Here is a 53,747-nt window from a genome sequence, read left to right on the forward strand (position 1 = left end):
AGCGTGCGGCCGCGCCGCCCCCGCCGGGCGATCGCCGCGGTCGCGCGGGCCGCCGCGTCGAGGTCGGCGACGGCCACCCCGGGGCCGTCCAGCAGCCGCTGCCGGCGCCGGCGACCGACCCCCAGCCGTCGCAGCCGTCGCTCCAGCGGGTCGTGCATCGCCGGGCCGGCGCTCCAGCCCTCCCAGGCCGCGCGCGAGACCATCGCCTGGTGGCGCCAGAGCCAGCGGACGACCGTCCGCCGCCGCATCCAGCGCCGGCCGCAGGCCGGGTCGAGCACCTGCACGAGCGGCCCCCGCGCCCGCCAGAGGACGGCGAAGTGCGGCACGTCGCCGGGCGCGGTGACCACGGCGATCAGCGGCAGCGTCGCGTCGGGCCCGCGGCCGACGTGCTCGGGCGGCAGCAGCCGCTGGGTCAGCGGCAGCCCGTGCTCGCGCGAGGCGTCGGCCAGGGCGGCGATCGAGGTCCCGTCGACGTCGGTCGCGCAGCGCGCCCGCAGCGTCGCGACGTCGGCGGCGATCCGGTGGCCGCGCAGCAGCGCCGCCAGCGCCGCGGGCCCGCAGTCCATCGCCGAGGTCTGGACGACCCGCGGGACGAGCCGCCGCCTCACGGCTCGGCCAGGCCCCGCCGGCAGGCGACCAGCACCGGGTGGTCGCCGGTGACCCCGGCCCGCTCCAGGACCAGGACCGCCTGGGCCAGCGCCCGCCGGCCGCCCGCGGGGTCGCCCGCCGCGCGGCGGCTGCGACCGAGGTTGTGGAGCGTGGCCGCCAGCTCGGGGTGGTTCGGGCCGAGCCGCGCGCGCTTGATCCGCAGCGCGGCGCGCCCGCGGGTGACGGCCGTGCGGTGGTCGCCGCGGTCGGCGGCCACCAGCGCCAGCCCGTGGAGCGCGATCGCCACCTCCAGGTCGTCGTCACCGCGCAGCGCCGCCCACCGCCGGCGGACGTCGTCGAGCATCCCCTCGGCCTCGTCGAGCCGGCCGTCGCAGCGCAGCAGCTCGCCGACCTGGGCCTGGTCGCCGAGCGCGTCGGGATGGTCGGGCCCCAGCTCGCGGACCCGGATCTCCCACGCCCGTCGGGCGAGCGCCAGCGCGTTGCCGGCGCGGCCGCGGGCGTGCTCGAGGCCGGCCAGGTTGTGGAGCACCGCCGCCCCGTCGAGCCCGTCACGGCCGACGATCGCCAGCGCCCGCCGGTAGCCGCGCTCGGCGTCGTCGTGGGCACCGCGGTAGCGGGCGACGAGCGCCAGCCCGTTGCAGGCCAGCGCCAGGTCGGGGTCGGCCGGGCCGAGCCAGCGCTCGGCCTCGTCGATCGCGGCCCGGAAGCCGGCGGCGGCGGCCGGGTAGCGGCCCTGGCGGCGCGCGGCCTCGGCCGCAGCGCAGCGGGCCTGGACGGCGATCCGGGCGATCGGCCCGGTCGGGTCCGGCGTCAGCGCCGCGATCGTGGCGCGGGCGGTCTCGGCCGCGGTCCGCGCCTCGTCCAGCTCGCCGGCGGCCAGCGCGGCGCGGGCCCGGGCGAGCGCGGCGTTGGCGCTGTCCGGGTGCTCCGGACCGACGCTGGCGTGGAAGGCGGCGACGGCCGCGCGGGCCGCTTCGAGGGCCTCGGTCGCCCGCCCGGCGGCGAGCCGCTCGAGGCTGGCGGCGTGGTGGGTGGCCCCGGTCATCGTGGAGGCGGTGCCCGCGCGGGAAGGAGGACTCCCCTCCCCGCGCGAGCACCCGACGGCTCAGCGGCCGACGCCCTCCGCGTGGTTGGTGCTCAGCCCGCCGGCCTTCACCTCGATGGTGATCTCCATGGTCCCCTCCTCAGGGTCGAGCGACGCCGCAGCGGCGTCGCAGATGGTGTGTCCCAATCGCCCCCTCCGCCCGGCCCAGCGCCGCGGCGGCCGCCCAAGCGTCGGCGGCGACAGCGGCGACCATTCCAGGCGCCGGTCCGTTCGACAGTGCCGTCCGGGTGCCGGCCCCGTCGCACAGCGGTGCCGACGCCTCACCCGCCGGAGACCCGCAGCACCACCACCCCGGCCACCACCAGCGCCGCCCCGAGCACCCGCAGCGCGGTCAGCGGATCGCCGGAGAGGGCGATCCCCAGCACCACCGCGCCGACGCCGCCGACGCCGGTGAAGACGACGTAGGCGGTGCCGACCGGCAGCGACTGCATCGCCTTCGACAGCGGCAGCACGGCGGCGACGAACAGCAGCAGGCAGACGAGGGTCGGCAGCGGACGGGTGAAGCCCTCGGTCGGCTTGATGCTCTGCGACCAGGCGACCTCGAGCAGGGCGGCCAGCCCCAGCCACGACCAGCCGCTCACCGCGCCACCGCCGGGACCGCGGCGAGCGCGCGACCGACCGCCCGCGCCTCGGCCAGGGCCCGTTCGCGCCGCTGCTCCAGCCCGGGAGATCCGGGCCGCGACGGCTGCAGCCGGACGACGTCGACCGGCCCGAAGCCGCACATCGTCAGCCACTGCTCCAGGTAGGCGACGTGGTGGTCGACCCCGAAGGCGGCCGGGACGCCGGGCGCGTAGACGTGGCTGGTGGCCAGCACCGCCGCCCGCCGCCCGCCGAGCAGCCCAACGTAGCCGCGCTCGGGGTCGAAGCGGAAGGCGACGCCGGGCTGGGTGACCGTGTCGACGAACAGCTTCAGCGCCCACGGGATCCCGCTGTTCCACATCGGCGCCGCCAGCACCAGCGCGTCGGCGGCGGCGACCCGGGCCCCGAGCGCCAGCACCCGCTCCCAGGCCGCGGCGTCGACGCCGGTCGGGACGCTGCCGCCGATCACGGCCATCTTCGCCGTCGCCTCGCGGGCGGCGAACGGCGGCAGCGGGTCGGCGAAGAGGTCGAGCCGGTCGACCGGGCCGCCGCCGGCCGCGGCGTGGCCGTCGAGCAGCGCCGCGGAGAGACGGCGGGATTCGGACGCCTCGCCACGGGGCGAAGCGGAGACGAGCAGCAGGCGGGACACGGGCGACCTCTCGGACGGGGTAGAAGCGGAACGTACTCCGCTTATTTGTAGCGGAATCTGCTCCGCTTCTGTCAGGATGGGCCGATGAGCCCCGCTCCCCGGCGCCGCGACGCGGTCCGCAACCGCGACGCGATCCTCCGCGCGACGGCGGCCGCGGTCACCCGCGAGGGAGCCGAGGCGCTGCGGGTGGCCGAGGTCGCGCGCGCCGCCGGCGTCGGTCCCGGGACGATCTACCGCGCGTTCGGCGACAAGCGCGGGCTGCTGCTGGCGCTGGTCGACGAGCAGGAGCGGCGGCTGCAGGAGGATCTGCTGCGCGGGCCGCCCCCGCTCGGCCCCGGCGCCGCGCCCGACGAGCGGCTGGAGGCGTTCCTGCTGGCGCTCCAGCGGCTGGTGATCGAGCACCGCGACGTGCTGGCGGCGGCCGACGGGGCGTCGCCCGCGTCGCCCTTCCGGACCGCGACCCACGCGGCCTGGCACCAGCACCTGGTGCTGCTGCTGCGGCAGCGGCCGGGCGCCGCGGCCGACGACGCCGACCCGGTCGCGCTCGCCGACCTGCTGCTGGCGACGGTCGGCGCCGGCGTCCACCAGCACCTGCTCGACGAGCGCGGCGTCTCGCCCGCCGCGGCCGCCGCGGCGCTGCGGCGGGTGCTGCGCGGCGTCCTGGGGTGACGGCGACCCCAGGGGTGCGGCGGCGCGGACGGTTTGGGGGTGCTCCCACGGGTCCCTCCCCGATGTGGGCGACGCCCACGTGGCCCAGGCTGGAGCCATGACGCCCCCGCGCTTCCTGCCCGCCCTGGTCGCCACCGCCGCCGCCGTGGCCGTCCTCGCGCCAGCCGCCTCGGCCGCGCCCTACGCCAACCGCGCCGTGACCTTCAAGCTCAGCGGCTCCCAGAAGACGACCTGGCAAGCGGTGCCGGTGCCCGAGCCGGTCTGCCAGAACAAGCCGACCGGCTTCCGCGGCAGCGGCACCGAGACGATCGAGTTCTCCCACGCCCGGGCCCTGAAGGGCACCGTCACCGGCTCGGGCAACACGTGGGGCCTGTGGGTCCGCGACAAGGGCGGCCGCCAGATCTCGACCCTGCCGCTGGCCGGTACGGTCGAGCGCAAGGGCGGCGGCATCAGCGTCGTCTGCGGCGAGGACCGCCCGGACACCAGCGGCGGCTGCGTCGGCAAGCGCAACTTCACCGGCCAGGGCCTGGTCTCGTTCCTGACCGGCCGCCGGCTGACCTTCTCCGAGGACACCGTCCTGGGGACGTCGGCGCTCTACCCCGACTGCCGCTGGGTCTGGGACGGGATGACCGTCCGGACCGGCAACGTGCTGCTGAACGTCGGCAAGGGCAAGTTCGACCCCAAGCGGCTGGCCCGCCGCTCGTCGCTGACCCTCACCGGCCGCGACGAGGCCCGCTGCCAGGACGAGTCGGACCCGACGCCGGGCGTCACCTGCACGACCGTCACGGTCTGGAAGCTGACGATCTACCCGGCGGGCAAGAAGAAGCGCTGAGGGGCGCCGCAGGCCGCGGCTCAGCCGGGCTCGACCACGCGCGCGGTCGCGAGGTAGGTCCGGCGCAGCCGCTGGTAGTCGTCGACGGCGATCCGCATCCACTGCTCCATCGAGCCGGAGGGCGTGTCCCGCTCGCGGGCGGGCACGCCGGCGGCCAGCCGTCCGGGGGCGACGCTCCGCCGCTCGCTGAGGACGGCGCCGGCGGCGAGCATCGCGCCCGCGCCGACCCGGGCGTGCTGGAGCACCACGGCGCCCATCCCGACCAGTGCGCCGTCCTCGATCGTGCAGCCCTCGAGGACCGCCGAGTGGCCGACGGTGCAGCCGCGGCCGACGACCGTCGGCAGGTCCTCGGCGCAGTGGACGACGACGTTGTCCTGGATCGAGCACTCGGCGCCGATCTCGATCCGCGACTCGTCGCCGCGCAGGACCGCGCCGAACCAGACGCTGGAGCGGTCGCCGATCCGGACGTCGCCGATCAGCACCGCCGTCGGGGCCAGGAAGACGTCCTCGCCGATCGTCGGACGGACGCCGTCCAGCTCGACCAGGGTCGCCATCAGCGGCTCCCCCGTCCGGACCGGCCGGCGACGACGACCGGCGATTGACGAGCACGCGACGCCTGCATGGCGCAGAAGCCTAGCCGCCGGCGGCGTAAGGCCCCGACGGGTCGCCCGCGTCCCCCGGAACGAGATGACCTGCCCGCCCGCCACCGCGATCCGACCGACCGAGCGCCGCCAGCGGGAGCAGCGGCTGCGGGCCGCGCTCGCCGCCCTCCTCGCCGACGACCGGCCTGCCGCCCGCCGTCGCCTGGAGCGGCTGCTCGACGACGCCCGCCGCTCCCACGACCTGACCGCCGAGATCTTCGCGGCCGCGCTGGCCCGGCGGCTCGACGACCGCCCCGCCGGGACCAACCTCTACCTGCGCGCGTTCGACCGCTCGCAGCTGTCGCTCTTCGACCTGCTGGCGGCCCACCTGCCGCTGGTCGCGATCGCCCGCGGGATCGCCAACCGCGTGCTGGCCGACGCGCTCGCCGGTGCCGACGACGTCGCGCTGGTGGCGCCCGGGATCGGCCTCGGCGAGCAGGAGGCCGACCTGCTCGACGAGCTGGCCCGTCGCGGCCGTGCCCCGCGGCGGCTGCGGGTGCTGGCCGTCGATCCCGATCCGGACGGCCTCGCCCAGGCGCGCCGGACGCTGACCGCCCGCGCCCGCCGCCACGGGATCGCCCTCGAGCTGCTGGCCGTCGAGGGCACGATCGAGGGGCTGGACGACGAGCAGTGGCGACGGTTCGCCGACGCCGCGGCCGCCGCCGAGCGGGTGGTGGTGGGCGCGTCGTTCGCGCTCCACCACATCGCCGGCGCCGACGCCCGCGACGCCGCGGCCGCTCGCGACCGGGTGCTGACCCGGCTGCGGGCGCTCGATCCGGCGGCGATCGTGCTCTGCGAGCCGAGCGCCGACCACCTGACCGACGACCTTGCCCGCCGCTTCGAGCAGTGCCTGGCCCACTACTCGGCGCTCTTCGGCCTGATCGACCGCGTCGACGCCGGCGACGCGGAGCGGGCCGGGATGAAGCGCTTCTTCGCCCGCGAGATCGAGGACGTGCTGGCCGGCCGCGACGACGCCCGCGCCGAGCGCCACGAGCCGGCCGCCGCCTGGGTCGAGCGGCTGGTCCGCGCCGGCTTCGTCCCGGCCACCGTCGTCGCCCCCGCGCTCGGCGACGTCGACCGGGGGATCACCGTCGCCAGCCGCCCGGGCCACGTGGCGATCGACGTCGACGGCGTGCCGCTGCTGGCCGTCGTCTGCGCCGACCCCAGGCCCCGGAACGACGAAACCGCCTGACGGGCAGGCGGTTCCGGGAGAGCCCTCTGCCGGACTCGAACCGGCGACCCCTTCCTTACCATGGAAGTGCTCTACCAACTGAGCTAAGAGGGCGGGAGTCGGAAGAGTAGCGGGCCGGGGCGCGACGTGTGGGGCGACCGCCGTGGCCGGCGGGAGCGTCGTGTGCGGCACCGCACCCATCGCTCGCCACCGGCTTCTTATGATCGGATCATCATGATTCGCACGATCGTCACCGCCATCGGCAGCGGCTTCCTCGAGCTCGGACGGCTCGGCAGCGCCCAGCCCGCCCCGACCCGGGGCCGCAGCGCCCACGAGCAGCACCCGCAGCCCCCGCGCCCCGTCGCCTGAGCCGGGTGCCCGCCGGCGCCGTTCAGGCCCGGCCGGCCCCGCTCGCGACGCGGTCGCGCAGCTCCGCCACCGCGGTCCGCAAGGCCCGCTCGGCGACCGCGCGCGCCACCCGTCCCGGGACCGGGAACCCCAGGTCGACCCCGACCTCGTAGGTCGCGACCGTCGTCCCGTCCGCCTGCTGCTCGAACCGGTACTCGCCGTCGATCGAGCGCAGGTCGCCCTCGACGTACTCCCACCAGATCCGCCGCGGCGGGTCGTAGTGGTAGCGGAGCACGTAGCGCGCCCGCCGGATCTTCAGGTCGAGCTCGGTCTCGATCAGGCTCCCCCGGCCCTGGTCGTCCCGCTCCAGCACCCGGCAGCTGGTCACCGCCCCCTGCCACTCCGTGTAGCGCTCGAAGTCGAGCAGGACCGCGAAGCAGGCCTCCGCGTCGCCGGGGATCGTCTCGCTGTGGCTGCCGCGCTGCACGGCCGGCACGCTATCCGCCCGCGCCGCGCCGACGACCGCCGCCCGAACGGGTAGCGTGCGCCCCAATCCGCCGGGAGGACCGCACGTGGGACGCTTGAAGGGCACCGCCAGCGCCGAGCTCGACGCGCCGATCGCGCGCGTCTGGGACGTGATCGCCGACATCGCCACGATCGGCGAGTGGCAGGGCACGATGGACGGCGTCCGGGTGCTCGACCGCGACCCCGACGGCCGCGCCCTGACCGCCCGCTTCGAGATCGACGCCAAGGTCCGGGTGCTGAAGGCGACGATCCGCTTCCGCCACGAGCAGCCGACCCGCCTCAGCTGGCGCCAGGAGTCCGGCGACCTGGCCTCGATGGACGGCTCGTGGACGCTCGAGGACCTGGGCGGCGACCGCACCCGCGCCACCTACGCGCTCGACATCGACCCCGGCTTCGGGCTCGGGATGTTCGTCCGCGGCGAGGTCGAGCAGAAGCTCCGCGAGCGGCTGGTCACCCGCCGCCCGGAGGAGCTGCGCGCGCGGCTCGCCGCGACCGCCTAGCCGCCGCCGTTCGACCCGATCCCCGCCAGCGCCCGCAGCGCGGCCAGCTCGCGCTCCATCCCCTCGGCCACCAGCTCCGGGTCGGGCACCTGGTCGCGGTCGACGACGATCCCGGCATCGATCCGGCCCAGGTAGCTCATCACGGTGATGTTCATCCCGACCCCGTGGGTGACCGGCGAGACCGGCACCACCTGCTCGATCCGGGCGCCCGCGCAGTAGAGCGGAACCTGCGGCCCCGGCACGTTCGAGACGATCAGGTTCATCGGCGGCCGCACCCCCGGCCGGCCGGCGATCCCGAGCGTGATCTTCGTCGCCTGGGCGAAGAGCGCCGGCGGCAGGAAGCGGGTGGCGTCGATCAGCGTGTCGGCCGGCACCGCCCGGTGGCGCTCCTTGGCGGTCTGCATCGCCGCCCGCGCCGCCGCCAGCCGCTCGTCCGGCTCGCGGAGGTTGGTCGGCAGCGGCACCACCATCCCGCCGACCCGGTTGCCGAAGGTCCCGTACTGCTCGGGCGTCCGGACCGAGACCGGCACCAGCGCCAGCAGCGGCTCCTCCGGCAGCGCCTCGTGCGCGGCCAGCCAGTGGCGGACGCCGCCGGCCGCGACCGCCATGATCACGTCGTTGACCGTGGTGCCGAGGGCGGCCTTGACCGCCTTCACCTGCTCCAGGTCGAGCCGCACGTGGGCCATCCGCAGGTGCCCGCTGAGCCGGCGGCTGAACGGCACCTCGGGCGCCGAGCCGGTCGGCGGCTCCAGCAGCGGCCGGTCGTCGCCGGTCAGCGGCCGCGCGATCGCGCGCGCCACCCGTCCCGCCGTCCGCAGCCCCGGCACCCAGCCCGAGCCGGGGATCGCGCCCGCGTTGGCCACCAGCCGCGGCAGCGCCGTCGCCTGCCGCCGCAGCCGCTTGGGGGTCGCCGCGACGCCCCGCAGCAGCATCTCCAGCTGACTCGGAGGGTGCTCCAGCTCGGTCCCGGTCGGCGCCTCGACCGTCCGTCCCTCCGGCGAGAGGTCGAACAGCGCGCCCAGGATCTCGGCCCCGGAGACCCCGTCGACCAGCGCGTGGTGGACCTTCGAGAAGAGCGCGCAGCGGCCGTCGGCCAGGCCCTGGATCAGGTACAGCTCCCAGAGCGGGCGCTCGCGGTCGAGCGGCTGCGAGAAGAGCCGGCCGACGAGCGTCGCCACCTCGCGGTCGCCGCCCGGCGCCGGGACCGCGGTCTCGCGCACGTGGTAGCCGAGGTCGAAGTCGGGATCGGTCGCCCAGTAGCCGTGGTCGATCCCGAGCGGGACGCCGACGAGCTTCCACCGGAACGGCGGCAGCAGCGGCATCCGGCTGTGCATCATGTCGCGCAGGGCCTCGATCGTCACCTGCCCGCCCGGCGCGTCGGACGGGTCGAGGACGACGTAGGCCGACACGTGCCCGACCGTGCGGTCGCCCTCGTGGGCCAGGAACAGCGCGTCGAGGCTGGTGAGCTGCCGCATCCGGTGGTCTCCTCCTGCGGCGACCCTATCCGGCCGCCGGGCGACGCGGGGGCGTCCGGCGACGCTCGCGCCCGCGGCGCCCGTGGGCTACCGTTCCGCCGCGACCGACGAGGAGGACCCGATGGCACTGAGTGGCGAGGCGAGCAGCGAGATCGACGCCCCGATCGAGCAGGTGTGGCCCCTGATCGAGGACATCTCGACGATCGTCGAGTGGCAGGGCGGGGTCCAGTCGATCGAGATCCTGGAGCGCGACGGCGAGGGCCGGCCGGTGCTCTGCGAGATCGTCAGCGACGCGAAGGTCAAGTCGATCAAGACCCGCGTCCGCTTCACCCACGAGCCGCCGCACCGGCTCTCGTGGGTCCAGGAGAAGGGCGACGTGAAGGCCCTGACCGGCTTCTGGGGGCTCGACGACCTCGGCGGCGGGCGGACCCGCGCGACCTACGCGGTCGAGGTCGACCCCGGCCGCGTGCTGGGGATGCTGGTCAAGGGCCCGGTCGAGGGCCTCGTCCGCTCGATCCTGGTCGGCGCCCGTCCCGACGAGCTGAAGCGGCTCGCCGAGGGCGCCTGAGCGGGCCCGGCGCCGGAGTTCCCGGCGCCGCCCGCCCGCGCGATCAGCCGCCCTGGCCGGTCCCGACCAGGTCGATGACGAAGACCAGCGTGCTGTCGCCGGGGATCGACGGCGGCTGGCCGCCGGGGCCGTAGCCCTGGTCCGGCGGCACGACGAGCACGCGGCGGCCGCCGGCCTTCATCCCCGGGACGCCCTTGATCCAGCCGTCGATCAGGCCACCCTCGACGAGCGGGAAGGACGCCGGCTGGCCGGAGTCCCACGACGACTCGACCTTGTCGCCGCCCCACAGCGCCAGCGTGTACTGGACCTGGACGTTGTCGCCGAGCTTGGCCGCCGGGCCGTCGCCGACCACGACGTCCTTCGCCTGCAGCTCCTTCGGCGGCTCGCCCGAGGTCTTCGGGACCTTCGGCGCCTTCTTGACGTCGTCGCCGACCTCGCTGGCGATCTTGTCGGCCGCGGCGCCGCCGGCGACGTCGCCGCCCGCGGGCGCCTCGGTCGACGCGGTGGTCTGCTCGGTCGCGGTCGAGCCCCCGCTGCTCTCGGTGTCCTTCGACGTCCGCTCGTCGCCGCAGCCGGCGGCGATCAGCGCGAGCACGACCAGGGGAACGGGAAGCAGGTGGCGTCCGGTCATGCGGGGCAGCGTAGTCCAGCGCGCGCTCAGGCGCTCGCCTCGGCCACGTCGACCGTCGTCAGGCGACCGTAGGCGGCGGCGTCGCGGCGCCGGATCCGCAGCGCCCGCACGACCCCGATCGCGAACGCGATCGGCAGCGGCACGATCAGCAGCACGTTGGCCGTCGTCCCGGCCGCGGTCAGCAGGTCGAAGTTCTTCACGATCAGGACGCAGGTCGCCGCCAGCGCCAGCGCGGCCAGCCCCGGGGCGACCAGCCGCTGGACGAGCGTGGCGTCGCGATGGTCGCGGCGGAAGAAGCCGATCACGGCCACCGAGCAGAGCGCCTGGAGCGCGATCACGCCGAGGATCCCGGTGCCGTTGGTCCAGAGGAAGGTCTGCATGTAGGGGTCGGCGCCGAAGAGCGTGAAGAGCGCGATCACCGCGAAGGCGAGGCCGGTCTGGGTCAGGCTCGCCGGGCCGGGGGCGCCGGCGGCGTTGGCCCGCCCGAGCGCCCGCGGCAGGATCCCCTCGCGCCCGAGCGCGTGGAAGTAGCGGGCCGAGGCGTTGTGGAAGGCCAGCGTCGCGGCCAGCGCGCTGGTCACGATCAGGACGTGCATCACGTCGGTCGCGCCCTGGCCGACCCAGTCGTGGGTGGCGGTGAAGAACATCCCGGTCGGGTCCTTCGCGGCCACGTCGAGCCCCGCCGCCGGCCCGAAGGCCATCAGGATCATCCACACGATCAGGGTGTAGAAGAGCGCCAGGAAGGCGACCGAGGCGAAGGTCGCGCGGCGGACGGTACGGCGCGGGTCGCGGGCCTCCTCGCTGTAGATCGCCGTCGACTCGAAGCCGAGGAAGGCGCCGAAGGTGATCACGAACAGCGCCCCGACGCCGCCGGTGAAGACGTTCGAGGGGTCGAAGCTGGCGAAGCTCAGCCCCTCGCGGCCGCCGTCGAGCAGCACCGGCACGGCGAGCACGCCGAGGATCGCCACCTCCAGCAGCAGGAACAGGCCGAGCACGCGGGCGCTGAGGGTGATGTTGCGGTAGCCGAGGACGCCGACGATCGCCCACGCCACCAGCCCCCACAGCCACCACGGCAGGTCGACGTGGAGCACGTCGCGCATCGTCGTCGCGGCGAAGGTGCCGGTCGCCGCCAGCAGGCCGATCCCGATCGCGTTGTAGGCCAGCACGGCGACCAGCGAGGCGCCGACGCCGAGCGGCCGCCCGAGCCCGCGGCCGATGTAGGCGTAGAAGGCGCCGGCGTTGGGCACGTGGCGGCTCATCGCGGTGAAGCCGACGGCGAAGGTCGCCATCACGATCCCGGCCACCAGGTAGCCGCCGGGCGCGCCGACGCCGCCGAACTGGATCGCCAGCGGCGCGACGCCCGACATCACCGTCAGGGGCGCGGCGGCCGCGACGACGAAGAAGACCAGGTCCCAGGCGCCGATCGTGCCGGCCCGCAGCCGCGTGGCCGCGGACGGGGGCGGCGCGGCGGCGGTCGCCGCGCGGGGCTCGGGGCTGTCGGCTGCGTCCTGCACCGTCGTGGTTCCCATGGTCGTCCTCCTGCGTGTGCCCGTCGTGGTTCTCGCTGCCGGCGCCGCTCCGTCGGTCGGATCGCCACCGCGGCCGGACGTCGCCGACCGCCCCGGCGCCGGCGCGCCGGGTCGCCTCCCGGCCGCTCGGCCGGGTCGTCCCGCTCCGCCGCGCCGCGCGCGGCCCTGGTCGGCGGCCCGCCGGCCGCCGTGTCCCGCCGGCGTCGCCGGGTGGGCGACGCCCTCGCTCAGCCCTCGTCCCGGTGGACGACCTCGCCGTCGACGACCGTCAGCCGCACCGGCAGCGCCGGCAGCTCGTCGGCCGCGACCTCGGCCGGATCGGCCGCGAACCCGCTCAGGTCGGCGACGAAGCCGGGGGCGATCCGCCCCTGCCGGTCCTGCTCGCCGATCGTCGCCGCCGCCCAGTCGCTGTAGCCGCGCAGCGCCTCGAGCCCGGTCAGCGCCTGCTCCGGCTCGAAGACCGGGGCGTCGGGCTGGCCCGGCAGCCGCCGCAGCCGCGCCCACGCCATCCCCAGCCGCGGGTCCTCCTGCGCGACCGGCCAGTCCGAGCCGAGGGCCAGGCGGCCGCCGGCGTCGAGCACGTCGCGGGCGCGGAAGGCGCGCGCGGTCCGCTCCGGCCCCAGCCGCTCGGTCCACGAGTCCGATCCGTCGGCCTGGCGCCACTGCATGTGCAGCGGCTGCATCGAGGCGACGACGTCCTCGGCCACCAGCCGCGCCAGATCGTGGTCGGCCATGGTCTCCAGGTGCTCGATCCGGTGCGGTGCGCCGTTGGCGGGGCGGGCGTCGGCCGCGCGGTAGGCGTCGAGCGCGGCGGCCACCCCGCGGTCGCCGCAGGCGTGGGTGACGCACTGGAAGCCGGCGCCGGCGAAGCGGGCCACGACCTCGTCGTAGCGGCTCGGGTCGGGCCAGAACGGCGCCACGCCGTCGCCGTGGGTGTCGGCCTCGTAGAGCCAGGCGGTGCCGGAGTCGATCACGCCGTCGATGAAGAGCTTGGCCACGCCACCGCGCCAACGGCGCCCGTGCTCGCCGACCAGCGGCAGGTGGGCCTCGATCTGCTCGTCGCTGACGTCGGGGGTCTGCCAGAGCGGGACGACCAGCCGCTGGGGCAGGTCGCCGGACGCCTCCAGCTCGCGCAGCAGGGCGAAGGTCTCGGGCGAGCCGTCCATCGCGTGGCCGCCGGTCAGGCCGAGGCTGGCCAGCCGCCGGAGGGTGCCGGCGACCATCGTCCGGTACTCGGCCTCGGTCGGCTGCGGCGCGGCGTCGAGGATCAGGCCGTAGGCGCTCATCTCGCGCAGCTCGCCGGTCGGCACGCCGTCGCGGCAGACGACCTCGGAGGCGTCGGGGAAGTCGACCGGGCCGTCGATCCCGGCGGCGGCCAGCGCGGCGGGGCTGGCGAGGGCGGTGTGGATGTCGAAGAAGAGCAGCAGCGTCGGGGCGCCGGCGACCGCCTCGGCGATCGCGGCGGCCTCGATCGGGCGGCCGGCGAAGGCGGCGTAGTCCAGCCCCCAGCCGCGGATCCAGGCCCCGTCGCCGACCCGCCGCCGCTCGGCCAGCAGCGCGTCGCGGACGCCGTCGAGGGTCCGCAGGCCGCGCAGGTCGACGCCGCGGGTCAGCTCGGCGCCCCAGACCGGGTGGATGTGGGAGTCGACCAGGCCGGGGACGATCGCGGTCCCGGCGCCGTCGATCAGCGTCGTCCGCGCGTCGCAGGACTCGCGCACCTCGGCGTCGTCGCCGACGGCCACGATCACGCCGTCGCGGATCGCGATCGCGCTGGCGGTCGGCCGCGCCGGATCGAGCGTCCGGACGGTCGCGCCGAGCACGGCGAGATCGGCGGTCGTCGTGGTGCGGGTCGTCGTCGCCATGGTGGAACCGTAGCCCAAAACGTTTTGGAGGGGGAGATTCTTTCGCCGTGCGGCGGCGTGCGTGCGACGTACGCTGGCGGCGGGCCGGCGTCCGCCGCCGCCCCACGGTGGAGTACCGTCTCGCCGATGTCCGAGCGTCGGGTCACGATCCGCGACGTCGCCGCCACCGCTGGCGTGTCGGTGACCACGGTCTCCCACGCGCTCAACGGCAAGGGCAACGTCGACCCCTCGACCCGCCAGCGCGTGATCGACGTCGCCGCCGAGCTGGGCTACCGCGCCAGCCGCGCCGCCCGCGCCCTGCGCTCCGGCCGCACCGGCGTGATCGCGATGCTGCTGCCGGCGGTCGAGACGCTCGACGCCGAGCGCGAGCTGCTCAGCCTCGACTACTACATGCAGCTGGCGATGTCGGCCGCCGGCGCCGCCTTCGAGCGCCACCACCCGCTGCTGCTGACGCCGCCGCTGAAGACGGTCGCCGAGCTGCGCGAGCTGGGCGTCGACGGCGGGATCCTCTGCGACCCCGGCCGGTCGGACCCGCGGGTGGCGCTGTTCGAGGAGCTCGACCTGCCGGTCGTCACGATCGAGCGCGACCTCGGCCGGCCCGAGCACCGCTGGTACGTCCGCGGCGACAACGAGGCCAACACCCGCCAGCTGCTCGACCACCTGGCCGACGCCGGCGCGACCCGGATCGCGATGCTCGCCGCCGAGTCCGACTGGGCCTGGTCGGCCGAGTCCGAGCGCGCCTACCGCGGCTGGTGCGCCGAGCGCGGCGACGAGCCGATCGTCGAGGTCACCGGGCTGCACCGGCTGGAGGCGTCGGCCTTCGAGAGCGCCGGCCGGCTGCTCGACCGGCCGCAGCGACCGGACGCGATCTTCGCCCTCGCCGAGAGCTACGCCAACGGCGTCGTGCGGGCGGCCCGCGACCGCGGCCTCGACGTCCCCGGCGACCTGCTGGTGGCGAGCGGCATCGACAGCCAGCAGACGCGCGAGGCGACGCCGCCGATCACCACCATCGACCTGCTGCCCCAGGACCAGGGCGCGGCGGCGGCGCGGCTGCTGGTGGCGCGGCTGGAGGGCGAGGATCCCGAGGCGCCGGTGGTGGTGCCGGCGGCGCTGCGGATCCGCGCCAGCACCCAGCGCTAGGCGCGGGGGGCCGGTCCGGGCCGATCGGCGGTCGGCGGCGCGACCAGCTGCGCGGTCAGCCGCTCGAGGGCGGCCTCGGGGTCGTCGCAGAGCCCGATGTGGACCGGGCCGGGCTGGACGATCGTGCTCGACGGGGCGGCGATCCAGCCGAAGCGGTCGGAGCGATCCATCGCCGCGACCGCACCGGCGGCCGGATCGCCCTCGGCGACGCGGACGATCCCGTCCAGGTGCCGCCGCAGCGCCTCGAGGTCGAGCCCGGGGTCGAGCGCCGCCAGCCGCTCGCGGTCGACCCGCACCCGCACGCCGAGGAAGGCCCGCCGGCGGCAGTGGAGGACGACGCCGACGTTCAGCGCCTCGCCCCGCTCCTGCGACGGGACCACGCGCAGGACCGCGTACTGGAAGACCTCACGGCCGTCGGCGACGGGCTCAGGCGCTGCGGGCATGCTCGGCCTCCTCCACGAAGTCGCGCGGGGACCGCAGCCGCGCCAGCAGGTCGTCGACGTGGAGCGCGGCCGCCTCGGCGTCGAGCCACGGCTCGGGCACCAGGCCGACCACCCGCCGGACCAGGTCGTCGGTGACCAGCGGGGCCAGGCGGGCGTCGGCGTCCACGATCGAGGCCGCGCGCGGCAGCAGCACGTGGTCGCGGATCGCGGCGAACCGGCCGCGGGCCTTGGCCGGGTCGAGGCCGGCGTGCTGGCGGTAGCGGGCGGCGCCGTGGTCGATCAGCCAGACCCGGTCGTGCCAGGTCAGCAGGTTGGGGTTGCGGGGCGTGCGGTCGACGTTCTCGCCGAGCGCGTCGAGCCAGACGATCGCCGCGGCCAGCTCGGGGCTCGGCTGCGGGCCGGCGGCGGGCACGTAGGGCAACGCGCGGGGCAGGAAGTCGAGGCCGACGTTGAGGCCCGCGCTGGCGGCCAGGTGCTCCTGGATCTCGGGGTCGGGCTCGGCGACGGAGAGGTCGCGCGGCAGGTCGACGAGCACCACCTCGGGCACCAGCAGGCCGAGGTCGGGCGCGGCCGCGGCGAGCGCCCGGGCCAGCTCGCCGACGACGATCTCGGCCACCAGCGCCTTGGTCCCCTGGGCGGCGCCGGAGAGCTTGACGACGTAGAGCCCCAGGTCGTCCGCCTCGACCAGCGCCGGGACCGATCCGCCCTCGCGCAGCGGCGAGACGTAGCGGGTGGCCTGGACGGTGCGCAGCACGCAGGGCAGGGTACCCGGCGGGCCGTCGCCGCCCCGCGCCGAGCGGCGGGGCGGGCCGGGCCGGGCGGGCGGGGCTCAGTGCGTGTGGCGCGAGTGGAGCATCAGGTCGTTGCCGTCGGGGTCGGTGAAGAGCGCCATGTGACAGACGCCGGTGTCGAACGTGTCGCCCTCGAAGACGACCCCCTTCGCCTCGAGCTCGGCCCGGGCGGCGGCGACGTCGTCGACATGGAGGGCCAGGTGGGCGTTCTTCTGGGGTGCGAAGGGACGGCCCTGCCGCGCCGGCTCCCAGATCGAGACGCAGGTCTCGCCGATCCAGAACTCGGTCGCCTGCTTGTCGTCCTGCCGCAGCCCGAGCACCTCGCCGTAGAAGCGCCGCGAGCGCTCCGCGTCCTGGGACGGGATGCCGACGAAGTCGAGCTTGCTGATGGTGGCCATGGGGTTCCTCCTGCGAGTCGGTTGCGAGAGCGCGATGCTCCCAGCGATTGCGGTCAGCAGGTGACCGGAAGGGAAATCGGGCGGTGGGGCGGGCCGATGTCAAAAGATCCGACCGTTCTCCGCCGCCCGCGAGGCGCGGGCCCGAAACGACGAAGCCCCCGGCCGTGGCCGGGGGCTTCGTTTCATGGGGGGAGCAGGATTCGAACCTGCGTAGGCAGAGCCAACGGGTTTACAGCCCGTCTCCTTTAACCACTCGGACATCCCCCCGAGGGCGAGCAGCGATGCTAGCGCGCGCGCTCGTCTCCGTGTCGTCCGCCCCCGCCCGCCTCGCGGAGAGGTGCGTTCTCGCCCGGCCAGCCGGGCGAGAACGCGATTCGGCGTCGCCGGGACGTTGAATCGCGGAGGGCCGTCCGCGGCCGCGCGCGAGACCGCGGTTCGACGTCGCGGGGCGCCGTTCCCCGCCGCCGTTCCTACCCCTGGTAGAATCGCCGTCCGATGAGCACCGTGCCGACCGACATCGCCGCCCTCGCCCGCGACGCCGACGCGGCCGAGCTGGCGCGGATCGTCCGTGATCGCGACCCCGCCCAGCTGCGGCGCGAGCTGACCGGCGCCGCCCGCCAGCTGGTGCTCGACGAGCTGTTCCGGCGGTTCCCGGAGTACGTCGACGGCGAGCGGATCGCCGCGCTCGAGGACGTCGTGCTCGGCTTCACGGTCGCCGACGAGGGCGAGCCGGAGTCCCGCCACCACGTCCGTCTGGACCGCGGCGCCTGCACGACCGGCCCGGCCGATCCCGCGGTCGAGCCGCGCGTCGGCCTGCGGCTCGGCGCCGCCGAGCTGCTGCAGCTGACCACCGGCGCCGGCCGTCCGGCCGAGTGGCTGCTGCGGGGCACGCTCGAGCTGTCGGGCGACGCCCCCTTCGCGCTCGAGCTGGCCGGCTTCTTCCGCGTGCCGGGCGCCGCCGCGGGCGCCGCCGAGCGGCTCGATCCGCTCGACTTCGACGTCCGGGCGCTCGCCCGCCTGATCGGCGACGAGGATCCCAAGCGGCTCCAGCGACGGCTGCGCGGCGCCGTCCGGGAGCTGGTCGTCGACCAGGCGCTCGACCAGTTCCCCGCCTTCTTCAAGCCCCACCGGGCCGAGGGCGTCAACGCCACGATCGGCTGGGCGATCACCGGCCCCGACGACGAGCCGACCCTGCGGCGCGCGATCCGGATCGCCGACGGGGCGTGCACGCCGGTCCACGAGGGCGTCGAGGACCCGACCGCCCTGATCCGGCTCGACACCGTCGAGTTCCTCAAGGTCATCACCGGCAACAGCCAGCCGGCGCTGGCCTTCGTCCGCCGCAAGCTGCGGATCAGCGGCGACCTGCCGGCGGCCGCGCGGCTGCTGACGATGTTCGTGATCCCGTCGCCGAACGGCTGAGGACCACCCGCACCCCAGAACGTCGAAAGGGGCCCCGCCTCCCACGGGGCCCCTGACGTTTCTCCCTCGCGACGGTGCGGCTAGACCGCGTCGCGGAGCCGCTGCGCCTCGGGCAGCGACTCGAGCTTCTTGAGCGTGTGGCTCTCGATCTGGCGGATCCGCTCGCGGGTGACGTCGAACGCGCGGCCGACCTCCTCGAGCGTGCACGGCTGGTCGCCGGAGAGGCCGAAGCGCATCTCGATCACCTCGCGCTCGCGCTTCGGCAGCGTCGACAGCGCGCGGCGGACGTGCTCGCGGCGCAGCTGCTCGCTGGTCAGCTCGAACGGGGACTCGGCGTCCTTGTCCTCGACGAAGTCGCCGAGCGAGGACTCCTCGTCCTCGCCGACCGGCTTCTCGAGCGAGATCGGCTGCTGCGAGATCCGGAGGATGTCGCGGACGTCGCGGACCTCCATCTCGACCTCGGTGGCGATCTCCTCCGGGGTCGGCTGGCGGCCCAGGGTCTGCACCAGCTGGCGCTCGACGTGGACGACCTTGTTCAGCTTCTCGACCATGTGGACCGGGATCCGGATCGTCCGGCCCTTGTCGGCGATCGCGCGGGTGACCGCCTGGCGGATCCACCACGTCGCGTAGGTCGAGAACTTGTAGCCGCGGCGGTAGTCGAACTTCTCGACCGCGCGGATCAGGCCCAGCGAGCCCTCCTGGATCAGGTCCAGGAAGCTCAGCCCGCGGCCGAGGTAGGCCTTCGCGATCGAGACGACGAGGCGCAGGTTGGCCTCGATCATCGCCCGCTTGGCCTCGACGTCGCCGCGCTCGATCCGCTTCGCCAGCTGGACCTCCTGGTCGGCCGTCAGCAGCGCCACGCGGCCGATCGACCGCAGGTACATCCGCAGCGAGTCGAGGCTCGGCTCGACCGTCAGGTCGATCTGGGGCCGCGACTTGGCCGCGCCGGCCTCGCGGTCCTTGCGCGCCCCGGCCTGCTCCAGCCGCTCCGCCTCGCGGGCGGTGCGGTCGGTCGCGTCGCCGTGGTGGTCGCCGTCGCCGTGGAGGACGTCGACGCCCAGCTCCTCCAGGTGCGCGTGCAGGTCGCGAACCTGCTCCTTCGTGACCTCGGCCTCCTCGAGGACCGCCGCGATCTGGGACACGGTCAGATACCCGCGTTCCTGTCCGTCGGCGATCAGTGCCCGCAACTCGTCGATCTCGGTGATCGGCGCCTCGTCGGCCAGCAAGGCCTCGTTGTCGCTCACGTCGGAACCTTCTCCTCAGTCGGTTCTTCGACGCCCTCCGGACACCGCCGGCGGGCTCTCCAGTTCTCTCTCCCAGCGGCGGCCGGATCATCGCCCCGGGCCTGCCTGCCCGCGGTGCCGACGACGGCCGTTCGCTGTCGCCAAGGTCTAGCACAGCTTCCAGCGATCAGCGCTGCGAGGGTGACGCTGGTCACACAACGCCCGCTTCCCACGGGGCATCGCGCGCGCCGCCGACGCCCGTCGCAGCGGGGTCGCGGCGGCGAGTGCGTACCGTATGGAGCGATCCGTTCGGCGCTCCGCCCACCGTCGACCCGGCCGGCGGCCGACCACGAGGACCCGTCCCGATGACCACCACCACCGCCCACTCCGCCCTCGACGTCCAGAACCAGGAGCCGACGGTCCACGTCGCGCTCTCGCGGGTCGGGGTCGCCGGCGTCGAGAAGCTGATCCGCGTCGGCCAGCCCGGCGAGGAGGTCCCCTACCTGGCGACGCTGGAGACGGTCGTCGACCTCGGGCCGCACCAGAAGGGCGCCCACATGTCGCGCTTCGAGGAGGTCGTCAACGGGGCGATCGCCGACGAGGTCGTCGGCGCCGCGCCGGTGCTGCGGGCCGAGGACCTGGCCCGCCGGGTGGCGGTCGCGATCCGGGAGCGCCAGGGCGCCCGCCGGGCCGAGGTCCGGATCACCGCCCGCTACCCGGAGGACCGCCCCGCGCCGGTCTCGGGGATCCCGACCCAGGAGATCTTCACCCTCCACGGGATCGCCGTCGCCACCGACGCCGGCACCCGCACGATCACCGGCGTCACCGCCCAGGGGATGACCGCCTGCCCCTGCGCCCAGGAGCACCTGCGCGACAGCTCCGAGGGCCGCCTGCGCGAGGCCGGCTTCGACGACGCCCAGATCGCCCGGATCTTCGAGGCGGTGCCGGTCGCGACCCACAACCAGCGCGGCCTCGGCACGCTGCTGCTGGGCCGGACCGAGGACTCGACGGCCGACCTCGACGCACTCGACCTGATGCGCGTCGTCGAGTCGTCGATGAGCTCGGAGATCTACGAGCTGATGAAGCGCAGCGACGAGGGCTCGGTGGTCGAGAAGGCCCACCGCAACCCGCGCTTCGTCGAGGACTGCGTGCGCGAGATGCTGCGCGGGGTGGTCGAGGGCTTCGGCGGCCTGGCCGACGAGGCGTTCGTGCTGGCCAAGCAGGAGAACCTGGAGACGATCCACCAGCACGACGTGATCGCGGAGCGCTACGGGACGCTCGGCGAGCTGCGGACCGAGCTGGTCGGCGGCGTCGAGCCGGCGACCCACACCTCGCTCCGCGAGTGGCTGGACGCGGCCGGCCGCTGAGCCGCGTCAGGCGGTCGGGGTCGGCGACCGCATCGCCCGGCGCATGCCGAGGAAGTAGTCGACGCCGCTCCAGAGCGTGATCGCGACCATCCCGTAGACCAGCACGTCGAGCCAGGTCGGCGACGGCACGATCAGGATCAGCAGCAGGATCACCAGCATCTGGATCGCCGCCTTCCACTTGCCGAGCCAGGCGGCGGCGATCACCTCGCCCTGCTGGGCGGCGAAGGTCCGCGCCAGCTGCACGACGACCTCGCGGCCGATCACCACCACGGCGATCCACAGCGCCAGCCGGTCGAGGTGGACGAGGACGATCAGCGCCCCGCCGACCAGCAGCTTGTCGGCCAGCGGGTCGGCGAGCTTGCCGAACGACGAGATCTGCTCGCTGCGGCGCGCCAGCCAGCCGTCGATGAAGTCGGTGACCCCGGCGACGACGAAGATCGCGGCCCCGACGACGTCCCAGCCGTCGCTGCGCTGGAGCAGCGCGGCGATGAACAGCGGCACCAGCAGGATCCGCCCCACGGTCAGGACGTTCGGGACGTTGAGGGGCGGCACGGGCGCCCGGAAGTATCGCGTGCGCGGGCGACGCGTGCGCCCGAACGGGGCTCCGACCCGCTCAGGGGACGGGCGTCGCCGCGGTCGCCGGCGACGCCGCCCGGGTCACCCCGACCCCGGCCGCCACCACCAGCACGATCCCGAGCAGGCCGACGACGTGCGGCTGCTGGCCCAGCACGGCCAGGCCGGCCAGCAGCGCGACCGCCGGCTCGAGCGCCATCAGGACCCCGAAGATCCCCGGCGGGATCCGCCGCAGCGCCAACTGCTCCAGCGAGTACGGGACCACCGAGCCGGTGATCGCGGTCAGCGCCCCGATCGCCAGCACGTAGCCCTGGCCGAGGTCGCCGCCGCCCTCGATCACGCCCGGGACCAGCGCCACCAGCGCCGCCATCACCATCGCGATCGCGACCGGCTCCAACCCCGGCAGCTGGGCCGCCGCGCGGGCGCCGAGCGGGATGTACAGCCCCCAGCAGAGCGCGGCCAGCAGCAGCCAGGCGACGCCGATCGGGTCGGCGGCGTCGGCGCTCCAGGGCTCGGTCAGGGCCAGCACGCCGAGCGCGGCCACCACCACCCAGGCGCGGTCACGGGCGCGGCGCGCCATCACCGCCCCGACGGTCAGCGGACCGAGGAACTCGATCGCCACCGCGACCCCCAGGTCGACCCGGTCGACGCCGAGGTAGAAGGCCATGTTCATCACCCCGAGCGCGATCCCGTACGGGACCACCGCCCGGCGGCCGGCGGCGTCGAGCGCCCGCCAGCGCGGCCGCACCAGCGCCAGCAGGATCGCCGCCGCGATCGCCGTCCGGACGAAGGTCGCCCCGGCCGCGCCGACGCGGTCGAACATGTGGGTCGCGACCGCGGCCGAGATCTGGATCGACCCGATCGCGCCCAGCACCAGCAGCACGTCGGGCGCCCGGCGGTCGTGCCCGGGCGCGGCCGCGCCGCTCACGGCTTCAGCCGGTGCCCGGTCCGGAAGAGCCAGGCGCACCAGCCGCTGAGCGTCACCGCCAGCAGCGCGACGACCGCCAGCGAGAGCCCGATCGGCACGTCGCTGGTGCCGGAGAAGCCCTCGCGGAACGCCTGCACCAGGTAGAAGATCGGGTTCAGGTGGCTGACCACCTGCCAGCCCTCGGGCAGCCGATCGACCGAGTAGAAGATCCCGCCCAGGAAGCTCAGCGGCAGGATCACCAGCGTGGTCACGAAGGCCATGAAGTCCCACGACTTGGCGTAGATGCCCGCGATCACGCCGAGCTGGGCGAACGCCACCAGCACCAGCGCGGTGGCCACGACCAGGATCAGCGGCTGCTCGATCGCGACCCCGGTCATCAGGACGGCGGCGACCAGCAGCACCGCGCCCGTCAGCAGGCCGCGGACGACGCCGCCGATCGCGACCCCGATGTTGACCTCCCACCACCGCAGCGGGCTCGACAGGACGTCGTTGAGGAAGCGGTCCGAGCGGGCCTGGAAGAGCGTCGAGGAGTTGTTCGAGTAGGCGGCGGTGAGGATCGCCTGGACCACCAGCCCGGGGACGATGAACTGGTCGTAGGGGACCCCGTCGACGGCCGCGATCCGGTCGCCGAGCGCGATCCCAAAGACGACGATGAAGAGCAGCGACGAGATCACCGGCGCGACGATCGTCTGCACCCAGAGCTTCAGGAAGCGGAGGATCTCGCGCTCGCAGAGCCAGAGCAGGCCGCGGCGCTCCTCGGCGAACGGCTCCTGCGGCGAGGGCGGCGCGGGCAGGTGGCCGGCGCAGCGCTGGCCGGCGTCGCGGGCGGCGACGACCGCCGCCGGGTCGGTGACGTGGGTGCTGCTCACGCGGGGGCCTCCGTCGGCTCGTCGGCCATCGCCCGCAGGTAGACCTCGGCGATGTCGCGGGCGCCGTAGCGCCGGCGGAGGCCGTCGGCGCTGTCGCGGGCGATGATCCGGCCCCGGCGGATCAGGGCGATCTCCTGGCAGAGGGCCTCGGCCTCCTCCAGGTAGTGGGTCGTCAGCAGGATCGTGGTGCCGACCTCGTGCAGGCGACGGGTGTACTCCCACAGCTCGGTCCGCAGCTCGACGTCGACGCCGGCGGTCGGCTCGTCGAGGATCAGCAGCCGCGGCGAGTGCATCAGCGCGCGGGCGAACAGCAGCCGCCGCCGCATCCCGCCCGAGAGCGCCGGCGGCCGGACCTTGGCCTTCGCCGAGAGGTCGAAGACGTCCATCAGCTCCTTCGCGCGCGCCTGGGCGCGGGCGCGGCCGATCCCGAAGTAGCCGGCGTGGTAGATCAGCACCTCGTCGACGTTCATGAAGCGGTCGAGGTTGATGTCCTGCTCGGCCAGGCCGACCAGCCGCCGGGCCTCGCGGGTCGTGTGCTCGTGACCGAAGATCTCGATCTGCCCGGCGGTCGGGCGGACGAGGTTGCTGACGGCCCCGATCAGGGTCGTCTTGCCGGCGCCGTTGGGACCGAGGAGCCCGAAGAAGGCGCCGTCCGGCACCTCCAGGTCGAGCCCCTCGACGGCGGTGAATCCGTCGGCGTAGGTCTTCGTGAACCCGCGGACGCGGAGCGCGGGCGGGACGGGAGAGGACACGTCCTCCACTGTAGATGACGCCATCACCACGTCCGGGGCGGCAGGCCGTGCGACGTTCCGGTCGTGGACCGTCCGGAACGTCGCGTCGGGCGGGGGTCGGGGCGGTTGCGAGCCGGTCGCGGCTGCTCGCTAGGGTGTCGGCATGCCTTTGGTTCCGGTCGTCGTCGAGCGCACCGCGCGCGGCGAGCGCGAGTACGACATCTTCAGCCGTCTCCTCAACGAGCGGATCATCTTCCTCGGCCAGCCGATCGACGATCAGATCGCCAACCTCGTCGTCGCCCAGCTGCTGCACCTGGCCTCGGACGACGAGGACAAGGACATCTCGCTCTACATCAACTCGCCGGGCGGGTCGGTGACCGCCGGGCTGGCGATCCTCGACACGATGAACTTCGTCCGCCCCGACGTGCGGACGATCTGCGTCGGGATCGCGATGTCGGCCGGCTCGCTGCTGCTGGCCGGCGGCGCCAAGGGCAAGCGCTTCTCGCTGCCGAACTCGCGGATCCTCACCCACCAGCCGTCGGTCTCCGGCTTCGAGGGCCAGGCGACCGACATCGAGATCCACGCCCGCGAGCTGATCAAGACCCGCACCAAGCTGAACCAGATCTACGTCGGCCTGACCGGTCAGCCGGCCGAGGTGATCGAGCGCGACATGGAGCGCGACCGCTTCTTCAGCCCCCAGGAGGCGAAGGAGTACGGCCTGATCGACCAGGTCCTCGGCGCCTCCTCCGACGAGTCGCCGACGCCGAGCGACAAGGACTAGCGGGCCCTTCAGTCGCCCTGGGCGGGGGCCGGCTCGGGCTCGCCGACGATCGGCGCCGTGGCGCGGATCGCCGCGCCGCGCTCGTTGATCGCCGCCGCCAGCGCGCTGGCCCGGCCCTTCGCCCGCACGCGGTCGGCGACCAGCGCCGTCCGCTCCAGCGTCACCCGCAGCGTCCCGGAGCGCCAGCCCTCGGTCGCGACGGCCTCGTGGATCTCGTGCAGGTCGATCCACCGCCAGTCGTCGGCCAGCAGCCACAGCAGCCGCGCCTCGGTCAGCACGAGCACCACCTCGTCGCCGTCGATCCGGGCCGCGGCCAGGCCGACGACCTGCTCGTGGGCGTTGAGCGCGTAGGAGCCCTCGTAGAGCCGGCCGCCCAGCGCCGCCCGCGAGCCCAGCTGCGACCCCGCCAGCTCGGTCATCCGGGCCAGCTGCCGGCGACGGCCGGTGTCGATCCGGACGGTCCGCTCGGGCCCGACCGCCCGCAGCAGCGGCCGCAGCCAGCGGCGCTCGTCCTCCTCGTCGTGGACGCAGGCGCTGACCACGCGGTCGGCGCCGTCGTAGGCGTGGACGTCGATCTCGTCGACCACGACCACCACGGTCACGTCGGCGAACGGGATCCGAACGCTGCGGCCGCCGCGGGTGGCCGAGAGCCCGACGCCCTCCTCCAGCCGCAGCTCGCCGCCGCTGAAGCGGTCGCGGAGGCCCTGGCGCGCGCGACCGCAGCGGTAGCGCGGCGCGTCGACCGGCGCGTCGTCACCGCGGCGGCGGTCGATCGGCGGCAGCGCGGCATCGGCCGGCCGCGCCGACGCGGGCACGGCCAGCAGCAGCGACTCGCGCAGCTGCGCGGCGGCCCGGCGGACCTGCTCCGGCTCGACCCCGCGCCAGGCCGCGCGGAGCTCGTCCGGCCCCTCGACCGCGGCCCCCAGCAGCAGCTGCCGCGCCCCCAATGACGCCAGGCTGGGGGCGGTGTCCGGCTCGTCGAGCGCGCGCACGCGGGCGCCGACCAGCCGCGCCAGCTCGTCGGCCGCCGGGCCCCGCTCGGCCAGGTCGTCGAGATCGCGCAGCAGCACGTCGCGGACCGGGACCGGGTCGCCGCGCTGCTCGTGGTCGGCCACCAGCGAGCGCAGCCGCCGCTGCGGGCCGAGGATCATCGTCGCGTTGTGGACCGCGTAGCTGCGGCCCATCTCGTGGCGCAGCCGCTCGCGGGCGCGCTGCTCCAGGATCTCGGTCGCCAGCGAGCCCGCCCAGCCGGCGTCGGTCTCGCCCGACCAGCCGACGGCGCCGTAGTCCCAGACCAGGTGGGCGGGCAGCGCGCAGTCCGGGCCGCGCTCGACCAGCGGCCAGGCGGCGGACTCGCCGGCGGGGACGCTCAGCCGCAGCTCGGCGGCCAGCGGGGCGGTCGACCAGAGGCACAGGTTGGCGGCCACGAACCACTCGGCGGCCCAGCGACGGACGTCGTCCTCGGTCGCGGTCTCGAGCGCGAACTGGTCCCACGACGCGGTCCCGAAGCCGCGGTTGGCGAAGCGGCGGGCGAGCAGCGGCGAGAGCGGGGCGCCGCCCTCGGCCCGCAGCACGCCCCGCTCGCGCGCCAGCTGGTCGACGGGCGGACGGGCCAGCGCGTCGAGCAGCGCCTGCAGGTGAGCGGTGACCTCGGCGGCCGCGCCCCGGACCCAGAACTCGGTCGTGGTCTCGTCGACCGAGGCGTTGTGGCGGACCGTCCGGTCGGGCACGTGGGCGTGGGCCAGGTGCTCGACCAGGTGGGTGATCCCGTGCAGCCGGATCGGCTCGTCCGCCCACCCGACCCGGAACGCCAGGCCGGCCGTCACCGTCGCGCCGCGGTCGGGCGCGAGGACCACGGGACGGCCCTCGTGGGCGGTCACGGTGATCGCGGTGGACTCCATCGGTCGACCGTAGCGCCGCCGCGCATGCCCGTGCGTAGGCCGTAGACGGACGTCGCGCGAGCGACGCCCGGTTCGAGCCCGGGAGCGCTAGCCGGCGCTCGCCGCGCGCAGCGCCCCGCCGAGGTCGGACAGCGCCGTGCCGGCGTCGGCCAGCAGGCCGGCCTGGAGCTGGAAGTCGTGCCAGAGGCCGGCGAAGCGCCGGTACTCGACCGGGTGGCCGGCGGCCCGGGCCCGCTCGACGAAGCGGTCGGCGTCGCTGACCAGGACGTCGTCGGCGCCGGCCTGGATCACGATCGGCGGCAGGCCGTCGAGGTCGATCGCGAGCGGGCTCAGCCCCGGCTGGTCGAGGCGGCCGCCGCCGGCGTAGGCGTCGGCGCAGGCCGACAGCCAGCGGACGTTCAGCAGCGGGTCGCGCTCGGCGTAGGCGGTGATCGTCGGGCCCGACAGCGTCAGGTCGAGCCAGGGCGAGATCAGCCCGGCGACCGCCGGCAGCGGCGTCCCGGCGGCGCGCAGCCGGTCGAGCAGCGCCATCGCCAGCCCGGCGCCGGCCGAGTCGCCCGCGACCGCGATCCCGGTCGCCGGGATCCCCCGCTCGAGCAGCTCGCGGTAGGCCGCCTCGGCGTCGTCGAGCGCCGCCGGGAAGGGGTGCTCGGGCGCCAGCCGGTAGTCGAGCAGGTGGACCGGGGCGCCCGCCCCGTGGGCCAGCGTCGCGGCCAGCGGCCGGTGGGTGACGAGCGAGCCGGTGGTGTAGCCGCCGCCGTGCAGGTAGAGGACCGCCCGGTCGCCCGCCGCGCCGGGACCGGCGATCCGCAGGCACGGGCGCCCGCCCAGCGTCTCGCTCGCGCGGACCGTGCCGGCCGGCAGCGGCGTCGCGCGGATGAAGGCGTCGAGGTAGGCCCGCTGGACCGCGAACGGCACCCGCGGCTGGAGGACCGGCTTGACCAGCGTCCGGAGGGTGGTGCGGAGGACGGGGCGGGGCAGGTGCACGCGGGCAGCCTACGGTGCCCGTCCGCGCCGTCGTCTGTGGCCGCGCCACAACGTCGCCGGGCGCTACTGTCGCCGGGATGGCCCCGTCCGCCGGCAGCCCGCCGCCCGATCGCCCGCCCGCGGTGGTCGACTGGGGCGCGATGGTCGGCCGCCTGATCGACGACCGCGCCTGGTTCGACGGGATGGTCGCCACCGTCACCGAGGAGATCCACCGGCGGGTGCCCGAGCTGGGCGACGACCCCGACCTGGTGCGGGCGACGGCCGAGAGCGTGGCCGACAACCTGCGGCTGTTCGGGGCGATCGCCCACGGCCGGATCGACGGCGACCGGATCGACCTGCCGGCGCTGGCCGTCGAATGGGCGCGGCGGCTGGCCCACCGCGGCGTGCCGCTCGACGCGCTGCTGCGGACCTACCAGACCGCCCACGTCACGGTCTGGCGCGTCTGGGCCGGGCTGCTGCGCGACGAGCTCGACGACCCGGCCGCGATCGCGGCGGCGATCGAGCAGGGGTCGGAGGCGATGTTCGCGTTCATCGACGCGCTCGTCGACCGCGCCCGCGACGTCTACCGCGAGGAGCGCGAGCAGTGGGCCCGCAGCAGCGCCGCGCTGCGGGCGGAGACGGTCCGGGCGCTGCTCGACGGGGCCACGATCGACCTCACCACCGCCGGCCAGCGGCTGCGCTACGACCTCCGCCGCCACCACGTCGCGCTGCTGGCCTGGGACGCGGCCGGCGAGCGTGCGCCGGCCGAGCTGGAGCGCGCCGTCGGCGAGGCGGCGCGGGCGATCGGGGCCGGCGCGCCGCTGGTGGTGACCCTGACCGGCGGCAGCGCGGCCGCCTGGGTCGGCACCAGCGAGGCGCCCGACCCGGCCCAGCTGGAGCGGGCGGTGCGAGTGCCCGAGGACGCCGCCGGGGTGCGGCTGGCGGTCGGCGGCGTGGGCCGCGGGCTGGAGGGCTTCCGCCGCAGCCACCGCGAGGCGCTGCACGCGCGGCGGGTCGCCGGCCTCGGCGGCGCCGGCGAGCCGGTCACCCACTACCGGGCGGTCGCGGCGGCGGCCCTGGCCAGCGTCGACCTGGAGGGCGCGCGCGAGCTGGTCGAGCAGCAGCTCGGGCCACTGCTCGCCGTCCCCGAGGGCCGCGAGCTGCTGGCGACGCTGCGGGTCTACCTGCAGGAGCAGGGCCGGCCGCGGCGCGCCGCCGCCCGGCTCGGCGTCCACGAGAACACGATCGCCAACCGCGTGCGCCGGATCGAGGACCTGCTGCGGCAGCCGCTCGAGGGCCGCGTGACCGAGCTGCTGCTGGCCGCGACCCTCGCGCCGCTGCTGGGCGCTCAGTCGCCGGTGGCGCCGGCCAGCGCCCGCTCGGCCGCGGCCGGCCCCGGGTTCGGCGCCACGAACCGGTAGTCGTCGGGATCGATCTGGCGGGTCCGGCGGCGGTACTCGACCACCTGCGCCGGCCAGTTGTTGGCGTTGCGCCCGTGCTCGTCGACGTACCAGCTGTGGCAGCCGGTCTGCCAGACCGTCCCCGAGAGCCGCGTCTGGACCTCGCGGTCGAAGGCGTCGAGCGCCTCCTCGCGGACGTCGAGGTAGCCGCCGCCGCGGGCGGACAGCCGCTGGAGCGCGTCGATCACGTAGTTCGCCTGGCTCTCGATCATGTAGATGATCGAACCGGCACCGAGGTTCGTGTTCGGCCCGTAGGTCAGGAACATGTTCGGGAAGCCGCTGACCGTCACGCCCAGGTGGGCGCGCTCGCCGGACGCCCAGGCCTCGTTCAGCTCGCGGCCGCCGAGGCCGCGGACCTCCATCGGCGCCACGAAGTCCTTGGTCCGGAAGCCGGTCCCGTAGATGATCGCGTCGGCCGGCCGCTCGACCCCGTCGGCGTCGACCAGCCCGGTCGCGGTCACCTCGCGGACCGAGCGCGGGATCACCTCGACGTTCGGGCGCACCATCGCGTCGTAGTAGTTCTCGCTGAAGAGCACCCGCTTGCAGCCGAACGCGTAGTTCGGGGTCAGGATCCGCCGCAGCTCGGGATCGGCGACCTTGCGCTTCAGGTAGGCCAGCGCCAGCTGCTTGAAGGGGGCGGTGATCCACTCGCCCTTGACCATGCCGGCGGTCCCGATCTCGCCGAACGCGAACCAGCCGAAGCGCTCGGCCCGCTGGATCCACGGCAGCATCCGGAAGATCCGGTGGTGGCGCGCCGTGTAGGCCGTCTGCATCCGCGGGATGATGTACGGCGCCGAGCGCTGGTAGACGGTCAGCTGCTCGACGTCGGGCGCGATCCGGGGCACGAACTGGATCGCGCTGGCGCCGCTGCCGACGACCGCCACCCGCTTGCCGCGGAGGTCGACGTCGTGGTCCCAGCGGGCGCTGTGGAAGGCCTCGCCGGTGAACCGCTCGATGCCCTCGATCGACGGGTAGGCCGGCTCGCTCAGCTGGCCGCAGGCGGGGATCAGCACGTCGGCCTCGTGGACCCGGCCGTCGACCTCGAGCCGCCAGCGGCCGACCGTCTCGTCGAAGGCGACCCGCTCGACGGTCGCGTTCAGCCGCAGGTGCGGCCGCAGCCCGAAGCGATCGACGCAGGACTCGATGTAGTCGAGGATCGCCGGCTGCTCGGAGTAGCGGTTGGGCCACTCCTGGTTGGGGGCGAACGAGTAGGAGTAGAGCGGCGAGGGAACGTCGCAGGCCGCACCCGGGTAGGTGTTGTCGCGCCAGACCCCGCCGACGCCCGCCGCCCGGTCGAAGATCGCCAGGTCGCCGAACCCGGCCTGCTTGAGCCGGATCGCCATCCCGATCCCGCCGAAGCCGGCGCCGACGATCGCGATCGACGGCCCGCCGGTCGGGGTGGCGCGGCCGGCGGACGCGTTCGAGGGGGCGCTGGTGGTCGACATCGGCGACAGCTTCGCGGGTCGGCGGGCGACCAGCCCTGTGGACGGGCCACAACCATGCCGGGCCGTTTGCCCAAGCGACCACAACACCGACCTACTCCGTGGTAGGTTGACGCCGTCCCGGTGCCCGCCGGGACGGAGAGGAGAAGCAGGATGTCGTTGCGTCGTTCCCTGGTCGCCGTGCTGGCGGCGCTCGCCGCCGTTCCCGCCGCGGCGGCCGCCGATCCCCCGGCCGGGCCCGCCTTCACGGTCCCCCAGGCCACCCTCGACGCCGGCCTCCGCTGCGGCGCCGACCTCGACGGCGCCGCCCGCACCCCGGTCCTGCTGGTGCCCGGCACCGGCGCCGACCCGAAGCAGAACTTCGACTGGACCTGGCGCCGCTCGCTGGCCGGGGCGGGGATCCCGGCCTGCACGATCCAGGTCCCGCGCCACTCGCTCGGCGACATCCAGGTCGCGGCCGAGTACCTGACCAACGCGATCCGGCGGATGCACGAGCGCGCCGGGCAGCCGATCGCGATCGTCGGCCACAGCCAGGGCGGGATGTCGCCGCGGGTCGCGCTGAAGTACTGGCCCGACACCCGCGCGATGGTCAGCGACCTGGTCGGGATCGCCCCCAGCAACCACGGGACCGCGCTCTTCGTGCCGCTGAAGCCGCTCTGCGCGCTGGTCGGCTGCCCGCCCGCTCTCTGGCAGCAGAGCAGCGACTCGCGGATGTTGCAGGCGCTCAACCGCGGCGGCGAGACCTTTCCCGGGATCGACTACACGGTGATCACCACCGACCTCGACGAGGTGGTCGTGCCCTCGACGCTCGGCAACCTGGCCGCGGCGCCGAACGTCCGCAACGTCCGGGTCCAGGCGATCTGCCCCGGGCGGCTGGTCGAGCACCTGGGGATCGGGCTCTACGACAACGTCGCCCACGACCTGGCGCTCGACGCGATCGAGCACCCCGGCCCGGCCGACCCGGCGCGGCTGGGGCCGGGCGTCTGCCAGCGGACGTTCATGCCCGGAACCTCGCAGAGCGACTTCGTCGGCAACCTGCTCGGGACCGCGGCGGTGCCGTTCGTCCTCAACCTCGTCCAGCAGCTGACCGGCCCCGACCGGCCGACCGCCGAGCCGCCGCTGAAGCCCTGGATGGCCGCGGGCTGAGCGCTCTCCGGGCGGCGGCTCAGACGATCCGGTGCTCGATCGTCCCCAGCCGCTCGATCTCCATCCGCACCACGTCGCCGGGCTGCAGGTAGACCGGCGGCGTGCGGGCGTGGCCGACCCCGCTCGGGGTGCCGGTCAGGATCAGGTCGCCGGGGCGGAGCGTGATCGCCGCCGCGATGTGCTCGATCAGCGCCTCGACGCCGAAGACCAGGTCGGCGGTCGAGGCGTCCTGGCGCAGCTCGCCGTCGACCCAGGTCCGCAGCCGCAGCGCGTGCGGGTCGGGGATCTCGTCGGCGGTCGTCACCCAGGGACCGAAGGGGCAGAAGCCGTCGGCGCCCTTGGCCCGCGCCCACTGGCCCTCGCGCTGCTGCAGGTCGCGGGCGCTGACGTCGTCGGCGACCGCGTAGCCGGCGGCGCCGACCGTCCCGTCGGGGAGCGTGCCGAGGACGATCGCCAGCTCGACCTCGTAGTCCAGCTGGTCGGTGACCGCGGGCCGGCGGACGGGGTCGTTGGGGCCGGCGGCCGACGTCGGCGGCATCGCGAAGACGATCGGTGCCGACGGCACGGCGTTGCCCAGCTCGGCGGCGTGGTCGGCGTAGTTGCGGCCGATCCCGTAGAGCGCGGCCGGGTCGTGCGGGGCCAGCAGCTGGACGGCGGCCAGCGGGTGGCGCTCGCCGGTCGCGGGCCGACGATCGCCGCTGCGGAGCCGGTCGAGGACGGTCTCGCCGGCGGCGAACGCGACCACCTCGTCCCCCACCACCTCGCCGCAGCGAGGCGCGCCGTCGGGGGTCGTGCGGTAGCGGGCCAGGCGCATCGGCCGAGCCTAGAGGAGGGCCCGCGCGGCCCGGCGGGCCGGCCGACGACGGGCGAACCTGACAGCATGGACGGCGATGCCGCGCTGGCTGTCCGGGCAGCTGCTGGTTGCCTCCCCGACCATCAGCGATCCGCATTTCTCCCGCACCGTCGTGCTGGTGGTCGACCACGACCACGACGGGGCGCTGGGGATCGTCCTCAACCGCCCGACCGAGACGGCGATCGAGGTCGCCGTGCCGGAGCTGGCCGACATGTTCGGCGCCGACGAGGTGGTCCACGAGGGTGGCCCGGTCCAGCCGGACGCGCTGCTGACCGTGGCCGAGTTCCGCGATCCCGCCGACGCCGCGCTGCTGGTGGTCGGCCGGATCGGGATGGTCCGCGGCGACGACGGGGCGCAGCCGCCGGCCGTCGACCGGGCGCGGGCCTACGCGGGCTACGCCGGCTGGGCGCCGGGCCAGCTCGAGCAGGAGCGCGAGGAGGACGACTGGCTGGTGCTGGACGCGCGGCCGGACGATCTCTTCCAGATCGACGCCTCGCGGCTGTGGCACGTGGCGCTGGAGCGGCTGGGCGGGCCGTTCGCGCTGCTCGCGCACGCGCCCGAGGACCCGTCGGTCAACTGACCCCGGCGGGTCAGGCGGGGGCGGCGCCGGGCTCGGGGTCGTCGTCCTGCTCGGGATCGTGGACCGGCGCGCCCTCGGAGACCGCGCGCGGGGCGGGGATCCGGGTCGCCAGCTGGTCGCGGCGGGCCCGCAGCGGGGTGGCGAGGGCGCCGAGGGTCTGGCGGCCGCGGTCGTCGAGGTCGCGCCAGCGGTCGCGCAGCAGCTCGAGCGCGTGATCGGCGGCGTCGACCGCCTCGCGGGCGGTCTCCCACGCCTGCTCCTCGACGGCCTCCTCGCCGCGGCCGATCGCCGCGGAGACCTCGGCCAGTTCCTCCAGCGGGACGTCCATGCGGGAAGAGCCTATGCGGGTGGCCCGCGCCGCGTAGCCTTGCGGCATGGCCCGACGGACACTCGCGCTCACCGGCACCGCCCTCGCCCTGGCCGTCGCCGGCTGCGGGGGCGGCGGTGATCCGTCGCAGTTCGCGCGCGCCACCGACCGCACCTGCCGCGATGTCGCCGCGGCGGTGACGACCCTGCGGCAGGATCTGGTCCGGCGCAGCGGCCGCAGCGAGACGACCGCCCTGCGGGGCGCGATCGACGGCTACGCGGGCCGGGTCGAGCGGGCGGCCGAGGGGCTCTCGAAGGCCGATCCCCCGGAGGACGAGCGCGGATTCCGCGACGGCGCGGTCAAGCAGCTGCGCGAGCACGCCAAGCTGATGCGCGAGGCGGCGGCGGGCGCGGCCAAGGACCGGGTGCCGACGACGCTGGCCGAGCAGCTGCAGCGGACCGGCCCGGCGGCGATGCCGAAGATCCCCCAGGCCGTCCTGGACGACGCGCCGGCCTGCCGCGCCGCGGTCCGCTAGGCCCGGCGAGGCGGCGGACGGGCGGCAGCGGGGCCCGACGGGCGGGCGGGATCCGGGTCGGCAGCGGCGCGACCCGGGGCGGAGCCTCGCTACCCTGGCCGAGATGACGGGGGTCGCGGATCGACGCCGCCGTTCGCGATCGCGAGTCGCGTCGGTGGCGGTGCTGTTGGTGATGGGCGTGGCCGCGAGCGGCTGCGGCGCGGGCTACGGGGAGCCGGTCTCCTCGGGCGACACGGCGCAGTCGGCGGGCCAGACCGAGCCGGGGGGGACCCCGGGCGCCACCACCACGTCCGGAGGCGGCGGGACGACCACCACCGGAACGACGCCGGCCGGCGGCACGACCACCAGCGGTCGCACCACCACGACCGGCGGCGGCGACCAGCAGGGCGGCCAGCAGAACGGCGGCCAGCAGGGCAGCGGCGGCGACGGCGGTGCGGCGGCCCTGACGGCCTACGCCCAGGCGGCGAACAGCTACTGCAGCGGCCTGACGGCGGCCGGCGCCGCCTTCAACCGCGCGGCCCAGGACCTTGCGGGCAGCACCGGCGCGGCGGCCCTGCGCGGGGCCGGGCGCGGGATCGTGGCCTTCAGCGACGCGCTCAAGCGGGCCACCGGCGGCCTCCGCAGCGCGACCCCACCGAGCCAGTTCCGCCGCTTCAACAGCTCGACCCTGGCGGCGGTCTCGAAGGTGACCTCGGCCGTCGACGGCTCGCGCAGCGCGCTGCTGGCCGGCAACGCCGGGGCGATGCAGCGGGTCGGAGCGAAGGTCCAGGGCCTCCAGTCGAGCGGCAACGTGAAGGTGCCGTCGTCCCTGGCCAGCCGCGCCCCGGCCTGCAAGGCGTTCGCGGGGTAGTCGGGTCGCCGGCCGGCCGGGCGCCGGCGCCTGCGACGTTCCGGTCGCCCCGAGGGAAGAACGTCACATGCGGGGAGGCACGCCCGGACCGTGTGCCGATCTGGGCCGCGGGCGGTGACAAACGTCGCACGGCGGCGGATGGCGCGGCGGCATGTGACGTTCGCCCCCCCCGCCGACCGGGCCCTCCCACCCCGCTGCAACGTTCCGGTCGCCCGGCGACCGGAACGTCACAGCAGAGGCCGTTGGCCGGCCGGCCGCCGCGCGATACCACCCGAACCCGCCCCGAACCGCCAAGGCCCCTGCACCACTCCCCTACGTGCCTCTGCCGAAGGCCGATCAGGCCGGCCGGAGCGACCACCCACCGCCCGACCACCACCGCGACGGCACCGCCACCAACCAGCTGCCCCCGCTCCGAACCACCACGCCACCCGGCAGACCGCGCCGACCCGCCCCCACCCGCCAGCCGCACCCCAACACCGCACCCGGCGAACGGCGTCCGTACGATTGCGCCCCATGTGGAGCCCGCGTACGCTGGCCCTCGTGACCGCGGCGGCGCTCGCCGTCACCGGTTGCGGTGGCGACGACGGCGACCAGTACGCCACGGCCTGGAACGACACCTGCCGCGAGGTCTCCGACGCCTACCGGAGCTTCCAGACCGCGGTGGCGACGGCGGCCGACACCTCGCCCGACCGGGGCGACGCCGCCGCCCGTTCGCCGGTCCCGGCCGCCGCCGTCGCGGCCGACCTGCGGAAGCCGGCCCAGGAGCTGGGCGCGGCGCTGGAGAAGCCGCTCGGGCGGATCCGAGACACCGACCCGCCGCAGCGCTACGCCGCCTGGCACCGGCAGGCCGTCCGCCGCCTCGACGCCCAGCTGCGGGTGCTCGACGACGGGGTCGACCGGCTCGCCCGCGGCGACGGCGACGCGCTCGCCCAGCTCGCCCTCGGCGGGGTCGGGCCGGCCGCCGCCGACGCCCCCACCGGCCTCCGCGACGAGACCCCCGACTGCACGTCGATGCGGTGAGACCGCCCGCGCCGTCGCGCCGCACGCTGCTCGCGGCGGGGGCCGCGGCGCTGCTGATCGCCGCGCTCGCGATCGTCCTGCTGACCCGCGGCGGCGACGACGGCGACCCCGCCGACCGCTACGCCGCCACCTGGCAGCGCGCCTGCCAGCAGCTGCGCGCCGACGCCCGCCGCACCACCGCCGCCGTCGAGCGGGCCGGCGGCGGCAGCGCGGCCCGCGGTCCCGTCGGCGCCTGGCTCCGCCGCACCGCCGCCACCCTCGCCACGCTCCAGCGCGCCGATCCGCCCGACCGCTGGCGTCCCTACCACCGCCGCGCCGCCGTCAGCCTGGCCGACGCCCGCCGCCAGGTCGAGGCGCTCCGCGCGCCCGTCGCCCGCGGCCGCCTCGGCGCCCTCGCGCGGCTCGACCTGGACCGCGTCGCCGCCACGCCCGAGGCCCCCGCCGACCTCCGCCGCCGGACCCCCGCCTGCGTCGCCGGCCGCTGACCGCGCGCCGCCCGACCCCCGCACCGCTCCCGCGCCGCCCGCGGCGCGACTAGCATGGCCCGCCGATGCCGTCCTCGCCGCTCCGCGCCCGCTCCGCCGCCACCGTCGCCCTGGTCGCCGCGACGCTGACCGCCCTCGCCGGCTGCGGCGGCGGGGGCAACGGCGACGACTACGCCGCCACCTGGAACGGCGCCTGCCGCGACCTGAAGCAGGCCCAGACCCGCTTCGTCGATGAGGCCCAGCGGCTGGTCCCGCGCCAGGGCGGCGACCCGAAGGCGCTCGCCCGCCAGCTGCGGAAGCCGATCGACACGCTGGCCGAGGCCCGCGAGAAGGCCCTCCGCCGGATCCGCGACGCCGACGCGCCCGACGAGTTCTCCGACTTCCAGGACGAGACGGCGAAGGCGGCCGACGACGCGATCGAGCAGGTCCAGACGATCAAGCGCCGGGTCCGCGACGGCGACGTCACCGGCAACGTGCGGATGACCGCCACCCGCTTCCCGTCCCTCCCCGCCGACCTCGCCAAGAAGGCCGAGGCCTGCCGCTCCGGGACCGGCCTGTGAGCCGCCGCCCGCTGGCCGCGTTCGCCGCCCTGACCCTGGCCCTCGCCGGCTGCGGCGGCAGCGGCGACGACGGCGACGCCTACGTCCGCGACTGGACCACCGCCTGCCGCAACCTGCAGGTGACCGAGCGCCAGCTGCGGGTCGACGTCGCCCGCGCCGGCGCCGAGGGCGGCAGCGGCTCCGCCGCCCGCCGGATCCGCCGCATCCGCCCCGCCTTCCAGCGCTACGTCGCCACCACCTCGTCGACCCTCCGCGCGCTGCGGGCGGTCGACGCGCCCGACCGCTGGGCCGACTACGACCGCCGCGCCGACGCCGTCCTGGGCAGCCTCGACCAGCGCCTGCGCCAGGCCGGCCAGGCCCTCGCCGCCGGCGACCTGGCCGCGATCGAGCGGCTCGCGGGCGCCGTCCGCAGCAGCCCCGTGCCCGACGCGCCCGAGGACCTGGCGCGGCGGCTGCCGGCCTGCCGCGGGGTGCTCTGAGCGCCGCTCCCACCCCGGGCGCGACACGAAGCCCGTTGTCGTATCGTGCCCGGTCATGCTCGAGCATCTGCGCACCCGGGCCGCCAGCGTGCTGGCGGTGGCCGTGGTCGCAGCCGGCATCGCCGGCTGCGGGGGGGACGACGACAAGGGCGGCGGCGGACCGGAGGACTACGGCAAGCAGCTGAACGGCTTCTGCCAGGACGTCAACGCGTCCGTCGGCAAGCTGCAGACCGACCTCGTCGGGCTCCAGGGCAAGTTCAAGCCCTCGCAGCGCAAGGAGGCCGGCAAGGCCGTCGAGAAGCCGCTCAAGGACTACGTCGAGTCCTCGAAGAAGCAGCTCGACAAGCTCGAGGGCCTGACCCCGCCCGACAAGTACAAGTCGTTCCACGAGAAGACGGTCAAGACCCTGACCGCGGTCGTGAAGGCGGTCGACGACGGCACCAACAAGCTCGTCGACGGCGACCTGACCGGCTTCCAGAAGGCGCTCGCCGGCAGCCTCCAGGGGACCGGCCTGGAGAAGCTCCCGGCCGACCTGAAGAAGGACGCCCCGGCCTGCGCCGGGGTCTAGCCGACGCCGTTGCGGCCGGTCGCCGCTCGCGACCGGCCGTCCCGCGCCCGCCGGCGTCCGCTCACCAGCGGGTGCCGACGAGCACCGGCTCCGGGTGCAGCGCGACGCCGAACCGTCGCTCGACCCCCGCCGCCACCTCGCGCGCGAGCGCCAGCAGGTCCGCCGTGCTGCCGCCGCGGCTGGTCAGCGCCAGCGTGTGCTTCGACGAGATCGCCGCTCCCGGCCGCGCGTGCCCGCGGGCGAACCCGGCCCGCTCGATCAGCCACGCCGCCGACGTCTTCCAGCGGCCGCCGTCCTCCGGGAACCGCGGCGGGCGGACGTCGTCGCCCAGCTCGGCCGCGATCCGCGCCTCGAGGGCCGCGAACGCCGGCTCGTCGAGGATCGGGTTGGTGAAGAACGAGCCGGCCGAGCGGGTGTCGGGATCGGCGGGGTCGAGCACCATCCCCTTCCCGCGCCGCAGCCCCAGCACCGCCTGGCGGACCGCGTCGGCCGGCACCCGCGCGCCGACCTCGGTCGCCAGCGTCCGCGCCAGCTCGGCGTAGCGCAGCGGCCGGCCGAGCGGCGAGCGCTCGAGCGCGAAGGTGACCGCCAGCACCACGTGCCGGTCGTCGCCCTTGAAGGCGCTGTCGCGGTAGCGGAAGGCGCAGGCGGCGGCGTCCAGCTCGACGACCTCGCCGCGGCGGCGGTCGTAGGCGCGGACCGCGACGATCGTCTCGGCCACCTCCTGGCCGTAGGCGCCGACGTTCTGGATCGGCGTCGCCCCGGTCGCGCCGGGGATCCCGGACAGGCACTCGAGGCCGGCCAGGCCGTCGGCGATCGCCCCGCGGACGACGGCGTCCCACGGCTCGCCCGCCGCGACCGTCCGCCGGACCCGCCCGTCGGGGCCCTCCTCGTCGGCGACGCCGGTGGTCCGGATCGCGACCACCTCGCCGGCCAGCGGGTCGTCCGCCACCACCAGGTTGCTGCCGCCGCCGAGCAGCAGCAGCGGCCGGCCGGCCGCGTCGGCCGTCCGCACCGCGGCGACCAGCGCGGCCTCGTCCTCGGCCACCGTCAGCCGCTCCGCCGGGCCGCCCAGGCCGAGCGTCGTCAGCTCCGACAACCGGACCGCGCGGCCCTCCCTCGCGTGGGGGAGACCGGGCACCGGCGGGGACTCCGAGCGGGCGGGCATCGCCCGGAGCGTAGAGCGTGGGCGCTCGCCGTCACGCTACGGTGCCGGCCATGCGCACCTTCCTTCGCCCAACTTCGGCCGCCCTGGCGGCGGCCTGTCTCGCCCTCGGGGCCGCCGGCTGCGGCGGCAGCGACGGCGGCGGCGGCAACGAGGCCGACTACGTCAAGACCTACAACACCGCCTGCAAGACGGTGACGGACGCGGTCGCCGGGCTGCAGGGCGAGGCCCAGAACCTGCAGGCGCAGGCGGCCAAGGACCCGAACAAGGCGATCGAGGGCTTCAAGTCGCTGACGACGAAGCTGCTCGACACGTTCGGCGAGCAGATCCAGGTGATGGCCGACGCCAAGGCGCCGGACAAGTGGTCCGACTTCCAGAAGTCGCTCAAGGACAGCGCCGGCAAGAGCCAGGACGCCGTCACGAAGGCGAAGGACGAGGTCTCCAAGATCAAGACGATCCAGGAGCTCTCCACCATCGGCACCAAGCTCGACGCGATCGAGTTCGGCGACTCCAAGGACATGCCGGACGACCTGAAGAAGGCCGCCCCGTCCTGCGCCGCGCTCGACAAGTAGCTCCCGCAGCCGTCACGCGCCACCGGACCGTCGCTCGGTACGGTGGCGCGATGATCGCGCTCCACCGCACGGCCGCCCTCTCCGCCGTGCTCGCCTCCACGGCCGCCCTGGCCGTCGCCGGCTGCGGCGGCGGGACCAGCAAGGAGGACTACGCCAAGAGCTACGAGGGCGCCTGCAAGCAGGCCGTCGACCGGGGCCGGGCCCTCCAGGCCGAGCTGACCAAGCTGACGCCGCAGGCCCGCAAGAGCCCCGACGCGATCCTGCCGCAGGTGAAGGAGATCTACACCAAGGTCTTCAACGTCACCCGCGACGAGATCAAGACCCTCAGCGACCTCGAAGCGCCGGACGACTACTCCGACTTCCAGGACGCGATGAAGCGCGACGCGAAGAAGATCGACGGCGCCGTCGATCAGGCCGTCGGCGCGATCGGCGCCGTCAAGAAGGTCGCCGACTTCCAGGGCGCGCTGACGAAGATCCAGTCGATCGACGTCAAGCCCGAGGCGAAGATGCCGAAGGCGCTGGCCGACAAGGCCCCCTCCTGCAAGGCGACGCTGACCGTCGCCTCGTAGGACCGCCGGCGGCGCGCGGGCCGCGCGCCGCCGACCGTCCGCCCCGCGCTACGGGACGCGGACGCCCGAGATCGTGCGGGCGATGACCAGCTGCTGGATCTCCGAGGTGCCCTCGAAGATGGTCATGATCTTCGAGTCGCGGTGGAAGCGCTCGACCGGGTACTCCCGGGTGTAGCCGTTGCCGCCGAGGATCTGGATCGCCTCCTCGGTGATCTTCACGCCGGCCTCGGAGGCCTTGTACTTGGCCATCGAGCCCTCGGCGTTCTCGAACGCGTGCGGCTTGCCGCGGAGCGTGCCGGCGCCCATCCACGAGGCGCGCCAGACCAGCAGCCGGGCGGCGTCGAGCTCGGTCTTCATGTTCGCGAGCTTGAACGCGATCGCCTGGTTCTCGATGATCTTGCGACCGAACTGCTCGCGCTCCTTGGCGTAGTCGAGCGCGTAGTCGTAGGCGGCGCGGGCGACGCCGAGCGCCATCGCGCCGACGGCCGGGCGCGAGGCCTCGAAGGTCGCCATCGAGGCGTTCCCGCGCGAGGTCTTGCCCTCGCGGGCCTTCGCCAGCCGGGCGTCGAGCTTCTCCTTGCCGCCGAGCAGGTAGCGGCCGGGGACGCGGGCGTCGTCGAGGTTGACGTCGGCGGTGTGCGAGGCGCGGATGCCGTGCTTCTTGACCTTGGCGCCCTGCGAGATGCCCTTGATCTCGCTCTTGGGGACCACGAAGGCGGCGTGCCCGCGCGAGCCGAGCGACGGGTCGACGGTCGCGATCACGACGTGGACGTCGGCGATCCCGCCGTTGGTCGCCCACGACTTCGAGCCGTTGATGACCCACTCGTCGCTGGCCTCGTCGTACTTGGCCGTCGTGCGGATGTTCGAGACGTCCGAGCCGGCGTTCGGCTCCGACGAGCAGAAGGCGGCGACCTGCGGCTCGGCGGCGGTGCCGTAGCAGCGCGGCAGCCACTCGTTGATCTGCTCCGGCGTGCCCTGGCCGAAGATCGCGGAGACGGCGAGGCCGGTGCCCTGGAGCGCCATCCCGATGCCGGCGTCGCCCCAGAAGATCTCCTCGAGGAAGATCGGGGTCAGCAGGCCGGTCGGGTCGATGAACATCGACAGCGTGCCGTCGAGCCCGTAGAGGCCGATCTCGGCGGCCTCCTTGACGATCGGCCACGGGAACTCCTCCCGCTCGTCCCACTCGGCGCCGGCCGGGCGGATCGTCTTCTCGGCGAAGTCGCGGACCCAGGCCTGCAGCTCGCGCTGCTCCTCGTTCAGCTCGAGGCTGAAGGTCGACCACTCGGGCTTCATGCGCTCCTGCGCCAGCTCGCCCGCGAGGGCCATGACGTCGACGCTGGTGGTGGTGCTCATCTCGGACAGTTCCTCGGACGATCGAAGGGGAGATTCGCGGGCCGCAGCCCAGGACCCGGTCAGACGGTGACCGGGCGTCTGACGCAAAGTGTAACCAAGGTTTACAGATCGACGCAACCGGCGGTAGGATCAACGTCCATGGCCTCCCCCAGCCCCTCCGCGCGCCGCTCCGGCGCCGCCGCGCGACGGCGCGACCGCGAGCGCGAGATCCTCGACGCGACCCGGGCGCTGTTCGACGAGCGCGGGGTCCACGACGCCCAGATCGAGGACGTCGCGCGGGCGGCCGGGCTCAACCGGGCGATCATCTACCGCCACTTCTCGGGCAAGGACGAGCTGTTCGCGCTGACGATCGTCACCTACGTCGAGGACCTCACGCGCGAGTTCGCCGCGATCGAGGACGACGGCCCGGCGACCGACCAGCTGCAGGCGCTGACCGCCAACTTCCTCGACTTCTGCCTCCGCCACCCGGCCTTCATCGACATCGCGATGACGATGCTGCGGCAGCCGGGGACCGAGCTGCTGGAGCGGATCAGCGAGGCGGCGATGCTGCGGATGGGGCGGGCGGTGGCCGAGGCGCTGCACCGGCCGGTGGCGCTGCTGCGGCGCGGCAACGCGGAGGGCGAGTTCGCCGTCGAGGACCCCGACTACGCCGCCAACGCGATCTACGTCCAGATCCTCGGCCTGGCCCACCTGGCGCGGGTCGGCAACGGGATCCGCGAGCTGCCGGGCGGGATGCCGTGGTTCTTCCCGGTCTCGCCCGACGGGGTCCGCGACACCGTCCGCTCGCTGGTCGCGGCGATGCTGCACCCGGCCGCGGCGGGCGCCGCCGCCGGCGGTCAGCCGGTCTCGTAGTCGACCACGACCCGGCCGTCGCGCGGCGCGACCCGCACCACCGCCGCCGCCAGGTCGCGGTCGGGGGCGTTGTGGAAGCGGCCGCGGATCGCGGTCCGGACCGGAGCGGCGAAGCGCACCCGCAGGCCCTCGGCGACCACCGTCGAGCCGCCGGCGCGGAGGCTCGCGGGCGGCGCGTAGACCGTCGTCCGGAGAACGGTCGCGGACCGCGGCAGCCCGCTGACCGTCATCCGCAGGACCGTGCCCCGCGGCTGCCAGCGGAAGACGACGCCGCGCGCCAGCCAGCCGCCGGCGCGGGTCCGGAAGCCGCCGCGGACGGTGACCGTGCCGTCGGCCGCGGCGTCGATCCGCTCGCCGACCGGGTAGCCGGCCTCGCCGCCGACGACGATCTGCGGCCCGGCCGAGACGGTGCGGGCGTCGCCGGTGAGGGTGATCGGCCGCGGCCGCAGCGCGTCCCGCCAGCCGTCGCCGTCGCGTCGCTCCAGCCGCAGCAGGCCGAAGTCGTAGCGGAGGTCGCGGCGGTGCTGGGCGATCCCGTGGACGGCGAACCAGAGCGGGCCGCGGCGGACGACCGCCAGGTGCGACGTGCGCCCGTCGACCACCCGCAGGTCGCCGTCGGCCGGCAGCGGCCCGCTCCGCAGCCCCTCCGGCAGCGCGGCGAGCGCGTCCAGCGCCTCGAAGAGGCCGTAGGCCGCCAGCCCGCCGTAGACGACGTTGCCGGCGTAGTGGTCGATCCCGACCATGTCGCGGCGCTCGGCCGCGCCCGGACCGCGGTCGACGAGCAGCAGCCGCCCGTCGGGCTGGCGGTAGCGGTCGCGCAGCAGCGTCAGCGCGCGGTCGACGACGGCCAGCAGCCGTCCCGCCAGCGGCCGGTCGGCGGCGAACGCGCGGGCCCCCTCGGCGGCGGCCGCGGCGGCGATCGCGGGCACCCAGACCTGGCTCTGCCCGCGGCCGTACCAGGCCACCTGGCCGTCCGGCGCCATCAGCACGGTCAGCGCGTCGAGCGCCCGCCGCAGGCTCCGGCGAGCCGCGGGCGGGGCCGCCGGGCCCAGCTCACGGACCGTTCGCGCCAGCGCCCAGGTCGAGAGCGCGTGGTACGCCAGCGGGTAGGTCGGCGAGTCGGAGAGGATCCCGCCGGTGATCCGCCCGTCGGCGCCGCGGGCCCGCAGGTCGGGGCCGATCGCCCGCGCGACCTCGGGCCCGACGACCGAGCGGACGAAGGCCCGCGACGTGGCCCGGTCGGCCAGCCGGGTGCCGGCGACCGTCGAGCGCAGACCGGTCCGCAGCAGCATCGCGACCGACGTCGCCTCGACCAGCTTGAGGTTGCTGTAGGGCCGGCGGTCGCGCTGGTGACCGCCGGCCGGTCCCTCCTCGCCCGGCTTGGCCGAGGTCGGCTGGAACCCGCGCAGGTAGCGGGTGGTCTCGCGGCGGACGGTCCGCGGCAGCACCGGCACCCGCTCGAGCGCGGCCAGCATCCCGAGCGCGCGGAAGCTCTGGCTGGAGGGCGGGTTGCGGCGCGCCAGGGCGCGGGCGCCGGCCACCCACAGCGGCTCGCGGTCGCGCAGCAGGCCGGCCCGCAGCAGCCCGTAGCCGAGCATCACGCGGCCGTAGCCGGTCGTCGCCCGGCCGCCCGAGAGCGGGTCGCGGAAGCGGCCGTCCGGCAGCTGCAGCGTGGACCACGAGGCGACGCTGTCGGCGGCCAGGTCGCGGGCCCGGCGGGCCAGCCGGCCGGCGTCGTCGTCGCGCTCGTCGACCCGGGTGGCGGGCTGCGCGGCGCTCGCCCGGCGGGCGCCGTCGAAGCTGGCCCGGGCCTCGTCGGCGGCCCGCTCGGGGGCCGGCGGGCGGGTCGGGCGGCGGTCGTGCTCCGGTCCGTCGCCGCCGCCGCAGCCGGCCAGCGCGACGATCGCCAGCAGGAGCGCGAGCGGCGCGGCGGGGCGGGGACGGGGCATCTCGGCAGGAGCGGGGCCGCTGCGGCGGCCCCGGGGCGCGGTCGGAGGGAGCGGGGACGACCTACAGGTCGGGGGAGATCGGCGGCAGCTGCGCCGCCCGGCGGCCGGGGGCGACCGCGGTCAGGAACGCCTCGCGGGCGTTGCGCTCGGCGGTCGAGCGGTCGCGGACCTGCTCCAGGCAGCGCGCGGCGGTGGCGGTCGTGTCGCCCGCGCCGAGGCACTGCGCCAGCGTGGTAGCGGTCGCCGCCGACGCCTCGTAGGCGGCGGCCAGCTGCTCGACGATCGCGCGCTGGTTCTCGTTCTTGGTCGTCAGCGAGCGGACCTGGCCGGCGGCCGCGGTCCGGTCGCCGGCGATCCCGTTGAACAGCTCGCGCGCCTCGGAGACCGCCGCGGCGGCGTCGCTCGGGCGCTCCCCCTGGCCCTGGAAGCGGTCGACCCCGTCGCGGGCGGCGCGCAGCAGCGCGAACGCCCGCTTGGTCTTCGGGAAGGCGCTGCGGGCGGCGTCGATCCGCTCGTCGAGGGTGGTGAGGAACGTCGATCCGCCCTTGGCCGAGGTGCCGGTCGCCTTGCCCTTGCCCTTGCCCCCGCCGCTGCGCGGGGCGCGGGCGAAGCGGCCCAGCTCGCGGGTGCCGTCGATCGCGCCCTCGGTCGGGACGATGTCGTCGACGGTGGCCAGCGCGGCGGCCGCGCGGGCCGAGCGGCGGCCCAGCTCGGACAGCTCGCCGGAGCGCGACTCGCGCAGGATCGAGAGCACCGTGGTGACGTAGGTGCGGTCGGCGGCCAGCGCGTTGGTCGCGCGGGTGAAGCGAGCCGTCTCGCCGCTGGGGACGTCGCGGTCCTCGATCGCGCGGGCGGCCGCGTCGAGCTCGGTCGTCGCCTGCTCGGCCGCGGTCAGGGCGGCGCCGCTGTCGCCGCCCGGGCGCAGCGCCAGCAGGTGGCGCGACAGCTCGCGGTTGGCGTCGACGGCGCGCGAGAGGTCGGCGGCGACGTCCTTGCGGTAGGCGGCGTCGGGGTCGTTGATGACCGCCAGCCAGGCGACCACGGCGACGACGCCGGCCACCAGCAGCGGCACGATCAGGCGGACCGGGATCGGCGCGTTGCGGCGGGTCCGCGAGAGCCGGCTGGCCGCGTCCTCGCCGGAGCGGACCAGCGGCACCCCGCAGCGGGGGCAGTAGCGGGAGCCGAGCGGCACCCGCGCGTCGCAGCGCAGGCAGCCGATCACCGGCGGCGCGGCGGCGTCGTCGATCTCGCCGTCGTCGTCGCCGTCGTCGGCGGTCGTCGCGACGGCGTCGTCCTCGTCGTCCACGGCAGCGTCGTCGGCGTCGACCTCGGCCTCGTCCGCGCGGTCCCCGTCCTGGTCCTCGGACGCCTGCTCCTCGCGCTCGTCCGCGCCGTCGTCGGGCGGGGCGTCGCGGGGCTCGGCGGAGGCGGAGCCGTCGGGCTCGGCCGCGTCGTCGGTCAGCTCGGGGTCGCGGTCGGTCGAGGTGTCACTCATGCCGGTGGGGAACGGATCCTGGTCGCCGCGGACGCACAACCGCGACCGCCTCATCATGCGGAGATTGCCCGCGAGATGCGTCGTTCCTGCCCGCAACCCGGCGACCCGGCCCCGCAGTCTGCCAGCTCGGCCCGCGGCGGGTCGCACCCCGTCAGGTTCCCGCGCGGGCGGCCGTGCGGCGGCCGCAGCGCGTCGAATCGGGTTCCTGGGCTACGATTTCGGACTCTTGTCTAACGGACTTTGGATCTAGGAGGCCCTCGATGGGTCGATACACCGGACCGGTCGAGCGGCTCTCCCGCCGGGAGGGCGTCGACCTGGAGCTCAAGGGTGCCCGCCGGCTCGCCGGCAAGGGTGCGCTCGAGCGCCGCGGGGCGCTGCCCCCGGGGCAGCACGGCGGCGGTCGTCGGATGAAGACGTCGGTCTACGCCCAGCAGCTGCGCGAGAAGCAGCGCGCGAAGCGCTACTACGGCGTCCGCGAGAAGCAGTTCCGTCGCCTGCTGACCGAGGCGGCCAAGCGCAACGCGGAGAACACCGTGACCGGCGAGCGGCTGCTGCAGCTGCTCGAGCTGCGGGTCGACAACGTCGTCGTCCGCCTCGGCTTCGCCGCCACCCGCGCGCAGGCCCGCCAGTTCGTCTCGCACGGCCACGTGCTCGTGAACGGCATCCGCCACACGATCGCCTCGGCCCGCCTGAAGCCGGGCGACGTCGTGACGATCAAGGACGGCGCCCCGATCAAGCCGCTGGCCCAGGAGGCCACCGAGCTGGTCGCGATCGTCCCGGCCTGGCTCGAGGCCGACCACGACGGCCTCTCCGGCCGCGTGCTGCGCCTGCCGACCCGGCAGGAGATCCAGGTGCCGATCACCGAGCACCTGATCGTCGAGCTCGCCGGCCGCTCCTAGCCCCGGCGCCACCGTCGCGGCCCCGCCGCGACCACGACCTTGCCAACGGCGGGTGCCCCTCGGGGCCCCGCCGTTCGTCGTTCCGGGGCACCGCGCGCCGTCCGCGCCTGGCCGCCGAGCTTGGACGAACGGCCGGCGGATCGGCCGTTCGCCGTCCAGGCCGACGACCCACCGATCGGGGGGAGCGGCGGCCCCGCAACCGCCCCTGCCGACGGGCTGGACACCGTAGTGGCCGCCGTAAACCCGATCGAACGTCCAGGGAACGCGCGGGTCATAGCCATGGACGATCGTCGTAGGGCCGGTGACAGGTCGTCAACTCTCTGTTGGTTGACCCCCATATGCAGGGATTCCGGCGTCTGGCGGAGGGGGGTTCCGGTAGACATAGCCAGGTGTCAGCGCCTCTGAGTTCCCTCCCCTACCCGTCGCCCGGTTCGGCGTGGTCGCGTTCGCGATCGCCACGTGCGACGGCGGCCCTTCTCCTCTTCCTCGCCGTCGCCGTCGCCCTGCTGGCGATGCCGCGCGGGGCTTCCGCGGCCGATGCACCGGCCGCCTGGCAGTGTCGCGCCAGCGGCATCTACGCCTCGGTCGCGAACATGCCGGCTCCGGTCGAGCCCCTGGTCGCCAACGGCATCAAGGGCAGCACGCCCGGCCTCACCTTCGACAAGCCGCTCTGCTCGAGCGACGAGCAGGGCGCCGGCAACACCGGCGGCGCCGTGCCGATCGTCGACGGCCTGCTGTTCGCCACCGCCGCCCAGGCCAAGACCACGATCACGCCGCAGACCGGCGCGCCGAAGGCGCAGTCGGTGACCGCCAGCACCACGCTGGCCCAGGTCAGCCTGAAGCCGGCCGGCCTGGCCGAGCTGCTCTCGGTCGGCGCGATCAAGGCCAGCGCCACCGCCACCTGCAAGGCGGGCAAGCCGGAGTACACCGGCAGCTCGATCCTGACCGACCTCAAGGTGCTCGGCGCCCCGGTCTCGCTCGACGGCCTGGTGACCGCGCTCAAGGGCGCGGTCGACGGCCTCGGCCTCGGCGGCCTGGTCTCGATCGACACCCCGAACAAGGTCGTCAAGACGGCCAACGGGATCGTCGTCCAGCCGCTGCGGATCCGCGTCGCCCCGACCCAGGGCAGCCCCAACGGCGGCCTGCTCGACATCGTCATCGGCGAGACCAAGATCGGCAACACCGGCGACGTCTGCAACAGCGACGGCCCCTCGAACCCGCCCGGGAACGAGGACGAGATCTGCCCGCCCGGCTCGACGCCGCAGGGCCGCGCGCCGATCGTCTGCGTGATCCCCGGCACCGACCGCTACGGCCTGGTCGTGATCGGGATCCCGAACAGCACCGACACCCCGCGCGGCGGGACCGTGATCCCGCTGGTCGAGGCCCGGCGCCTGGCCGAGGCCGGCCAGCTGCCGAAGTCGAAGTGCCTCTACGGACCCGGCAAGGACTACGTCGTGGTCGGCTCGGCCAAGAGCGACAAGATCTACGGCACCCGTGGCGCCGACCGGATCCTCGGCCTCGGCGGCGGTGACCGCCTCTACGGCGTCGACGGCAACGACTGCATCGACGGCAACGCGGGCGCCGACCGGATCTACGGCGGCGAGGGCAACGACCGCCTCTACGGCGGCGCCGGCGGCGACCGGATCTACGGCGGCAACGGCAACGACCGGATCTACGGCGAGGCCGGCAACGACAGCCTCCACGGCGATCCGGGCAACGACCGGCTCTCGGGCGGCAACGGGAACGACTTCTTCACCACCGGCACGAGCACGCGTGCCGGCGGCGAGCGGGTCTTCACCGGGCCGGCCACCAAGAAGGGCCGCAACATCGTCAGCATCAGCATCTACACGAAGCCGGTGGTGGTGAACTGCGGCTCGCCGCGCGACGTGGTGCGGGCGAACAAGAACGAGGCCCGCAACAACCGCCTGCGGAACTGCCGCAAGGTCGAGGTCACGACCCCGACCAAGAAGCGCTAGGCCGCTCGCGGGCGGGAGCCTCCCGCCCGCGACGTCCGCTCGCCGACGCGGCCGGCCGACCCCCTCACGGGGTGCTCGGACCGGCCGCGTCGTCGTTCCAGGGCCGGCCGCGTGTCGATCCGTCCTGCGGCGTCGCGACGTATGGCGTAGCGTGGGGCCCGTGAGCGACGAACCCGTCCCGATGCCCGAGCCGTCCGTGCCGCTGCACATCGACCAGCTGCTGGAGCAGCGGTCGGTGGCCGCCGGCGTCGAGGCGCTCGCGCGGCGCAACCAGCACCACCTCGCCGACATGGACGACGCCGAGCGCGAGGACGCCCGCGTGCTCTGGTCGGAGATGGTCGCCGAGATCCTCGGCGCCGTCCGCGACGTCCTCGGCGGTCGGGTCGAGCGCGACGGCCCCGGCCGCGCCGTGATCGTGCTCTCCGACCACCCGCAGGAGCCCGGCGAGGTCCAGGCCGAGGCGATCTTCTCGCCCCAGATCGAGGAGGTCGCGGGCGAGGACGGCGAGACCCAGGTGGTGGCCACCTTCGCCCAGGTGCTGGGGATGCAGGTCGCCGACCTGCTGCCGCAGCTGGCCGAGCAGATGGCCTCGAACGTCCAGGAGGGCGAGGACGGCCCCGAGCTGTCGGCCGACTGAGTCGTCGCGGCCTCCGGCCCCGCCCGCTCGGGGCGCGGCCGCGGCCCGGCCCTCCCCCGGCCCCGTTCGCGGGGCCATCCCACCAGTCTATTGTTGTTTGTGCAAGCACTTGCTATTGTGGAGCCATGCCCGTGACGACCGCCACCACCAGCATCGCCGCCGGGCCCGTCGCGCTCGACGTGGTCGACCTCGACGGCGTCCGGCGCTTCTACCGCGACGCGCTCGGCCTCCAGCAGCGCGACGCCGGCGAGGGCGTGGTCCGGCTGGGGACCGAGGAGCGCGACCTCGTCGTCCTCCACCAGGTCGAGGACGCCAGCCCCGCGCCCCGCAGCGCCGGGCTCTTCCACCTGGCGATCCTCTACCCCGGCCGCGCCGAGCTGGCCGAGGCGCTGCTGCGGCTGGCCCGCGCCGGCGAGCGGCTCGACGGGGCCTCCGACCACCTGGTCAGCGAGGCGCTCTACCTGCACGACCCCGAGGGCAACGGGATCGAGCTGTACCGCGACCGCCCCCGCGACGAGTGGCGGCACGAGCCGAACGGCCAGGTCGAGATGGCGACGATCGCGCTCGACCTCCAGGACCTGCTCGGCGCCGCCCGCAGCGACGCGCCCGAGGCCGCGATCCCGACCGAGGCGATCGTCGGCCACGTCCACCTGCAGGTCGCCGACCTGGCCGCCACCCGCGCCTTCTACGTCGACCTGCTCGGCTTCGACGTCGCCACCGACGGCTACCCCGACGCGCTCTTCCTGGCCACCGGCGGCTACCACCACCACGTCGGCACCAACGTCTGGCGCTCGCGCGGGCGGGCCGCCGTGCCCGGCGCGCGCGGACTCCGCCACGCCACCCTCCTCTACCGCGACGCCGGCGTCCGCGACGGCGCCCTCGAGCGGCTGCGGGCCGCCGGCCACGAGCCGGTCGAGCTGCTCGACGGCGATCCGGTCGTGCGCGATCCCTCCGGCGTCGCGCTGCGGCTGGCGCTGCGCGAGCGGACAGGTCTCCCGCCGTCCGCGTAGCGTTCCCGGGGTGCTCCTGCTGCTGCCGCCCTCAGAAGGAAAGACCGCACCCGCCCGCGGGCGGCCGGTCGACCTGCAGCAGCTGAGCTTCCCCGAGCTGAACCCCGTCCGCCGGCGGGCGATCGCCGCGCTCGAGCGGCTCAGCGCCGGCGACCAGCCGACCGCGCTCGAGGCGCTCGGGCTCGGTCCCCGCAGCGGCGCCGAGCTGGCCCGCAACGCCGACCTCGAGCGGCAGCCGGCCGGGGCCGCGGCCCGCATCTACAGCGGCGTGCTCTTCGACCGGCTCGACCTGATCGGGCTGCCGACCGGGGCCAAGCGGCGGGCCGGCCGGCGGGTGCTGATCACCAGCGCGCTCTGGGGCGTGGTCGGTCCCAACGACCGGATCCCTGCCTACCGCTGCCCGGCCGGCGTGCGGCTGCCGGGGCTGCCGACCACCACCGAGCTGTGGCGCGAGCCGCTGCGGGCCGCACTGCCCGCCGACGAGCTGGTGGTCGACCTCCGCTCGGGCGCCTACCGCGCGCTCTGGACGCCGGCCGACGCGCCGGTGGTGACGGTCGACGTGGTCCGCGAGCAGGCCGGCCGCCGGACCGTCGTCAGCCACATGGCGAAGGCGACCCGCGGCGAGATCGCCCGCGCGCTGCTGATCGACGAGGGCGGCAGCGGTCGCGACCCGCGCACGGTCGACGGGATCGCCGAGCGGGTCGCCCGCGCCGGCTGGACGGTCGAGCTGGGGCAGCCCGACCGCGGCGGCGGGGTCTCGCTGACCGTCGTCGAGCGGGTCTGATCAGGCGCGGGCGACGTCGGCCGCCGGACGGCGACCGGCGGTCGTCTCGCGGGCCCCGGCCAGCGCGTAGGCCACGACCGCCGCGGCCGCCGAGACCCCGAGCGAGTCGAAGCCGTCGGCCGGCACCGTCACGGTCAGGTCGCAGCGGGCGACGTCGCCGCGGGTCAGCCCACCGTGGCCGGCGCCGAGCAGCACCGTCGCCCCGGCCGGCAGCGCCCGCGGATCCTCGCCGTCGTGGGCGACGGCCGCCACCAGCGGACCCTCGCTGTGCTCGCGGAGCGAGGCGACGTCGGTCGCCCGCCGCACCAGGCCGGGACGGAAGGCCGCCCCCTGCGAGACGCGCAGCGCCTTGCGGCCCCACGGGTCGGCGCAACCGTCGAGCAGCGTCACCGCCGGCAGCCGGAAGGCGGCGGCGGTCCGCAGGATCCCGCCGACGTTGCCGGAGTCGGAGACCCCGAGCAGGGCCAGGCCGCCGCCGGGAGCCGGTCCGGGCGGGACCGGCGGACGGCGCACGGCGGCCACGGCCCGTGGCCGGCGGCCGGTCGCGGACAGCTCGCGGAGGGCGTCGCCGGCGGCCGGGATCGCGACCGCCGGGTCGACCAGCTGGCGCCAGGGAGCGGGATCCTCGCGGCGGGCCGCATCCTCGAGCAGCAGCTCGATCGTGCAGCCGGCCTCGAGGGCCGCGAGCAGCAGCGCTTCGTCATCGACCACGGCCAGACCGCGCTCGTCGCGCAGGCGGTGATCGTGCTGCAGCTCGCGGAGGTCCACGACCCGCGGATCGCGAGCCGAGGTGACGGGACTCGAAGGGTCCTCGGGCATCGGTCCTTCACATCCTGCCACGTCGCGGCGGCCCGGCGCAACGGCCCGGCCCGACGCCCTCACGCGACCAGCCGCCGGAGCACGCCGTCGGCGAGCGGCCGACCGCGGCGGGTCAGCGCCACCCGCCCCGCCGCCCAGGCCGCCGGATCGACGACCCCGTCGGCCAGCAGCCCCGGCACCCGCGCCGCCGCCCCGGCCGGCAGCGCGGCGGCCGTCAGGCCCTCCGGCAGCCGGATCGCGGTCATCAGCGCCTCCAGCTCGCGCGCGGCCCGGTCGAGGGTCTCGCGGCCGACCGCCGGCGAGCGGCCCTCCGCCAGCCGCGCCATCCAGCTCGCGGGCCGGAGCGCGTTCCACCAGCGGACGCCGGCCACGTGCGAGTGCGCGCCCGGCCCGACGCCCCACCAGTCGTCGCCGCGCCAGTAGGCGAGGTTGTGGCGGCAGACGCCGGCCGGGTTGCGGGCCCAGTTCGACAGCTCGTACCAGCGGTAGCCGGCGGCGGCGAGCGCCCGGTCAGCGGCCTCGTAGCGGCGGCCGAGCGTGCCGTCGTCGGTGCCGCGGCGGGCGCCGCGCGCGACCAACGCCGCGTAGCGGGTGCCCGGCTCGACGGTCAGGGCGTAGGCGCTGATGCTGTCCGGGCCGGCGGCGATCGCCGTCCGCAGCGAGGCGCCCCAGTCCTCGTCGCGCTCGCCGTCGGCGCCGTAGATCAGGTCGAGCCCGACCGCGTCGAAGCCGGCCGCGCGCGCCTCGGCCACCGCCGCCGGCGGCCGCGCGGGGTCGTGGGCCCGCTCCAGCGAGCGGAGCACGTGGGCGCGAGCGCTCTGCATCCCGAACGAGACCCGGGTGACGCCGGCCGCCCGCAGCCGCGCCAGCCGCTCGCCGTCGACCGACTCCGGGTTGCACTCGCACGTGACCTCGGCGCCGGGCGCCAGGCCCAGCCGGCGGTCGACCGCGGCCACCACCCGGCCGAGCACGGCCGGGTCGAGCAGGCTCGGGGTCCCGCCGCCGAGGAAGACCGTGGCGACCGGCGGGCGCTCGTCGAGGACCCGCGCGGCCAGCGCCAGCTCGGCGTCGACGGCGGCCGCGAACCGCTCGCCCAGGCCCTCCAGCGCGCCCTCCGGCGGGACGTAGGTGTTGAAGTCGCAGTAGCCGCAGCGGGACGCGCACCACGGCACGTGGACGTAGACGCTCAACGGCCGCCCGCGCCGCTCGGCGAGGGCCGTGGCCGGCAGGGCGCCGTCGTCGGGCGCCGGATCGCCGTCCGGCAGCCGCGGGCTCACGAGCCGGCGATCGGCACCCGCAGCTGCGCGTCGAGCGCGATCGCCACGGCGTCGACCAGGGCCGCCTCGGCCGCCTCGTCGTCGGCCACGACCCCGGCCGAGACGGTCACCGCCTGCAGCTGCAGCAGCACCACGCGCGCCCGTACGGCGCCGTCGCCGGCGGCGATCGAGCCGTCGGCGCGGCCGGCCGCGATCGCCGCCTCCAGCAGCTCCAGCATCGTCCGCTGCGAGGCGCCCGGGCGGGCGGTCAGGTACGGCAGCAGGTGCTCGGGATCGACGTCGAGGATCTTGCGGAAGAGCGCGTCGCCGCGGAGCGCGCGGACGACCTCGGCGACGGTCGCCACCAGCCGCTCGCGGCCGTTCGGGCGATCGACGGCGACCGTGACCGCCTCGATCGCGAGCCGCCCGAAGTCGTGCGTCATCAGGTCGCGGAGGACCGCCTCGACGTCCGGGTAGTGGCGGTAGAGCGTGGTGCGGCTGACGTCGGCGCGGCGGGCGACGTCGCTCATCGTCACCCGCGCGACCCCGCGGTCGAGCACGCAGGCGCGGGCTGACTCCAGCAGCCGCAGGGCGACCGGCGGCCGGTCGAGCGCCACCTGCACGGCGTGCTCGAGCGCCCCGCGCAGGGTCGCGTCGTCCCGCCAGGCGGGATCGGGGATCGCGTCGCCCAGCTGGACGGCGGGGTGGTCGTCGTCGGACGCCATCGGCTGCGAATGATGGCGCGTGTTCGCCGTCCGCGCAGGGCCGGCGGGGCGTTTTCCCCCTAGACGGCGGCCCCGACGGCGTCGGCGACCCGCGCCAGCGCCTGCTCGGCGGCCGGCACCGCGGCCGCGCGGCGCTCGGGGACCAGGCCCAGCCGGGTGCGACGGTCGAGCAGGTCGC

60 protein-coding genes and 2 tRNA genes (1 of these 62 running past the window's edge) are annotated in these 53,747 nt (G+C 75.7%); 28 read left to right on the plus strand and 34 right to left on the minus strand.

Annotated features, from left to right (window positions below):
• From SH587_RS13875 to SH587_RS13895, 5 genes are all read right to left on the minus strand, one after another.
• Window positions 1-608: cysteine peptidase family C39 domain-containing protein (locus SH587_RS13875; protein WP_320671225.1), on the minus strand; the 608-nt coding region annotated here is incomplete at its 3' end.
• Window positions 605-1,654, minus strand: a complete 1,050-nt coding sequence (locus SH587_RS13880) for a tetratricopeptide repeat protein (protein WP_320671226.1) — start codon at window positions 1,652-1,654, stop codon at window positions 605-607. The genes SH587_RS13875 and SH587_RS13880, both read right to left, overlap by 4 nt.
• Before the next feature lie 60 nt (window positions 1,655-1,714).
• On the minus strand, window positions 1,715-1,840 hold the full coding sequence (locus tag SH587_RS13885; RefSeq protein ID WP_320671227.1) for a hypothetical protein: 126 nt from the start codon (window positions 1,838-1,840) through the stop codon (window positions 1,715-1,717).
• A gap of 134 nt (window positions 1,841-1,974) precedes the next feature.
• On the minus strand, window positions 1,975-2,295 hold the full coding sequence (locus SH587_RS13890; protein WP_320671228.1) for a DMT family transporter: 321 nt from the start codon (window positions 2,293-2,295) through the stop codon (window positions 1,975-1,977).
• Entirely contained in the window at window positions 2,292-2,942 is a 651-nt protein-coding gene (locus SH587_RS13895) for an FMN-dependent NADH-azoreductase (RefSeq protein ID WP_320671229.1), read from the minus strand. Before SH587_RS13895 ends, SH587_RS13890 begins: the two co-directional genes overlap by 4 nt.
• Window positions 2,943-3,026: 84 nt before the next feature.
• Between SH587_RS13895 and SH587_RS13900 the strand changes: the two genes are divergently transcribed.
• Both SH587_RS13900 and SH587_RS13905 read left to right on the plus strand, forming a co-directional pair.
• Entirely contained in the window at window positions 3,027-3,611 is a 585-nt protein-coding gene (locus tag SH587_RS13900; protein ID WP_320671230.1) for a TetR/AcrR family transcriptional regulator, read from the plus strand.
• A gap of 97 nt (window positions 3,612-3,708) precedes the next feature.
• On the plus strand, window positions 3,709-4,443 hold the full coding sequence (locus tag SH587_RS13905; protein ID WP_320671231.1) for a hypothetical protein: 735 nt from the start codon (window positions 3,709-3,711) through the stop codon (window positions 4,441-4,443).
• Between the two features lie 20 nt (window positions 4,444-4,463).
• On the opposite strand, the gene SH587_RS13910 is transcribed toward SH587_RS13905, so the two are convergent.
• Entirely contained in the window at window positions 4,464-4,997 is a 534-nt protein-coding gene (locus SH587_RS13910; RefSeq protein WP_320671232.1) for a gamma carbonic anhydrase family protein, read from the minus strand.
• A 133-nt stretch (window positions 4,998-5,130) separates the two neighbouring features.
• On the opposite strand from SH587_RS13910, the gene SH587_RS13915 reads away from it, so the two are divergent.
• On the plus strand, window positions 5,131-6,276 hold the full coding sequence (locus tag SH587_RS13915) for a GRAS family protein (protein ID WP_320671233.1): 1,146 nt from the start codon (window positions 5,131-5,133) through the stop codon (window positions 6,274-6,276).
• A gap of 20 nt (window positions 6,277-6,296) precedes the next feature.
• Here the strand turns inward: SH587_RS13915 and SH587_RS13920 are convergent.
• A tRNA-Thr gene (locus SH587_RS13920) sits at window positions 6,297-6,369 on the minus strand.
• A gap of 120 nt (window positions 6,370-6,489) precedes the next feature.
• Here SH587_RS13920 and SH587_RS13925 point away from each other — a divergent pair.
• Complete coding sequence (locus tag SH587_RS13925; protein ID WP_320671234.1) at window positions 6,490-6,624, plus strand: hypothetical protein; 135 nt, start codon at window positions 6,490-6,492, stop codon at window positions 6,622-6,624.
• Between the two features lie 22 nt (window positions 6,625-6,646).
• On the opposite strand, the gene SH587_RS13930 is transcribed toward SH587_RS13925, so the two are convergent.
• A complete protein-coding gene (locus SH587_RS13930; RefSeq protein ID WP_320671235.1) occupies window positions 6,647-7,090 on the minus strand; it encodes a type II toxin-antitoxin system RatA family toxin in 444 nt (147 codons plus the stop codon).
• Window positions 7,091-7,175: 85 nt separating this feature from the next.
• On the opposite strand from SH587_RS13930, the gene SH587_RS13935 reads away from it, so the two are divergent.
• Window positions 7,176-7,628: a type II toxin-antitoxin system RatA family toxin gene (locus SH587_RS13935; protein ID WP_320671236.1), complete on the plus strand. Its 453-nt coding sequence runs from the start codon at window positions 7,176-7,178 to the stop codon at window positions 7,626-7,628.
• On the opposite strand, the gene SH587_RS13940 is transcribed toward SH587_RS13935, so the two are convergent.
• The gene (locus SH587_RS13940) at window positions 7,625-9,103 is read right to left on the minus strand and encodes a WS/DGAT/MGAT family O-acyltransferase (protein ID WP_320671237.1); all 1,479 of its coding nucleotides are present in this window, start codon (window positions 9,101-9,103) and stop codon (window positions 7,625-7,627) included. The two genes, SH587_RS13935 and SH587_RS13940, sit on opposite strands and share 4 nt — an antisense overlap.
• 121 nt (window positions 9,104-9,224) lie before the next feature.
• Between SH587_RS13940 and SH587_RS13945 the strand changes: the two genes are divergently transcribed.
• Entirely contained in the window at window positions 9,225-9,671 is a 447-nt protein-coding gene (locus SH587_RS13945) for a type II toxin-antitoxin system RatA family toxin (protein ID WP_320671238.1), read from the plus strand.
• A 43-nt stretch (window positions 9,672-9,714) separates the two neighbouring features.
• On the opposite strand, the gene SH587_RS13950 is transcribed toward SH587_RS13945, so the two are convergent.
• From SH587_RS13950 to SH587_RS13960, 3 genes are all read right to left on the minus strand, one after another.
• Window positions 9,715-10,302 carry an FKBP-type peptidyl-prolyl cis-trans isomerase gene (locus SH587_RS13950; RefSeq protein WP_320671239.1) on the minus strand — a complete coding sequence of 196 codons (588 nt, stop codon included), beginning with the start codon at window positions 10,300-10,302 and terminating at the stop codon, window positions 9,715-9,717.
• A 26-nt stretch (window positions 10,303-10,328) separates the two neighbouring features.
• The gene (locus SH587_RS13955; RefSeq protein ID WP_320671240.1) at window positions 10,329-11,831 is read right to left on the minus strand and encodes an APC family permease; all 1,503 of its coding nucleotides are present in this window, start codon (window positions 11,829-11,831) and stop codon (window positions 10,329-10,331) included.
• A gap of 227 nt (window positions 11,832-12,058) precedes the next feature.
• Complete coding sequence (locus tag SH587_RS13960) at window positions 12,059-13,693, minus strand: amidohydrolase (protein WP_320671241.1); 1,635 nt, start codon at window positions 13,691-13,693, stop codon at window positions 12,059-12,061.
• Between the two features lie 126 nt (window positions 13,694-13,819).
• Between SH587_RS13960 and SH587_RS13965 the strand changes: the two genes are divergently transcribed.
• Entirely contained in the window at window positions 13,820-14,833 is a 1,014-nt protein-coding gene (locus SH587_RS13965; RefSeq protein ID WP_320671242.1) for a LacI family DNA-binding transcriptional regulator, read from the plus strand.
• Here the strand turns inward: SH587_RS13965 and SH587_RS13970 are convergent.
• The 4 genes from SH587_RS13970 to SH587_RS13985 form a co-directional block, all read right to left on the minus strand.
• Window positions 14,830-15,276, minus strand: coding sequence for a DUF3037 domain-containing protein (locus SH587_RS13970; RefSeq protein WP_320671243.1), 447 nt, complete (start codon window positions 15,274-15,276; stop codon window positions 14,830-14,832). The two genes, SH587_RS13965 and SH587_RS13970, sit on opposite strands and share 4 nt — an antisense overlap.
• On the minus strand, window positions 15,260-16,030 hold the full coding sequence (locus SH587_RS13975; RefSeq protein ID WP_320671244.1) for a HipA family kinase: 771 nt from the start codon (window positions 16,028-16,030) through the stop codon (window positions 15,260-15,262). Before SH587_RS13975 ends, SH587_RS13970 begins: the two co-directional genes overlap by 17 nt.
• 75 nt (window positions 16,031-16,105) lie before the next feature.
• Window positions 16,106-16,465, minus strand: coding sequence for a VOC family protein (locus SH587_RS13980; protein ID WP_320671245.1), 360 nt, complete (start codon window positions 16,463-16,465; stop codon window positions 16,106-16,108).
• A 185-nt stretch (window positions 16,466-16,650) separates the two neighbouring features.
• Window positions 16,651-16,732: transfer RNA gene (locus tag SH587_RS13985), tRNA-Tyr, on the minus strand.
• 228 nt (window positions 16,733-16,960) lie between these two features.
• Here SH587_RS13985 and SH587_RS13990 point away from each other — a divergent pair.
• Window positions 16,961-17,884, plus strand: a complete 924-nt coding sequence (locus SH587_RS13990; RefSeq protein ID WP_320671246.1) for an SCP2 sterol-binding domain-containing protein — start codon at window positions 16,961-16,963, stop codon at window positions 17,882-17,884.
• An 80-nt stretch (window positions 17,885-17,964) separates the two neighbouring features.
• On the opposite strand, the gene SH587_RS13995 is transcribed toward SH587_RS13990, so the two are convergent.
• Window positions 17,965-19,128 carry a sigma-70 family RNA polymerase sigma factor gene (locus SH587_RS13995; RefSeq protein ID WP_320671247.1) on the minus strand — a complete coding sequence of 388 codons (1,164 nt, stop codon included), beginning with the start codon at window positions 19,126-19,128 and terminating at the stop codon, window positions 17,965-17,967.
• A gap of 344 nt (window positions 19,129-19,472) precedes the next feature.
• Between SH587_RS13995 and mptA the strand changes: the two genes are divergently transcribed.
• Window positions 19,473-20,474, plus strand: a complete 1,002-nt coding sequence (gene mptA, locus SH587_RS14000; protein ID WP_320671248.1) for a GTP cyclohydrolase MptA — start codon at window positions 19,473-19,475, stop codon at window positions 20,472-20,474.
• Between the two features lie 6 nt (window positions 20,475-20,480).
• Here the strand turns inward: mptA and pgsA are convergent, their stop codons facing one another.
• The 4 genes from pgsA to SH587_RS14020 all read right to left on the minus strand — a co-directional run bounded on the left by pgsA (window position 20,481) and on the right by SH587_RS14020 (window position 23,596).
• Entirely contained in the window at window positions 20,481-21,026 is a 546-nt protein-coding gene (pgsA, locus tag SH587_RS14005; RefSeq protein WP_320671249.1) for a CDP-diacylglycerol--glycerol-3-phosphate 3-phosphatidyltransferase, read from the minus strand.
• A gap of 61 nt (window positions 21,027-21,087) precedes the next feature.
• Complete coding sequence (locus SH587_RS14010) at window positions 21,088-21,975, minus strand: EamA family transporter (protein ID WP_320671250.1); 888 nt, start codon at window positions 21,973-21,975, stop codon at window positions 21,088-21,090.
• Window positions 21,972-22,844 carry an ABC transporter permease gene (locus tag SH587_RS14015; protein WP_320671251.1) on the minus strand — a complete coding sequence of 291 codons (873 nt, stop codon included), beginning with the start codon at window positions 22,842-22,844 and terminating at the stop codon, window positions 21,972-21,974. The genes SH587_RS14010 and SH587_RS14015 overlap by 4 nt, the downstream gene beginning before the upstream one ends.
• Entirely contained in the window at window positions 22,841-23,596 is a 756-nt protein-coding gene (locus tag SH587_RS14020; protein WP_320671252.1) for an ABC transporter ATP-binding protein, read from the minus strand. The genes SH587_RS14015 and SH587_RS14020 overlap by 4 nt, the downstream gene beginning before the upstream one ends.
• A gap of 142 nt (window positions 23,597-23,738) precedes the next feature.
• On the opposite strand from SH587_RS14020, the gene SH587_RS14025 reads away from it, so the two are divergent.
• Window positions 23,739-24,356 (plus strand): ATP-dependent Clp protease proteolytic subunit, encoded by a 618-nt coding sequence (locus SH587_RS14025; protein ID WP_320671253.1) that lies wholly within the window; start codon window positions 23,739-23,741, stop codon window positions 24,354-24,356.
• 8 nt (window positions 24,357-24,364) lie between these two features.
• Here SH587_RS14025 and SH587_RS14030 read toward each other — a convergent pair whose 3' ends face one another.
• Together SH587_RS14030 and SH587_RS14035 are read right to left on the minus strand one after the other, a co-directional pair.
• On the minus strand, window positions 24,365-26,257 hold the full coding sequence (locus SH587_RS14030; protein ID WP_320671254.1) for a hypothetical protein: 1,893 nt from the start codon (window positions 26,255-26,257) through the stop codon (window positions 24,365-24,367).
• A gap of 87 nt (window positions 26,258-26,344) precedes the next feature.
• A complete protein-coding gene (locus SH587_RS14035; RefSeq protein WP_320671255.1) occupies window positions 26,345-27,244 on the minus strand; it encodes an alpha/beta hydrolase in 900 nt (299 codons plus the stop codon).
• Window positions 27,245-27,321: 77 nt separating this feature from the next.
• On the opposite strand from SH587_RS14035, the gene SH587_RS14040 reads away from it, so the two are divergent.
• Window positions 27,322-28,644, plus strand: a complete 1,323-nt coding sequence (locus SH587_RS14040) for a PucR family transcriptional regulator (protein WP_320671256.1) — start codon at window positions 27,322-27,324, stop codon at window positions 28,642-28,644.
• Here the strand turns inward: SH587_RS14040 and SH587_RS14045 are convergent.
• Entirely contained in the window at window positions 28,572-30,128 is a 1,557-nt protein-coding gene (locus SH587_RS14045) for a flavin-containing monooxygenase (RefSeq protein ID WP_320671257.1), read from the minus strand. The genes SH587_RS14040 and SH587_RS14045 overlap by 73 nt on opposite strands.
• A gap of 156 nt (window positions 30,129-30,284) precedes the next feature.
• Between SH587_RS14045 and SH587_RS14050 the strand changes: the two genes are divergently transcribed.
• Window positions 30,285-31,271: a lipase family alpha/beta hydrolase gene (locus SH587_RS14050; protein WP_320671258.1), complete on the plus strand. Its 987-nt coding sequence runs from the start codon at window positions 30,285-30,287 to the stop codon at window positions 31,269-31,271.
• A gap of 19 nt (window positions 31,272-31,290) precedes the next feature.
• Here SH587_RS14050 and SH587_RS14055 read toward each other — a convergent pair whose 3' ends face one another.
• Window positions 31,291-32,085, minus strand: a complete 795-nt coding sequence (locus tag SH587_RS14055) for a fumarylacetoacetate hydrolase family protein (protein WP_320671259.1) — start codon at window positions 32,083-32,085, stop codon at window positions 31,291-31,293.
• Window positions 32,086-32,161: 76 nt separating this feature from the next.
• Between SH587_RS14055 and SH587_RS14060 the strand changes: the two genes are divergently transcribed.
• A complete protein-coding gene (locus SH587_RS14060; protein WP_320671260.1) occupies window positions 32,162-32,704 on the plus strand; it encodes a YqgE/AlgH family protein in 543 nt (180 codons plus the stop codon).
• Between the two features lie 10 nt (window positions 32,705-32,714).
• On the opposite strand, the gene SH587_RS14065 is transcribed toward SH587_RS14060, so the two are convergent.
• Entirely contained in the window at window positions 32,715-33,032 is a 318-nt protein-coding gene (locus SH587_RS14065) for a hypothetical protein (protein ID WP_320671261.1), read from the minus strand.
• Window positions 33,033-33,078: 46 nt separating this feature from the next.
• On the opposite strand from SH587_RS14065, the gene SH587_RS14070 reads away from it, so the two are divergent.
• From SH587_RS14070 to SH587_RS14100, 7 genes are all read left to right on the plus strand, one after another.
• Window positions 33,079-33,546, plus strand: a complete 468-nt coding sequence (locus SH587_RS14070; protein ID WP_320671262.1) for a hypothetical protein — start codon at window positions 33,079-33,081, stop codon at window positions 33,544-33,546.
• 154 nt (window positions 33,547-33,700) lie between these two features.
• Window positions 33,701-34,396, plus strand: a complete 696-nt coding sequence (locus SH587_RS14075; RefSeq protein WP_320671263.1) for a hypothetical protein — start codon at window positions 33,701-33,703, stop codon at window positions 34,394-34,396.
• A gap of 513 nt (window positions 34,397-34,909) precedes the next feature.
• Entirely contained in the window at window positions 34,910-35,416 is a 507-nt protein-coding gene (locus SH587_RS14080; protein WP_320671264.1) for a hypothetical protein, read from the plus strand.
• Entirely contained in the window at window positions 35,413-35,901 is a 489-nt protein-coding gene (locus SH587_RS14085; RefSeq protein WP_320671265.1) for a hypothetical protein, read from the plus strand. The genes SH587_RS14080 and SH587_RS14085 overlap by 4 nt, the downstream gene beginning before the upstream one ends.
• Before the next feature lie 65 nt (window positions 35,902-35,966).
• The gene (locus SH587_RS14090; RefSeq protein ID WP_320671266.1) at window positions 35,967-36,461 is read left to right on the plus strand and encodes a hypothetical protein; all 495 of its coding nucleotides are present in this window, start codon (window positions 35,967-35,969) and stop codon (window positions 36,459-36,461) included.
• Window positions 36,458-36,940 carry a hypothetical protein gene (locus SH587_RS14095; RefSeq protein WP_320671267.1) on the plus strand — a complete coding sequence of 161 codons (483 nt, stop codon included), beginning with the start codon at window positions 36,458-36,460 and terminating at the stop codon, window positions 36,938-36,940. Before SH587_RS14090 ends, SH587_RS14095 begins: the two co-directional genes overlap by 4 nt.
• Window positions 36,941-36,995: 55 nt before the next feature.
• A complete protein-coding gene (locus SH587_RS14100) occupies window positions 36,996-37,508 on the plus strand; it encodes a hypothetical protein (protein WP_320671268.1) in 513 nt (170 codons plus the stop codon).
• 61 nt (window positions 37,509-37,569) lie between these two features.
• On the opposite strand, the gene SH587_RS14105 is transcribed toward SH587_RS14100, so the two are convergent.
• Complete coding sequence (locus tag SH587_RS14105; protein ID WP_320671269.1) at window positions 37,570-38,676, minus strand: UDP-N-acetylmuramate dehydrogenase; 1,107 nt, start codon at window positions 38,674-38,676, stop codon at window positions 37,570-37,572.
• Window positions 38,677-38,726: 50 nt separating this feature from the next.
• Here SH587_RS14105 and SH587_RS14110 point away from each other — a divergent pair, with 50 nt between their 5' ends.
• Together SH587_RS14110 and SH587_RS14115 are read left to right on the plus strand one after the other, a co-directional pair.
• The gene (locus tag SH587_RS14110) at window positions 38,727-39,245 is read left to right on the plus strand and encodes a hypothetical protein (RefSeq protein ID WP_320671270.1); all 519 of its coding nucleotides are present in this window, start codon (window positions 38,727-38,729) and stop codon (window positions 39,243-39,245) included.
• A 50-nt stretch (window positions 39,246-39,295) separates the two neighbouring features.
• Entirely contained in the window at window positions 39,296-39,814 is a 519-nt protein-coding gene (locus SH587_RS14115) for a hypothetical protein (protein ID WP_320671271.1), read from the plus strand.
• A gap of 48 nt (window positions 39,815-39,862) precedes the next feature.
• Here SH587_RS14115 and SH587_RS14120 read toward each other — a convergent pair whose 3' ends face one another.
• Window positions 39,863-41,107 (minus strand): acyl-CoA dehydrogenase family protein, encoded by a 1,245-nt coding sequence (locus SH587_RS14120; protein WP_375341767.1) that lies wholly within the window; start codon window positions 41,105-41,107, stop codon window positions 39,863-39,865.
• 198 nt (window positions 41,108-41,305) lie between these two features.
• Between SH587_RS14120 and SH587_RS14125 the strand changes: the two genes are divergently transcribed.
• Window positions 41,306-42,019, plus strand: a complete 714-nt coding sequence (locus SH587_RS14125) for a TetR/AcrR family transcriptional regulator (RefSeq protein ID WP_320671273.1) — start codon at window positions 41,306-41,308, stop codon at window positions 42,017-42,019.
• On the opposite strand, the gene SH587_RS14130 is transcribed toward SH587_RS14125, so the two are convergent.
• Together SH587_RS14130 and SH587_RS14135 are read right to left on the minus strand one after the other, a co-directional pair.
• The gene (locus SH587_RS14130; protein WP_320671274.1) at window positions 42,004-43,968 is read right to left on the minus strand and encodes a hypothetical protein; all 1,965 of its coding nucleotides are present in this window, start codon (window positions 43,966-43,968) and stop codon (window positions 42,004-42,006) included. The two genes, SH587_RS14125 and SH587_RS14130, sit on opposite strands and share 16 nt — an antisense overlap.
• A 61-nt stretch (window positions 43,969-44,029) precedes the next feature.
• A complete protein-coding gene (locus SH587_RS14135) occupies window positions 44,030-45,463 on the minus strand; it encodes a zinc ribbon domain-containing protein (protein WP_320671275.1) in 1,434 nt (477 codons plus the stop codon).
• A gap of 260 nt (window positions 45,464-45,723) precedes the next feature.
• Between SH587_RS14135 and rpsD the strand changes: the two genes are divergently transcribed.
• The 5 genes from rpsD (at window position 45,724) to SH587_RS14160 (ending at window position 50,769) form a co-directional block, all read left to right on the plus strand.
• A complete protein-coding gene (rpsD, locus tag SH587_RS14140; protein WP_320671276.1) occupies window positions 45,724-46,362 on the plus strand; it encodes a 30S ribosomal protein S4 in 639 nt (212 codons plus the stop codon).
• A gap of 512 nt (window positions 46,363-46,874) precedes the next feature.
• Window positions 46,875-48,338, plus strand: coding sequence for a calcium-binding protein (locus SH587_RS14145; RefSeq protein WP_320671277.1), 1,464 nt, complete (start codon window positions 46,875-46,877; stop codon window positions 48,336-48,338).
• A gap of 160 nt (window positions 48,339-48,498) precedes the next feature.
• Entirely contained in the window at window positions 48,499-48,975 is a 477-nt protein-coding gene (locus SH587_RS14150; RefSeq protein WP_320671278.1) for a hypothetical protein, read from the plus strand.
• A gap of 125 nt (window positions 48,976-49,100) precedes the next feature.
• Entirely contained in the window at window positions 49,101-49,985 is an 885-nt protein-coding gene (locus SH587_RS14155; RefSeq protein WP_320671279.1) for a VOC family protein, read from the plus strand.
• A 10-nt stretch (window positions 49,986-49,995) separates the two neighbouring features.
• Window positions 49,996-50,769 carry a YaaA family protein gene (locus SH587_RS14160; RefSeq protein ID WP_320671280.1) on the plus strand — a complete coding sequence of 258 codons (774 nt, stop codon included), beginning with the start codon at window positions 49,996-49,998 and terminating at the stop codon, window positions 50,767-50,769.
• Here SH587_RS14160 and SH587_RS14165 read toward each other — a convergent pair whose 3' ends face one another.
• The 4 genes from SH587_RS14165 to SH587_RS14180 form a co-directional block, all read right to left on the minus strand.
• On the minus strand, window positions 50,770-51,537 hold the full coding sequence (locus SH587_RS14165) for a TrmH family RNA methyltransferase (protein WP_320671281.1): 768 nt from the start codon (window positions 51,535-51,537) through the stop codon (window positions 50,770-50,772).
• Window positions 51,538-51,647: 110 nt separating this feature from the next.
• Window positions 51,648-52,865 (minus strand): radical SAM family heme chaperone HemW, encoded by a 1,218-nt coding sequence (gene hemW / locus SH587_RS14170; RefSeq protein ID WP_320671282.1) that lies wholly within the window; start codon window positions 52,863-52,865, stop codon window positions 51,648-51,650.
• Entirely contained in the window at window positions 52,862-53,569 is a 708-nt protein-coding gene (locus SH587_RS14175) for a TetR/AcrR family transcriptional regulator (protein WP_320671283.1), read from the minus strand. Before SH587_RS14175 ends, hemW begins: the two co-directional genes overlap by 4 nt.
• 59 nt (window positions 53,570-53,628) lie before the next feature.
• A protein-coding gene (locus tag SH587_RS14180) for a glycerol-3-phosphate dehydrogenase/oxidase (protein WP_320671284.1) crosses the window boundary here: on the minus strand, window positions 53,629-53,747 show its end. The gene runs 1,453 nt beyond the window's last position; the window shows 119 of its 1,572 coding nt (coding positions 1,454-1,572); its start codon lies off the right edge, out of view; its stop codon occupies window positions 53,629-53,631.

The sequence above is a fragment of the Patulibacter defluvii genome, from assembly GCF_034096925.1.
Classification (GTDB): domain Bacteria; phylum Actinomycetota; class Thermoleophilia; order Solirubrobacterales; family Solirubrobacteraceae; genus Patulibacter; species Patulibacter defluvii.

Bases quoted from the DNA above. Each gene is read 5' to 3' on its own strand.
- SH587_RS13945 (WP_320671238.1), top strand. From the start codon at position 9,225: ATGGCACTGAGTGGCGAGGCGAGCAGCGAGATCGACGCCCCGATCGAG.
- SH587_RS14130 (WP_320671274.1), bottom strand. From the start codon at position 43,968: ATGCCCCGTCCCCGCCCCGCCGCGCCGCTCGCGCTCCTGCTGGCGATC.
- SH587_RS13910 (WP_320671232.1), bottom strand. From the start codon at position 4,997: ATGGCGACCCTGGTCGAGCTGGACGGCGTCCGTCCGACGATCGGCGAG.
- SH587_RS13925 (WP_320671234.1), top strand. From the start codon at position 6,490: ATGATTCGCACGATCGTCACCGCCATCGGCAGCGGCTTCCTCGAGCTC.
- SH587_RS14060 (WP_320671260.1), top strand. From the start codon at position 32,162: ATGCCGCGCTGGCTGTCCGGGCAGCTGCTGGTTGCCTCCCCGACCATC.
- SH587_RS13990 (WP_320671246.1), top strand. From the start codon at position 16,961: ATGAGCACCGTGCCGACCGACATCGCCGCCCTCGCCCGCGACGCCGAC.
- SH587_RS14045 (WP_320671257.1), bottom strand. From the start codon at position 30,128: ATGTCGACCACCAGCGCCCCCTCGAACGCGTCCGCCGGCCGCGCCACC.
- SH587_RS13960 (WP_320671241.1), bottom strand. From the start codon at position 13,693: ATGGCGACGACGACCCGCACCACGACGACCGCCGATCTCGCCGTGCTC.
- SH587_RS14175 (WP_320671283.1), bottom strand. From the start codon at position 53,569: ATGGCGTCCGACGACGACCACCCCGCCGTCCAGCTGGGCGACGCGATC.
- SH587_RS14125 (WP_320671273.1), top strand. From the start codon at position 41,306: ATGGCCTCCCCCAGCCCCTCCGCGCGCCGCTCCGGCGCCGCCGCGCGA.
- SH587_RS14025 (WP_320671253.1), top strand. From the start codon at position 23,739: ATGCCTTTGGTTCCGGTCGTCGTCGAGCGCACCGCGCGCGGCGAGCGC.
- SH587_RS14080 (WP_320671264.1), top strand. From the start codon at position 34,910: ATGTGGAGCCCGCGTACGCTGGCCCTCGTGACCGCGGCGGCGCTCGCC.
- SH587_RS13900 (WP_320671230.1), top strand. From the start codon at position 3,027: ATGAGCCCCGCTCCCCGGCGCCGCGACGCGGTCCGCAACCGCGACGCG.
- SH587_RS14065 (WP_320671261.1), bottom strand. From the start codon at position 33,032: ATGGACGTCCCGCTGGAGGAACTGGCCGAGGTCTCCGCGGCGATCGGC.
- SH587_RS13955 (WP_320671240.1), bottom strand. From the start codon at position 11,831: ATGGGAACCACGACGGTGCAGGACGCAGCCGACAGCCCCGAGCCCCGC.
- SH587_RS14030 (WP_320671254.1), bottom strand. From the start codon at position 26,257: ATGGAGTCCACCGCGATCACCGTGACCGCCCACGAGGGCCGTCCCGTG.
- SH587_RS14135 (WP_320671275.1), bottom strand. From the start codon at position 45,463: ATGAGTGACACCTCGACCGACCGCGACCCCGAGCTGACCGACGACGCG.
- SH587_RS13880 (WP_320671226.1), bottom strand. From the start codon at position 1,654: ATGACCGGGGCCACCCACCACGCCGCCAGCCTCGAGCGGCTCGCCGCC.
- SH587_RS13915 (WP_320671233.1), top strand. From the start codon at position 5,131: ATGACCTGCCCGCCCGCCACCGCGATCCGACCGACCGAGCGCCGCCAG.
- SH587_RS14105 (WP_320671269.1), bottom strand. From the start codon at position 38,676: ATGCCCGCCCGCTCGGAGTCCCCGCCGGTGCCCGGTCTCCCCCACGCG.
- SH587_RS14110 (WP_320671270.1), top strand. From the start codon at position 38,727: ATGCGCACCTTCCTTCGCCCAACTTCGGCCGCCCTGGCGGCGGCCTGT.
- SH587_RS14155 (WP_320671279.1), top strand. From the start codon at position 49,101: ATGCCCGTGACGACCGCCACCACCAGCATCGCCGCCGGGCCCGTCGCG.
- SH587_RS13965 (WP_320671242.1), top strand. From the start codon at position 13,820: ATGTCCGAGCGTCGGGTCACGATCCGCGACGTCGCCGCCACCGCTGGC.
- SH587_RS14115 (WP_320671271.1), top strand. From the start codon at position 39,296: ATGATCGCGCTCCACCGCACGGCCGCCCTCTCCGCCGTGCTCGCCTCC.
- SH587_RS13905 (WP_320671231.1), top strand. From the start codon at position 3,709: ATGACGCCCCCGCGCTTCCTGCCCGCCCTGGTCGCCACCGCCGCCGCC.
- SH587_RS14145 (WP_320671277.1), top strand. From the start codon at position 46,875: ATGCCGCGCGGGGCTTCCGCGGCCGATGCACCGGCCGCCTGGCAGTGT.
- SH587_RS13950 (WP_320671239.1), bottom strand. From the start codon at position 10,302: ATGACCGGACGCCACCTGCTTCCCGTTCCCCTGGTCGTGCTCGCGCTG.
- SH587_RS13980 (WP_320671245.1), bottom strand. From the start codon at position 16,465: ATGGCCACCATCAGCAAGCTCGACTTCGTCGGCATCCCGTCCCAGGAC.
- rpsD (WP_320671276.1), top strand. From the start codon at position 45,724: ATGGGTCGATACACCGGACCGGTCGAGCGGCTCTCCCGCCGGGAGGGC.
- SH587_RS14040 (WP_320671256.1), top strand. From the start codon at position 27,322: ATGGCCCCGTCCGCCGGCAGCCCGCCGCCCGATCGCCCGCCCGCGGTG.
- SH587_RS14055 (WP_320671259.1), bottom strand. From the start codon at position 32,085: ATGCGCCTGGCCCGCTACCGCACGACCCCCGACGGCGCGCCTCGCTGC.
- mptA (WP_320671248.1), top strand. From the start codon at position 19,473: ATGACCACCACCACCGCCCACTCCGCCCTCGACGTCCAGAACCAGGAG.
- SH587_RS14120 (WP_375341767.1), bottom strand. From the start codon at position 41,107: ATGAAGCCCGAGTGGTCGACCTTCAGCCTCGAGCTGAACGAGGAGCAG.
- SH587_RS13940 (WP_320671237.1), bottom strand. From the start codon at position 9,103: ATGCGGCAGCTCACCAGCCTCGACGCGCTGTTCCTGGCCCACGAGGGC.
- SH587_RS14070 (WP_320671262.1), top strand. From the start codon at position 33,079: ATGGCCCGACGGACACTCGCGCTCACCGGCACCGCCCTCGCCCTGGCC.
- SH587_RS13970 (WP_320671243.1), bottom strand. From the start codon at position 15,276: ATGCCCGCAGCGCCTGAGCCCGTCGCCGACGGCCGTGAGGTCTTCCAG.
- SH587_RS14090 (WP_320671266.1), top strand. From the start codon at position 35,967: ATGCCGTCCTCGCCGCTCCGCGCCCGCTCCGCCGCCACCGTCGCCCTG.
- SH587_RS14100 (WP_320671268.1), top strand. From the start codon at position 36,996: ATGCTCGAGCATCTGCGCACCCGGGCCGCCAGCGTGCTGGCGGTGGCC.